This window comes from Pedobacter caeni (assembly GCF_900129215.1).
GTDB lineage: Bacteria > Bacteroidota > Bacteroidia > Sphingobacteriales > Sphingobacteriaceae > Pedobacter > Pedobacter caeni.
This window is the reverse complement of the sequence record NZ_FQUQ01000010.1, coordinates 1-57,671: the sequence shown is the minus strand read 5'-3', so window position 1 is coordinate 57,671 and position 57,671 is coordinate 1. Positions and strand designations below refer to the sequence as shown.

Annotated in this window: 47 protein-coding genes (1 of these 47 running past the window's edge); 21 read left to right on the top strand and 26 right to left on the bottom strand. The window is 39.7% G+C overall.

What is annotated here, in order from left to right:
• The 14 genes from BUC20_RS32975 to gmd form a co-directional block, all read right to left on the bottom strand.
• On the bottom strand, positions 1-508 hold the 5' end (the start) of the coding sequence (locus BUC20_RS32975; RefSeq protein ID WP_073239012.1) for an N-acetyl sugar amidotransferase. 728 nt of this gene lie to the left of the window's left edge; the window shows 508 of its 1,236 coding nt (coding positions 1-508); the start codon lies at positions 506-508; the stop codon falls past the left edge of the window.
• Positions 508-1,167 carry an imidazole glycerol phosphate synthase subunit HisH gene (hisH, locus tag BUC20_RS32970; RefSeq protein WP_073239099.1) on the bottom strand — a complete coding sequence of 220 codons (660 nt, stop codon included), beginning with the start codon at positions 1,165-1,167 and terminating at the stop codon, positions 508-510. Before hisH ends, BUC20_RS32975 begins: the two co-directional genes overlap by 1 nt.
• Positions 1,164-2,009, bottom strand: coding sequence for an imidazole glycerol phosphate synthase subunit HisF (hisF, locus tag BUC20_RS32965; RefSeq protein WP_073239010.1), 846 nt, complete (start codon positions 2,007-2,009; stop codon positions 1,164-1,166). Before hisF ends, hisH begins: the two co-directional genes overlap by 4 nt.
• Before the next feature lie 58 nt (positions 2,010-2,067).
• Positions 2,068-2,760: an acylneuraminate cytidylyltransferase family protein gene (locus BUC20_RS32960; RefSeq protein WP_073239008.1), complete on the bottom strand. Its 693-nt coding sequence runs from the start codon at positions 2,758-2,760 to the stop codon at positions 2,068-2,070.
• Between the two features lie 7 nt (positions 2,761-2,767).
• Complete coding sequence (locus tag BUC20_RS32955; RefSeq protein WP_073239006.1) at positions 2,768-3,826, bottom strand: nucleotidyltransferase family protein; 1,059 nt, start codon at positions 3,824-3,826, stop codon at positions 2,768-2,770.
• 5 nt (positions 3,827-3,831) lie between these two features.
• Complete coding sequence (locus BUC20_RS32950; RefSeq protein WP_073239004.1) at positions 3,832-4,446, bottom strand: acetyltransferase; 615 nt, start codon at positions 4,444-4,446, stop codon at positions 3,832-3,834.
• Between the two features lie 2 nt (positions 4,447-4,448).
• Entirely contained in the window at positions 4,449-5,549 is a 1,101-nt protein-coding gene (neuC, locus tag BUC20_RS32945) for a UDP-N-acetylglucosamine 2-epimerase (protein ID WP_073239003.1), read from the bottom strand.
• Positions 5,546-6,562 (bottom strand): N-acetylneuraminate synthase, encoded by a 1,017-nt coding sequence (gene neuB / locus BUC20_RS32940; RefSeq protein WP_073239001.1) that lies wholly within the window; start codon positions 6,560-6,562, stop codon positions 5,546-5,548. The genes neuC and neuB overlap by 4 nt, the downstream gene beginning before the upstream one ends.
• Entirely contained in the window at positions 6,562-7,716 is a 1,155-nt protein-coding gene (locus tag BUC20_RS32935; RefSeq protein WP_073238999.1) for a LegC family aminotransferase, read from the bottom strand. The genes neuB and BUC20_RS32935 overlap by 1 nt, the downstream gene beginning before the upstream one ends.
• Positions 7,703-8,698, bottom strand: a complete 996-nt coding sequence (locus BUC20_RS32930; RefSeq protein WP_073238997.1) for an NAD-dependent epimerase/dehydratase family protein — start codon at positions 8,696-8,698, stop codon at positions 7,703-7,705. Before BUC20_RS32930 ends, BUC20_RS32935 begins: the two co-directional genes overlap by 14 nt.
• 13 nt (positions 8,699-8,711) lie before the next feature.
• Positions 8,712-10,211: a nucleotide sugar dehydrogenase gene (locus BUC20_RS32925; RefSeq protein ID WP_084529509.1), complete on the bottom strand. Its 1,500-nt coding sequence runs from the start codon at positions 10,209-10,211 to the stop codon at positions 8,712-8,714.
• A gap of 34 nt (positions 10,212-10,245) precedes the next feature.
• The gene (locus BUC20_RS32920; protein ID WP_073238995.1) at positions 10,246-11,337 is read right to left on the bottom strand and encodes a Wzz/FepE/Etk N-terminal domain-containing protein; all 1,092 of its coding nucleotides are present in this window, start codon (positions 11,335-11,337) and stop codon (positions 10,246-10,248) included.
• Between the two features lie 99 nt (positions 11,338-11,436).
• Positions 11,437-13,905: an SLBB domain-containing protein gene (locus BUC20_RS32915; RefSeq protein ID WP_073238993.1), complete on the bottom strand. Its 2,469-nt coding sequence runs from the start codon at positions 13,903-13,905 to the stop codon at positions 11,437-11,439.
• Between the two features lie 97 nt (positions 13,906-14,002).
• Positions 14,003-15,139 (bottom strand): GDP-mannose 4,6-dehydratase, encoded by a 1,137-nt coding sequence (gene gmd, locus BUC20_RS32910; RefSeq protein ID WP_073238991.1) that lies wholly within the window; start codon positions 15,137-15,139, stop codon positions 14,003-14,005.
• Positions 15,140-15,357: 218 nt separating this feature from the next.
• Here gmd and BUC20_RS32905 point away from each other — a divergent pair, with 218 nt between their 5' ends.
• Together BUC20_RS32905 and BUC20_RS32900 are read left to right on the top strand one after the other, a co-directional pair.
• Positions 15,358-17,283 (top strand): RagB/SusD family nutrient uptake outer membrane protein, encoded by a 1,926-nt coding sequence (locus BUC20_RS32905; RefSeq protein WP_073238988.1) that lies wholly within the window; start codon positions 15,358-15,360, stop codon positions 17,281-17,283.
• 213 nt (positions 17,284-17,496) lie between these two features.
• Entirely contained in the window at positions 17,497-19,395 is a 1,899-nt protein-coding gene (locus tag BUC20_RS32900; protein ID WP_073238985.1) for a RagB/SusD family nutrient uptake outer membrane protein, read from the top strand.
• 283 nt (positions 19,396-19,678) lie between these two features.
• On the opposite strand, the gene BUC20_RS32895 is transcribed toward BUC20_RS32900, so the two are convergent.
• The gene (locus tag BUC20_RS32895; RefSeq protein WP_073238982.1) at positions 19,679-20,506 is read right to left on the bottom strand and encodes a DUF6266 family protein; all 828 of its coding nucleotides are present in this window, start codon (positions 20,504-20,506) and stop codon (positions 19,679-19,681) included.
• A 334-nt stretch (positions 20,507-20,840) separates the two neighbouring features.
• On the opposite strand from BUC20_RS32895, the gene BUC20_RS32885 reads away from it, so the two are divergent.
• Positions 20,841-21,071, top strand: a complete 231-nt coding sequence (locus BUC20_RS32885) for a DUF4287 domain-containing protein (RefSeq protein WP_073238978.1) — start codon at positions 20,841-20,843, stop codon at positions 21,069-21,071.
• A 12-nt stretch (positions 21,072-21,083) separates the two neighbouring features.
• On the opposite strand, the gene BUC20_RS32880 is transcribed toward BUC20_RS32885, so the two are convergent.
• The gene (locus tag BUC20_RS32880; protein WP_073238975.1) at positions 21,084-21,617 is read right to left on the bottom strand and encodes a helix-turn-helix domain-containing protein; all 534 of its coding nucleotides are present in this window, start codon (positions 21,615-21,617) and stop codon (positions 21,084-21,086) included.
• A 243-nt stretch (positions 21,618-21,860) separates the two neighbouring features.
• Between BUC20_RS32880 and BUC20_RS32875 the strand changes: the two genes are divergently transcribed.
• Genes BUC20_RS32875 through BUC20_RS32865 form a run of 3 tightly spaced genes read left to right on the top strand, consistent with a single transcriptional unit; the run spans position 21,861 to position 27,745 of the window.
• Positions 21,861-23,159 (top strand): TlpA family protein disulfide reductase, encoded by a 1,299-nt coding sequence (locus BUC20_RS32875; protein ID WP_073238972.1) that lies wholly within the window; start codon positions 21,861-21,863, stop codon positions 23,157-23,159.
• Between the two features lie 6 nt (positions 23,160-23,165).
• A complete protein-coding gene (locus BUC20_RS32870; protein WP_073238969.1) occupies positions 23,166-26,357 on the top strand; it encodes a SusC/RagA family TonB-linked outer membrane protein in 3,192 nt (1,063 codons plus the stop codon).
• Positions 26,358-26,386: 29 nt separating this feature from the next.
• Positions 26,387-27,745 carry a RagB/SusD family nutrient uptake outer membrane protein gene (locus BUC20_RS32865; protein ID WP_073238966.1) on the top strand — a complete coding sequence of 453 codons (1,359 nt, stop codon included), beginning with the start codon at positions 26,387-26,389 and terminating at the stop codon, positions 27,743-27,745.
• Between the two features lie 63 nt (positions 27,746-27,808).
• Here BUC20_RS32865 and BUC20_RS32860 read toward each other — a convergent pair whose 3' ends face one another.
• Entirely contained in the window at positions 27,809-28,177 is a 369-nt protein-coding gene (locus BUC20_RS32860; protein WP_073238964.1) for a hypothetical protein, read from the bottom strand.
• A 474-nt stretch (positions 28,178-28,651) separates the two neighbouring features.
• Positions 28,652-29,221 (bottom strand): Crp/Fnr family transcriptional regulator, encoded by a 570-nt coding sequence (locus BUC20_RS32850; protein WP_073238959.1) that lies wholly within the window; start codon positions 29,219-29,221, stop codon positions 28,652-28,654.
• 426 nt (positions 29,222-29,647) lie between these two features.
• Here BUC20_RS32850 and BUC20_RS32845 point away from each other — a divergent pair, with 426 nt between their 5' ends.
• From BUC20_RS32845 to BUC20_RS32800, 10 genes are all read left to right on the top strand, one after another.
• Positions 29,648-30,487: an RpnC/YadD family protein gene (locus BUC20_RS32845; protein ID WP_084529526.1), complete on the top strand. Its 840-nt coding sequence runs from the start codon at positions 29,648-29,650 to the stop codon at positions 30,485-30,487.
• A gap of 4 nt (positions 30,488-30,491) precedes the next feature.
• Positions 30,492-30,698 (top strand): hypothetical protein, encoded by a 207-nt coding sequence (locus tag BUC20_RS32840; protein WP_073238953.1) that lies wholly within the window; start codon positions 30,492-30,494, stop codon positions 30,696-30,698.
• Between the two features lie 242 nt (positions 30,699-30,940).
• Positions 30,941-31,141: a hypothetical protein gene (locus tag BUC20_RS32835; RefSeq protein WP_073238950.1), complete on the top strand. Its 201-nt coding sequence runs from the start codon at positions 30,941-30,943 to the stop codon at positions 31,139-31,141.
• A gap of 13 nt (positions 31,142-31,154) precedes the next feature.
• Positions 31,155-31,361 (top strand): hypothetical protein, encoded by a 207-nt coding sequence (locus BUC20_RS32830; RefSeq protein ID WP_073238947.1) that lies wholly within the window; start codon positions 31,155-31,157, stop codon positions 31,359-31,361.
• 42 nt (positions 31,362-31,403) lie between these two features.
• On the top strand, positions 31,404-32,177 hold the full coding sequence (locus BUC20_RS32825; protein ID WP_073238944.1) for an SDR family NAD(P)-dependent oxidoreductase: 774 nt from the start codon (positions 31,404-31,406) through the stop codon (positions 32,175-32,177).
• 276 nt (positions 32,178-32,453) lie between these two features.
• Positions 32,454-33,260: a phytanoyl-CoA dioxygenase family protein gene (locus tag BUC20_RS32820; RefSeq protein WP_073238941.1), complete on the top strand. Its 807-nt coding sequence runs from the start codon at positions 32,454-32,456 to the stop codon at positions 33,258-33,260.
• A gap of 124 nt (positions 33,261-33,384) precedes the next feature.
• Positions 33,385-34,605, top strand: coding sequence for a sterol desaturase family protein (locus tag BUC20_RS32815; protein ID WP_073238938.1), 1,221 nt, complete (start codon positions 33,385-33,387; stop codon positions 34,603-34,605).
• A gap of 113 nt (positions 34,606-34,718) precedes the next feature.
• Positions 34,719-35,138, top strand: coding sequence for a hypothetical protein (locus BUC20_RS32810; RefSeq protein WP_073238935.1), 420 nt, complete (start codon positions 34,719-34,721; stop codon positions 35,136-35,138).
• Between the two features lie 141 nt (positions 35,139-35,279).
• Positions 35,280-36,605 (top strand): MFS transporter, encoded by a 1,326-nt coding sequence (locus tag BUC20_RS32805; RefSeq protein WP_073238931.1) that lies wholly within the window; start codon positions 35,280-35,282, stop codon positions 36,603-36,605.
• A gap of 89 nt (positions 36,606-36,694) precedes the next feature.
• Positions 36,695-39,079 carry a TonB-dependent receptor gene (locus tag BUC20_RS32800; RefSeq protein ID WP_073238928.1) on the top strand — a complete coding sequence of 795 codons (2,385 nt, stop codon included), beginning with the start codon at positions 36,695-36,697 and terminating at the stop codon, positions 39,077-39,079.
• A gap of 77 nt (positions 39,080-39,156) precedes the next feature.
• Here BUC20_RS32800 and BUC20_RS32795 read toward each other — a convergent pair whose 3' ends face one another.
• Complete coding sequence (locus tag BUC20_RS32795) at positions 39,157-39,855, bottom strand: hypothetical protein (protein WP_073238925.1); 699 nt, start codon at positions 39,853-39,855, stop codon at positions 39,157-39,159.
• Between the two features lie 282 nt (positions 39,856-40,137).
• A complete protein-coding gene (locus BUC20_RS32785; RefSeq protein WP_073239095.1) occupies positions 40,138-41,421 on the bottom strand; it encodes a nucleotide sugar dehydrogenase in 1,284 nt (427 codons plus the stop codon).
• A gap of 122 nt (positions 41,422-41,543) precedes the next feature.
• On the opposite strand from BUC20_RS32785, the gene BUC20_RS32780 reads away from it, so the two are divergent.
• On the top strand, positions 41,544-42,521 hold the full coding sequence (locus BUC20_RS32780) for an LCP family protein (protein WP_073238919.1): 978 nt from the start codon (positions 41,544-41,546) through the stop codon (positions 42,519-42,521).
• A 77-nt stretch (positions 42,522-42,598) separates the two neighbouring features.
• Here the strand turns inward: BUC20_RS32780 and BUC20_RS32775 are convergent, their stop codons facing one another.
• The 5 genes from BUC20_RS32775 to BUC20_RS32755 form a co-directional block, all read right to left on the bottom strand.
• A complete protein-coding gene (locus tag BUC20_RS32775) occupies positions 42,599-44,518 on the bottom strand; it encodes a TlpA disulfide reductase family protein (RefSeq protein WP_073238916.1) in 1,920 nt (639 codons plus the stop codon).
• 27 nt (positions 44,519-44,545) lie between these two features.
• Positions 44,546-45,979: a RagB/SusD family nutrient uptake outer membrane protein gene (locus BUC20_RS32770; protein WP_073238913.1), complete on the bottom strand. Its 1,434-nt coding sequence runs from the start codon at positions 45,977-45,979 to the stop codon at positions 44,546-44,548.
• A gap of 17 nt (positions 45,980-45,996) precedes the next feature.
• Positions 45,997-49,233 (bottom strand): TonB-dependent receptor, encoded by a 3,237-nt coding sequence (locus BUC20_RS32765; protein ID WP_073239094.1) that lies wholly within the window; start codon positions 49,231-49,233, stop codon positions 45,997-45,999.
• A 283-nt stretch (positions 49,234-49,516) separates the two neighbouring features.
• Positions 49,517-50,503: a FecR family protein gene (locus BUC20_RS32760; protein ID WP_073238910.1), complete on the bottom strand. Its 987-nt coding sequence runs from the start codon at positions 50,501-50,503 to the stop codon at positions 49,517-49,519.
• An 80-nt stretch (positions 50,504-50,583) separates the two neighbouring features.
• On the bottom strand, positions 50,584-51,222 hold the full coding sequence (locus BUC20_RS32755) for an RNA polymerase sigma factor (protein ID WP_234994639.1): 639 nt from the start codon (positions 51,220-51,222) through the stop codon (positions 50,584-50,586).
• Positions 51,223-51,261: 39 nt separating this feature from the next.
• On the opposite strand from BUC20_RS32755, the gene BUC20_RS32750 reads away from it, so the two are divergent.
• Positions 51,262-53,037, top strand: coding sequence for an aminopeptidase P family protein (locus BUC20_RS32750; protein WP_073238908.1), 1,776 nt, complete (start codon positions 51,262-51,264; stop codon positions 53,035-53,037).
• Positions 53,038-53,334: 297 nt separating this feature from the next.
• On the opposite strand, the gene BUC20_RS32745 is transcribed toward BUC20_RS32750, so the two are convergent.
• Positions 53,335-53,871 (bottom strand): hypothetical protein, encoded by a 537-nt coding sequence (locus tag BUC20_RS32745; protein ID WP_073239090.1) that lies wholly within the window; start codon positions 53,869-53,871, stop codon positions 53,335-53,337.
• 337 nt (positions 53,872-54,208) lie between these two features.
• Here BUC20_RS32745 and BUC20_RS32740 point away from each other — a divergent pair, with 337 nt between their 5' ends.
• From BUC20_RS32740 to BUC20_RS32730, 3 genes are all read left to right on the top strand, one after another.
• A complete protein-coding gene (locus tag BUC20_RS32740) occupies positions 54,209-54,772 on the top strand; it encodes a phage tail protein (protein WP_200801117.1) in 564 nt (187 codons plus the stop codon).
• A gap of 623 nt (positions 54,773-55,395) precedes the next feature.
• Positions 55,396-55,959 (top strand): phage tail protein, encoded by a 564-nt coding sequence (locus BUC20_RS32735; protein WP_073238902.1) that lies wholly within the window; start codon positions 55,396-55,398, stop codon positions 55,957-55,959.
• Between the two features lie 37 nt (positions 55,960-55,996).
• On the top strand, positions 55,997-57,671 hold a 1,675-nt coding region (locus BUC20_RS32730), incomplete at its 3' end, for a beta strand repeat-containing protein (protein WP_394334176.1).

Genomic DNA, 57,671 nt, shown 5'->3' with positions numbered 1-57,671 from the left:
ATGGATGATATAAATTTTCAATAGATAGCTTGGTTAATAATTTCATGACCTTACCATTTCGATTGAAAGAGATGTTATCGAAACCGGAGTCCAGCCAGTTGTGAAAATTCTTATAGCCATAATCTGTATACAAGATCGGAGGCCAGGTACATGTCAACGGATTCATTCCGTACTTGTATTTTAAGACATGGGCCTGATAAGCACTGTCTTTTCCACCACTTCCAGGTACAAGACAATCATAACTACCGTCCTTACTTCTATGCTTGTCCAAGAGCTGAAGTAGTTCTTCTTCTCTTTTATGCCAATCGATTCTTTCTTTTGCTTCAGCAGTTCTACAAGCATCACAAACCCCATGTTCATCAAAGTTCATGGTCGTTTTTTTACTATCTTTAGTATGCTTAAATTCTATTGTTGATGCAGGACGTTGATTAGACATCACACATTTCTTACAGAACTTAACTTCTTGCGGAAGACCATAGTAAGCTTCCAATTGTTTTTTATCCTCCATTATATTAAATTATTTAGGGTGGCCCAATTTTTATATATTGATAATCCTTTAAGTGTACTTTTCTCTGGATGAAACTGAGTTGCAAAGATATTATCTTTACTGATAGCTGAACAATATTCTATCCCATCATAGTTTGTTTTTGTTAAGATATCCATATCATTTGATGGGTCTACATAATAGGAATGAACAAAGTACATAAATTCGTTATTCACTACATCCATTAATGGTGTATCGCTCCACTTCTTTTCAAATTCATAAATTGAATTCCAGGCGATTTGCGGAACCTTTACCTTTCTATCATCCAGATCTGCAGGAAACTTCCTAATAGTACCAGGAACGAGATCCAGCCCCTCTCCTGTGCCGAATTCCTCACTTTTAGTGAACAGCAGCTGGAGGCCAAGGCAGATTCCAAATATCGGTTTTTTTTCTGCAGCAGCCTTTTTTATCGTTTCAATAAGGTTTAGATCTGCCAAATTATCCATAGCCTCTATGAATGCACCTACTCCAGGTAAGATCAAAGCATCAGCATTCTCTATATCTTCTGCTTTTGAACTAATTATTGCATTGATCCCAACAGTATCACAAGCCTGCTTTACACTAAACAAATTGCCTAAGTGATAATCTATAATGGTTACTTTTTTTAAATTATTATTTATCATATCCTGCATTCTATTCCATTGTCAATTAAACATTGTTTCACCTCTGCAATCTTACAGTCCTGAAAAGTGTGATAACTTCTTTTTTGTTTTAAAAATTCAGAATTTCCCTCGTTACTATGAACGGATGAAGAATTTTCTTTGATAAAGTGGTAGTGTAATAAAGACGATATTGCAACAGCGTCTGCACCAGCTTTTGTAATTACTTCTGAGACATGGTTTTTATTACCAGCTCCCCCATGAGCAATTACCGGGATAGTTACCAAAGCACTAATTCGCGAAACAAGATCAAGATCAAATCCTTCTCCCGTTCCTTCTCTATCCACCGAGGTAATTACCAGTTCTCCGGCTCCAAGATCATTGACTTTTTGAGCCCATTCAAAAACATCTACGCCGGTATGCTCTCTTCCATTGTCAGTATAAGCCAGATATTGACCATTGCTTTCTTTAATGGCTTCAATAGCAACAACAATAGTTGATGAACCAAACATCCTTGAAGCCTCCCTGATCAGCTCAGGATTATTAATAACAGCCGTATTTAAGCAAACCTTATCCGCACCTGCTCTGAGTACTTCTTTAATGTCGGAGATCGATCTGAGACCACCGCCAACAGTGATTGGAATAAATATACTTTTGGCAGTTTCAGAAATAATATCATGTAAACTATTTCTTTCATACAAAGAAGCCACCACATCCATGAACATCAGTTCATCAGCACCATTCTCATAATAATATTTAGCAAAATCCGCAGGTTTTCCTAAAACTCTCAGACCTTCCATATGGATGCCTTTTACAAGGTTGGGCCCCTTAATATCCAACCGGGGTATAATTCTTATTGTTTTCATTTCAATGTCTTATGAAACCTCTCCCAAATGGGTAAAACGGCTTTATTAATAGCTTATATTAAAAATTTATATAACCTTGACTAATCATGGTTTCGCAAATGGACCAATCCAAAGGCGTGTCAATATCCACGGAGTACTTTTCTTCCATAAGGTATTTCCTTACCCGTTTAAATTGATTTATTGGATTCTGATACAAAGAGTTCACATTAATCAAATATAGAGATCCATTATAAAAATAAACGGAAGGACATTCTTGTCTTGTTTTATAATCCCCATCCTTTGATTTTTCCAGGAGTCCATCTTTATTTTCTTCAAATAAAGTAAAATATGGATTCTGATGTGATTTACCAACAGAAACTACCATGTCCAGATTTTCATGATACAAATCCAATACTTCTAAAAAATGATTGCGAAGACGGAATGGAGATGTAGGTTGTACAATCATAACCGTATCATAGACTACATTCTTTTGTTTATAAAAATCTAAAGCATGCAATAAGACTTCATATGTTCCCGATTTGTCATCAGAAAGATACTCAGGTCTTTTAAAAGGCACTTCCAGGTTATAATTATTCACTACCTCAATAATTTCATCACTATCTGTCGATACACAGATATCGGATTCATCAGCAACTTCCCGAACACGATCAATGCTATATTGAATCAATGGTTTTCCGGCTAAGGGTTTGATATTCTTCTTTGGTATTCCTTTAGACCCTCCCCTGGCAGGAATTATATATAAAGTCTTCATAATAACCTTAAAAATTAATATGTTTAATGTCTTCCTGCGCTTTTGTGTAATCCTGATGTTTTCCAATGTCAAGCCAGTAACTCAACAAGGGGTAATGGGCTAAACAATATGTTTTATCTGAAATAATCTTATCCATTAAATCAGTGGCGTTAAAAAAAGTTCCTTTTTCAAACCAGGTCTTCAAACTAAATTTAAGAATATAAATCCCACCATTCGAATAGTAGATATAGCTGGGCTTCTCAGTAAATGCCGATACCCTATGTTCATTCGTTTCTAACACAGCATACGGAATATTCACATGGTAGGGAATACTGGCCAAAGCCATAGTGGCTTCATGCTGTTTATAATAGCTATAAAAATCTTCGTAATCTATATTTGTGAGAATATCGGAATTCAGAACGAGTATATCTTCATATTCTATTTCATTAATTAAAGCCAAAGCTCCTAAAGTTCCCAGCGCATCTGTTTCCTCAATATACCTAATATTAACTCCTTTTGAACTTCCATCTCCAAAATAATCGATAATCTGATCTTTCAGATACTTTACACTAATATAGATATCTTTGATTCCGAATGAAATCAGGCGATCAATATTGTGCTCAATAATTGGTTTATCTCCTACTTTTAGCATAGGTTTTGGGGTATTTGTGGTTAGCGGTTTTAAACGTTCTCCCTTACCCCCAGCCATAATTAAAGCAGCCAATGGAAGCACAGTCTTAATGTGCTTTAGATCAAGTATTTCTAACAGTCTAAAATCTTCATCAATCAAAGGAATCAGATTTATTTCAGCTTTTTTATACGCTTTGATCTCCTCTATATTGTTTTTCGTTTGCTTTAAATATTTGAAATTTGGATTCATAAACAAATGAATGGGCTGAGAAATTTCCAATCCGTTCAAAAGCCCTCTCCGAATATCTCCGTCAGTTAATGACCCAACCAACTTACTGTCAGTCTCAATAACAAAAAGAACTGCATCAACTTTGCTAAGACCTTCAATATAAGCCAATGCTTCCCGGGCTGACGCTTCCTTACTGATGATATAGCTACCTATATTTTTATCACTCATAACTGTTAAATAACTCTAATTGGATTACCCACAACCGTCAAACTGTCTTCCACATCATTAAGTACAACTGAACCTGCTCCAATAGTTACGTTGGAACCAATCTTTACACCTTGCTTTATAACTGTATTAGCCCCGATAAAACTATTTTCACCAATATACACATTACCGCAAATTACTACTCCAGGTGCAATATGAACATAATCACCTATTTTACACTCATGTTCAACAACAGATCCTGTATTACAGATTACACCAGTTCCAAGCTCTGCGCATGCATTAATTTTGGCTCCGACACTCAACATTACTCCTTTCCCAATAACAGACTTCTTAGACAGGTAAGCTAAAGGGTGAATAGCGTTAACGATTTCGATGTTCTCACTAATGAGAAACTCTATGATTTTCCTTCTGATTTTATTTTCACCAATTGCAACAAAGCAAGCTTTATTCCTAAGTGATTCTAAGGCTGCTCTTTCAGGCCCTAAAAAAATCAGGTCAAAAGGATTATCTTGTTTTTCATTGCCATCACAATAGAATTTGGCGGGTGTACCACATTCTGATAGAATATCAGCGATCACGTATGCATGACCAGAATACCCCATTAAAACAATCTCTTTTTCCATTATTAATTCAATTCTTTTAAGATGCTAATGATCTTGCTTGTAGTCTCACCTGTTCCATAAATATTATAACTGTTCCTTAAGGGCAGCTTAGAAATAGTCTCAAGTACATTCATTATCGTCTCATATTTTACCTCAGTATGGAATACATTATCACCAGCTTCCCGTCCTTTTTGACGGTCACCTAAGTTAATAACATATTTACCAAATGAAGCAGCCTCTATAATTCCACTGGAAGTGTTTCCAATTAAAAGTTCTGAATATTTCATGCAGGAATAATATCCTTTTATACCCAAATTCTCTACTGGTATTACGTTAGTGCGGCCAGCACTTAATTCAAGAATTCTTTTTCTAATCTGACTTCCCATGGTGTCAGCATTAGGCATAGTAATTACAATCTGCTTATCACTGCTCGATTTAAAAACTTCAAAAAGTGTCTCAATGTATGCTATATTTTTATCCAATGAAACTGTTTCCGGATGATATGTAGATAAATAGGTAGGTTTATTTAAATCAATCTGATATTTTTCAAGAAATGCATCTTTATCAAACAGCTCCATTTGCCTAATATTATCCAATGCCAGGGCACCTACATTATAAACATGCTGGTCATCATTAGTAATCGCAATAACCCGCTGCCGATGTCCTTCGGTTGAGGTAAAATGATATGTCGACATCGCTGTGATCGCATGTCTGAAACGATCATCAATTGCTCCCAGAGTAGTTTCACCTCCATGAAGATGTGCAACAGGAATGTTAAAAGGAACAACTGCTGAGATTGCAGCAAACATCTCAAACCGATCGCCCAACACCATCACAAGGTCATACTTTTCTTTTGCCCATATCGCTGCAAATTTCATGGTAGTCAAGCCCATAGATGTTGCAATGGCTTCCTGACTGTCTCCCAGTATCAATGATTCAAGTTTGTAATTTACTTCAAAACCATCTTTATAAAACTCGTCGATCGTATGTCCATAAAAACTTGAAACATGGGTACCAAAAGCAATTATGTTTAATTCAAACATTTTTTCTGCCTGAATAGCCTTCATTAATGGATAATAGATGCTATAATCAGACCTACCGCAACTAATCAATGCTATTCTCATACCAAATCGTTAAAATCGAGTTTATAATCTTCAGGAAAAGTATTTTGGAGCTTTTTACCAATTATGTCATCCATACGCATAGGGGAAATACCATCACCTGGTCTTTTCATGACAAGATCATCCTGAGTCAGAATATGGCCGGCATCTAAATTCTTTGATAAGTGAATGCTTTTACGCGCGATTGCAATATTCTTAACTTCAGAATTACTTGGTTTCTTCTCCTCTGATCCAAGTGATTTTTCTATATTCCTTATGCAACTAACCATATTTTTAAGGTCATCTGGTTCCAGAGAGGCTAAATGATCTGGGCCCTCCATCTGATGATCGAGCGTAAAATGTTTCTCAATTACCGTTGCACCTAAGGCTACAGCAGCAATTGGAACCTCGATTCCCTGAGTATGATCAGAGTAACCTACCGACACGCCCAATTTTCTGGATATCGCATTCATTGCAAGAATATTAACATCTTCATATGGCGTTGGGTATTCCGTATTGCAATGTAAAACGGTAATATCTTCCTTTGGCGTTCCTTCTTTAACAAGCACTCCAATTGCATCCTCAATCTCCTCCATAAAACACATACCGGTAGAGACAATAACTTTCTTCTTTAATCTGCCTATAGCTTTTAAATACGGCAGATTTGTGATTTCACCCGAAGGGATTTTAAACAAATCCATTCCCAGTTTATTTAAGAAGTCTAAACTATCTAAATCAAATGCGGTTGACAAAAATTTCACATTATGAACTTTGCAATGTTCGATCAATGCATAATGATCCTGCTCTGATAACTCAAGTTTTTGAAGCATTTCAAATTGTGAATCATCAGTTTTGGTATTCGCTTGCTGGTAATCGGCTTTTACTGCTGCCTTGGTTACCAATTTACTTGTTTTAAAAGTTTGAAACTTCACATAATCGACCTTTGATGCCGCCGCTACTTCAATTAGTTTTTTTGCAGTATCCAGAGAACCATTATGATTTACTCCTGCTTCCGCGATGATTAAAACCTGATTCATTATAAAGATTTTAAAACATTTACAACTCTATCAATATCCGCATCAGTTAAGCTCGTTGAGCATGGAATAGATAAAACCTGATTATAAATTTCAAGAGAAATATCACAATGATAGGATTGACAAGAGGCATACATAGGGAGACTATTCATCAGCTTCCATATCGGCCTTGTCTGGATTTTATTCTCTGAGAAAATATCAACTAACTGTCTTACAGTATGTTTATACCCTTTCTCAAGAACTAAAGAGTACATCCAATAATTAGAGGTTGTATTTTTAGGCTCAGTGTGAATAGATAACCCATCCAAAATGTCAATTTTAGATTTATACTTCAATAGATTCGCCCTTTTAATCCTGACAAAATCATCCATTTGCTCCAATTGCCCTAAGCCGATGGCTGCAAGCACATTCACCAATCTATAGTTATATCCTACACTATCATGATCATATTCAATAGGATCAGTTTTAGCTGTAGTTGTCAGGTGTTTTGCCAGCTTTGCATACTCAGAATTGTTAGTAACGATCATTCCACCACCTCCAGTGGTCATGATTTTATTCCCATTAAAACTAAAGCATCCCAGCTTCCCAGAATTTCCGGTTTTTTTTCCTTTGTATTCAGTACCCAAGCTTTCAGTTGCGTCCTCAATCACATCAATGTTGTATTTTTCACATAACAACATCAGAGGATCCATTTCTACAGAATAACCCAATGAATGCATTGGTATTATAGCTTTAATTCTCCTTTTACTAGTCTTATTATAAGTAAACCCATCCTTTTCGAAGGTTTCATTTTTCAGAAAGCTTTCAAGTTTATCAACATCGATTCCAAAAGTAGACCAATCTGAGTCCAATAACACAGGAAAAGCCCCACAATAACTAATCGCATTCAACGGTGCAACAAAGGTAAGATTTGGCGCCAAAACCTCATCATTAGGCTTAACACCGCAAATAATCAGCGAAACATGTATTGCTGCAGTCCCATTCATACAAGCTATTGCATATGATGATCCATTATAAGCAGCAAATTCTTTCTCAAATTTGTCCACATGAGGGCCGACAGAAGAAACCCAACCGTCAGTCAGAGCTTCAGTTACATATTGTAGTTCCTTACCACTTAGGTTAGGGATACTCAGAGGGATAAAATTATTCAAAGACATCTCCACCAGTATTAATATAGTTTACATACCATTCTATAGTGTTTTTAACACCAACTTTCCAGGAAGTCTTAGGATCATATCCTAACATTTTCTGAGCTTTAGAAATATCCGGACATCTTCTCGATACTGAACCTGATGGTGCAGACTCATACTCATAAGTTCCTTTATAGTCCATCAATTCACCGATATACTTAATTAGTTCTTCAATTTTAAGTTCATCAGTCATATCTCCAATATGGAAAATTTCACCACTCACGTCTGGAGTTTCCATCGCCAATACAGTCCCATTTACAGCATCATCGATATAGTTAAACGATCGGGTCTGGTCATAACCATAGATCTTAAAAGGATCTTCTTTCTTCAGGAATCTCTGAGTAACTTGCGGAATAACGTGTTTAAAGCCCATTCTTGGTCCGTATACATTATGGTAACGAACGATTGTACATTCAAATCCAAAAACCTTCGAATAATTCATAAAACCCGACTCTCCCAGCATTTTTGTAACTGCGTAAGTAAAACGGGGATGAGTAATATCGTCAATACATAACGGTACAGACTCAGGAGTAGGGACCTGATAATCAAAGGCCTCTATCGTACCCGCATAGCACTCACTTGTAGACGTAAATACCACTTTCTTACATTGAGCGGTTTTTAACCACTCTAAAGTATTTAATGCAAGAAAGGCATTTATACGAATTAGCTCATTTGGTATTTCTTCAGTATACTTTACGCCAACTACTGCAGCCAGCATATACACCTGATCATAATCTTTATCTAGCTGATCAAATGAGGCTGCGTTTGTGAAATCTGCATTAACTACTCTTATTTTATATTTATCAACCAAGTCAGTTAATAGTACATCCATCTTACCTCTAAAGAAATTATCAGCAACTGTGATTTCATAATTTCTGTTTTCAGCAAGGAACTTTGTGATATTGAAGCCAATAAATCCGGCTCCTCCGATTAATAGTACTTTTTTCATATATCTTAATTTACTAAAGATCGCCTCTTCCAACGATTTTCAATTTGTTATTTTTACTATAGAGTTTAATTTGACGTTCGGATAGGATCAGATTGCTATCGTATATAACTTTATTATCCAGCCCAGCAATCCAATTATCCAAATCTTTATTATTTGAATAAATACTGTGCCCGGTACAAAATACGATTGCATCATAATTCCTATCCATTAATTTAAGAAGGTCAGTCTCAACCTGTACTTTTTTCTCTTCCCAGAAAGCAATATAAGGATCATGAATAAACAAGACAGCTTCTTCCGCCTGAAGACGGTTGTAAAGAACTTCAACAGGACTATACCTTGTATCCCCAACATTACTCAAATAGGAAAGTCCTAATAACAAGATCTGTTTGCCTTTAAGGTTCTGATCAAACAATAAAGATAGCTTTCTAAATGAGTGGTTTGGCATTAAATCATTAATGCGAACAGCAGTCTCACTTTGGGGCAATCCTTGAATATTAAATATATTTTTAGATGACCAGCTTGCCAATAAAGGATCTTTAGTTAGGCAGTATCCGCCAACACCTAAACCAGGGAACATCATATTATTATGAGTAGGTCTCATCTTAATTGCTTTTATCACCTCCTGTAGGTTCACTTTGGAATCTTCGGCGAACTCTGTCCATTCCTGAATAAATGCAATATTCATAGCCCTGAATGAATTCTCCATCACCTTAGCCATTTCTGTTGCAGTCGTAGAATTCAGTCGCGTAAGGGGGTAATTATCCGTACTGATAATTGTACGAAGAAATTCTTCCGTTGCCAATGCGCTTTTATCATCTATACCAGAATAGACCCTATAAAAATTTTGAATAGAATCGATATAGTTAGGTCCAGGCATTACCCTTTCGTAAGAATGACCCAATTTATAATTTAAATCGAGTCCTCTCTTACTCAGCTCTTCATCAAATATTGGCTTAACAATATTCAAACACGTACCAGGAGGCACTGTTGTTTCAACCAATACCAGCACATCAGATTTGCAGGATTTGGCAATCGCATGAATTCCACTTTTAAAAGCATTCAGATTTACTTCATAACCCTTTAGGCTATTATCAAATTCATCCGTTTCCTTTTGAACATCTAAATTTATATCAACGATAACAACATCTGCTTTTGTATATGCGTAGGGGTCATAAGTTGCGTACAAATTCTCTTTTTTCTGAGATCTGTCAAAAAATTCTTTGACTTTGTTGTCAGATGAAATAATTGGGAAAACGCCTTCGTTTATTGCACAGATTTTCCAATAAGACTGTTCCGAGGCTAAATCGATACCAATAACAGCATACTCTTCCGTTAGAGCATTAGCTACTATTAACGACATTACTGCGCCAACAAAACCAAGTCCCTGAACAACAACAACTTTCTTTCCTTTGTTTTTTTGAAGAAATTCATCAATTCCCGATTTATCATCAATAACTTCAGGAATGGTGTATACCTTATTATTAATTTGATTGATGGAAGATTTTAAAATCATTTTTAATATTTAATATATGCAGTAATATAGTTATCTAGTCTTTCAATAGATCTTTAATCGCCTTTGCCAAAAGCAGATAAATAGCTGCTAGAAGTCCAAATGCCATTCCTCCTAAAACAATAAACTTTACTCTACTGGGTTTATCATTATCAAGAGGAAAAATAGGTTCATCAACAATTTGTATTAATGGTGTTTCTTTTCTCAAGGAGATTTTTGATAGTTCAAGGTTTTTAACCAATTCACCTAAAACAGTTTTATTCGTTTCTATCGAAAATTGAGAGCGTTGTATTGGAACGCTTCGTTGAACTTGCCTTGTGGGGTTTAAATTCGGTGTAGCATCTGCAACAACAGCAGCTGAATATATCGCGCCATTCATAACTCCTCTTACTGAATCGGTTTTTTGCTGGAGAATCGCAACATTTTCCATCGATTTTTTTGTCTTAGTCCTAACATAAAAATCGTTTACGTTTTTAACAATCTGATCATTAAAATCTTTCGCAAATGACTCGTTCGGAGCACTCACGATAACTTTAATGATACTCAGTTTTTTATCTAGTTTTGCAACTGAGAGATAATACTTATTTATGTTATTAACTACATCGCCCAGAATACTATCCTGAAGTCTGGAAAATCTCGATCCTGCGGAAACTTTAAACTGTATTGCACTAAGATCGGGCTTATTTTTCCAGCGATCTCTCAAATGATTAAAATTTATGTAGGAATCTATTAAAAGAATATTCGAGTCACGCTTAGAAGGGCTAAGCAATGTTTCCTCTATCATGGTTCTTGATTTGTAAAGCTCGATAATATTATCGCCTTGAAAGATGCCTCCTCCACCAGCTCCAACATCAATTCCAACCATTGATGCTATACCAGCATATTGACCTAAACCACCACCACTACCACCACCATCTTCAAGAACAAAAGTACTCGCTGCAGTATAGGTTGTCTTTTTTAAATAGGTATAAACAAGCCCTATAGCAGCCCCCAATAGAATAGCGAGTATGATTTTAATCCAATTCACTAAAAGATAGCGATACAAATCCCGAATCTTAAGAATAATCTCTCTTAAGCTTATACCTTCATTTTCTTCTTTTAAGTTGTGATTGAGACTCTCAGTCGTCATGTAGTTTCCAGTCGTTTATATAAAAAATTCATTTAATAATTAAAGGGCTAAATTCAGCATTAAAATGTAATCTTCAGTTTTATATTTCCCTAAAGCATTTTATCTAAGCAATGACACTACAATCGCTGCCATTGAAGCAACAGCTGTTCCTATTCCAATCCAGCTTTGCGCAGTCATTCGTTCCCTTTCAGCTCGCTTAGGGACCAAAATTTCCGCTCCCGGTTTGACCTTTGGATAGTTATTAAAAAACAGAAACTTTCTTGCGGACTCCACCGAACCATTGGCATACTTAATGTACGCTCCATTTTTAAATGCACTAGCCGTAAAACCCCCAGCTCCATTTATGTACTGTTTAAAGCTCTTGCTTGGTAAGTAAACTATACTGTTTGGATTAAGTACTTCACCAGTAACTTTGACAACCTGTAGTTGTCTTGGTATACGAATCACATCACCGTCCTCCACAATCAGATCATATCTAGATTGGGGCTTTTTTAAGATCCGGGTCAAATCTATTCCAACCAGATCAGATTGAATCAGTTTTTGCTCGATTTCTGCCTTAACTGTATCCTTTACGCCACTTTCCTGAACACGTTTTAAGCTTAAAAATTTTTTATCCTCTTCTTCTTGGTTATTTATAGCATTTTTATCAGCAGGCTTTACTTTTTCTGCACCTGGTCTTTTTAAAGAAGCTCCATCTGAGTATGCAGTAGGAGTCAGCCCACCTGCTCTTTTAACTAAGTCGGAAATTCGCTCATTCTTCTGTGTAATCGTGTAAGTACCTGGGTACAAAACTTCACCTTCTAATTTAACCTGCTTCTGAACCTGATATCCTTCAGAGCTTCTAATCGAAACTACATCAAATGGCTTCAATATAAACGTTGTATCCGCAATTTTAAGATTCTGATCAACACTAACATTAAATACCTCAGCCGTTCTTGCAGATGCAGACATCGCATCACTATTTTTTATTCTTCTGGAAATCTCAATCCTATTCGGCGTTGCTCCTTCCTTGAAACCACCTGCCATTTGAATTACATCTTCCAATTTCATATTATCAGCGTAATCAAAAGTCCCTGGAGCTCTGACTTCTCCCTGGATACTCACCTTATATTCATCACGTAAATCGAATAAAGAAGAAATAGTAATTTTATCCTCTCTTTGCAAAGAGATGTCTGCTTCTGTACCAGCCATTATTTTAGCAACATCAAACGAAAGTAAATTCTGGGTATTATCGAAATTTAAACGCTGAATATAACCACGGTTTAAAAAGGCATCTTCTTTTAAGCCATCAGCTTTAGCAATCAGACCTTTTAATGTTAAGCCTTTATCCAGCTGGTATGATCCCGGACGGAAAACCGCTCCCGTAATCTCAACCTTATTCTCAAACCTATCTAAGATCGCTTCAACAACAAATTTATCGCCATTTTTGGGATTATATGAAGTATAATCAGGCATTGAAATGTCAGTAATCCGACGTTCCTTATCTGTATTTTGGAAGGATTTTATTTTGGCAGTATATGCCTGAGTAGTAAATCCACCAGCATAATTGATCAGATTTTGTAAAGTTTCTCCTCTTACAATTTCAAAAAAAGCTGGTTGTTTAATCTCACCTGAGATCTCTACCCGCTTCTCAAAAACCGGAATATTGATTACATCCTGATCCTGCAAACGTATGTTATCTTGTTGAATCCCTTTTAATAGAAAATCATAAACATCAATAGTTGCAACAACTTTATTATTACGAACCACCTGGATATTACGATAGGTACCATTCTGAGAAGGTCCACCTGAAGAATATAATGCATTATAAACTGTAGCAAGAGAAGGAAGCGTGTAAGTACCTGTTTTTACAGCTTGCCCAGTGATAGTCACTTTAATACTTCTGATATTTCCTAAATTAATAGATAAACTAGTACGGCCTGAACGCAAAGCCGGATAAGTTTTAGACATTGAAGTTTTGATTTTAGAGATTGCCTGATCAATCGTTAATCCTCCAACAGCGATCCTACCAACAAATTGAAGATTGATTACTCCATCAGGACTTACCTGAAGATTATAACTTGCTTCGTTATCACCAGTAAGATCAATCAGTAGTTTGTCATCAGGGCCAATTACATAACCTTTTGGCGTAGCCATTCTTAAGTTAGGCTCAAAGGTAATTGCTCCGTTTTTGAAAAGATCAGCACCAAATATTTTTGGACCAACTTCTTCATCTTTTACTTTTTTCTCATTATCAACTGCACCACCATCCGTAGTTTCGCTGGTTTCACGACCTGTGTTTGTAGTTTTATTTTCAGCCTGAACACCTGAACCTTGTTTACGAATTTTCTCTACCCGAAGTTTCAATTTCTGAACCTCATCAGCTTTCATTCCTTGTGCAGCTGCCATTTGTTGGAGCTGAGCTTCATTATACCCAATAGACTCTGCTTTTTTGATCATTTGCAAAATCTGCGCATCAGAAAGCTCATCTACTTTAATATTGGCATAATTTGTTTGGGAATAAGCGCTTTGTGCGACAAGCACAGTAAGAAAAAAAAGTACAGCGGTTATCGTATTTTTAAAATTCATATATCAGATTTTGTGACCCCCACCCTGAACTTAATCAGGATCTTACAGTAAGATGCAGAAATAAACTAACATCCTACGCCTTAGCAGTTTTTATATTTTATTCAAAGTAATTTAACGTCTTAAACCCTCCTTGTTTCAGGTATTCATCTTTCTTCATCAAATGAAGATCGGAATGAACCATATCCTGAACCAATAGTGGAAGATCATATTTAGGTTTCCAACCCAATTGAGTATTTGCCTTCGTTGGATCTCCCAATAACAAATCAACTTCCGTTGGTCTGAAATATTTTTCGTCCACCTGCACAACAATTGTACCCGGTTTCAAATATTCATCATTTAATCCCAGTTTTTGTACCAATTCCTGGTCAACATCAATAATTACTCCCCGTTCATATTGATCTTTGCCACTAAACTCAATTTCTATGCCTAATTCTGCGAAACTCATTTTCACAAAGTCTCTTACTGTAGTGGTTACCCCTGTCGCGATCACATAATCCTCAGGTTTTTCCTGTTGCAGAATCAACCACATGGCTTCCACATAGTCCTTTGCATGCCCCCAGTCCCTTTGTGCAGACAAATTTCCCAGGTACAAACAGCTCTGCAAGCCTAAAGCGATTTTGCAGGCAGCACGGGTAATTTTTCTCGTCACAAAAGTTTCTCCCCTTACCGGGCTCTCATGATTAAACAAAATACCATTGCAAGCATACATATTATAGGCTTCCCTGTAGTTTACAGTGATCCAATAACCGTACATTTTTGCTACAGCATATGGAGAACGTGGATAAAATGGTGTGGTTTCACTCTGTGGTACTGCCTGTACCAATCCGTATAATTCTGAAGTAGAGGCCTGATAGATTTTAGTTTTTTCAACAAGTCCTAAAATTCTTATCGCTTCAAGTAATCTCAGCGGACCGATACCATCTGCATTAGCCGTATACTCAGGGGTTTCAAAGCTCACTTTAACATGGCTCATTGCCGCCAGATTATAGATCTCATCTGGTTGTGTCTCCTGAATGATTCTAATCAGGTTCGTAGAATCAGTCAAATCACCATAATGCAATTTGAAGTTTAAATTCTTTTCGTGCTGATCCTGGTATAAATGATCTATACGCTCCGTATTAAAAGATGAAGAACGTCGCTTTAAACCATGGACAAAATATCCCTTTTTTAGTAGAAATTCAGCAAGATATGCTCCGTCCTGGCCAGTAACGCCTGTAATTAATGCAACTTTCATTTGGTATAGTATAGGTTTAATTTTAAGACAGCAAATATATATCAATTTATTGGAATTGTAAGAAAATGATGACAATCCAAAACGAGGTTAAAAGAAATTGAGAACCCGAACCATATATGACCAAAATTTCGCATTTTTGATAAAATTTTAACGCCATTTAAGCCAAAAGAAGCCAAATAACAACAATTAATAAAATCAAACAACACCACCACAAAAGTATGAAGAAAATTTTACTGATTATTATGGGGATCCTTGTCTTTGGATGTAGTAAGGACAAAGAAACGACCAAGCCTGGAGCAGAAACCATCAAAAAAGAGAAGATTGGCGGCTTTATAGAAAAGGGCCCATTTGTCCGCGGATCCAAAGTCACGCTAATTGACCTCGATAATGATTTAAATCCCACTGGAAAAACTTACGAAACCCAAACAACTGACGATTTAGGTGCTTTTGAATTTAAGAACATTGCATTGAGCTCCGGCTATGCGAAATTTGCCATTGATGGATTTTACTTTAATGAAGTAACCGGAAAGTTATCCGCCTCAAGAATTGTGCTCAATTCAATCGCCCAGGTAAATGAACTGAATAAAATCAATGTGAACATCATCACCCATCTTCAGGCCGCCCGGATTTTAAAGTTGGTGAAGCAAGATAAGTTAACCTTCAATATGGCAAAAAAGCAAGCCACCAAAGAACTACTTACGGGTCTTGGAATAAGTGAAGATTTAATTTTAGCGGCCGATCAGATCAGTCTTACAGACGGGAGTCAAGATGCAGCCACATTGCTTGCACTATCCGTAGTATTACTTAGCAATCCGGATCATTCCGATGCATCATTTACAGAATTGATGAGTAAAATGAGCGGTCAGTTAGAACTGGATGGCAAATTAAAAGAAGATGTTAAATCAAAACTTAGGTCCTATGCAGCCAAAGTGAATCCGGAGCAGGTTGCCAGCAACCTGATTAATCGCTACCATTCATTGGGACTTTCTGTTAAAGTCCTCGAGGATCGGCTGAGTGATTTTCTGGAAAATATTGAAATCATGCCTCCAACAAACTCCATTCCACCTGAAACAGTTTGGGGAGAAGAATCTATGATCGTAGCCGCCTGGGGCGCAGCATGTGAAAGTTATGCTACAAGTATGGAAAAATATTATGTAATAGAAGCTTTGTATGCGCCAGCAAAAAGCTATGAAGGAATTACAAAAAATGGCCTTACCGACTTTTACAAACATCAGCAAGACGCCAGGAACGCTTTTGTCGGCGAGCTTTGGAATGCGACATATACTGCACTAACCCGCATCAATCAAATTTTAAAATACACAAAAGACAACACCAGTTCCAGAGTTGTAAGTATTCGCAAGGATGCGTTAATCCTGACAGGTCATTTGTACTACATTCTAACAGAAACCTGGGGAAATGTTCCATTACTTGATCCCTACAAAGATCCGAAAGATCTTACCGCACCTAAGTCATTTAGCGTAGCAGAAATACGACAAAGCAACCTCACCGCAATTCAAAATCTGTTGAACGGATCTACAATTTCTACACTCAACATGAGTCAGTTTGGGAAAATGGGTTTCATGGCAATCGGACTACAGGCAAAATATAACCTTCAGTCGGGGAATTATGCTGAAGCCATAAGATATTTGGAAATACTCTTAAATGAGCCGGGCTTTAAACTGGCCAACAAGTCAAACATTTTCGCAGATGACCGCCAATTGAATGAAGCCATTACCGGATATTCGACCAATATGCCTGGCAACCTGTTCAAAAGCGAAAACTTTATCCAGATTGCAAAAAAAGGAGCTTATGTTTCGTTTATGAGGTCAACCGAAATTTTACTCGCCGCTGCCGAAGCCGAAATGCAATCAGGCAATCTGACAAAATCTATCGCTTATCTCAACCAGGTAAGGTTAAGAAACAACAAAACAACCATCAGCGCAACCAATAAAGAAGTGCTGATCAACTATCTTCTGGAAGAATACAAGGAAGATCTAGGTATGGAAGGGCTCTACTTCTCCGCGTTAAAGCGATTAGGCAAGGCTGAATCTGTTTTAAACATTCCATCTGCTAAAAAGCTGATGCCTATTCCGCAAATGGAACTCTTGACTAACCCTTTCATCGCTCAAAATCCAGGTTATTAGCTGATTCTGAATAAACAACTACATGCCCTGCTATTTAGATATAGCGGGGCTTTTTTATGAGTACAAGTTATCCCCTATTTGAGTAAATATTCTACGGTTCAACCCCACATCTCAACGAATAATCGCCGGGGGTCATTAAAATTTCATATGGCCGAAATTTTGCAAATAAAAAGAAATAAAACAGAAACAATAAAATAAACCCAAGCAAAATACATGAAGAAAATTCTACTTTTAGCACTCAGCATTCTCATTTTTGGCTGTAGTAAGGAAAAAGAAATAAAGCCAGAAGAAACAAATCTAACAAAACAACAAATTAGCGGTATTGTAGAAAAAGGGCCTTTCATCCAGGGGTCAAAAGTGACTTTAATCGATCTTGACGCGAACTTAAATCCAACAGGAAAAATTTACGAAACCACTACAACAAGTGATCAGGGTACGTTTGAATTTAAAGACATCACCTTAAGCTCATCTTATGCAAAATTCTCTGTTGATGGTTATTTTTTCAACGAGTTAACAGGAACCTTATCTGAATCAAGAATTATCCTGAACGCCTTCTCTAAAATTGGCGACAAGAAGCAAGTGAACCTGAACCTCATTACTCACCTGGAAAGCGGCCGGATCATGAAACTGGTTAAGCAGGAAAAAATGGACTTTTCGGCAGCAAGGAAACAGGCAGAAAAAGAAATACTTCTTAGTCTTGGAATAGAAAGAGAATTGAGCAAGCCAGCTGATGAGCTGAGCATTACTGATGGAAATCAGGATGCCTCAACACTATTAGCCATATCTCTAATCTTATTGCATAATCCCGCACAAAGTGACGTAAACCTCTCCAGACTACTTAGTATCATGAGTAACCAGCTTGAAGCTGAAGGTAAATTTAATGAAGAAACAAAAAAAACCTTTAAAGCCTACGCTCAAAACATCAACTTCGATCAGATCAAATCTCTCCTGATAGAGAAATACAAGTTGATGGGGAAAGAGATAACAGTATCCGATGATCTGAAAACACTTTTAGCTTCATTTCAGTTACCTCCAATACCTGACAAGCCCGCTTTTGAAACGGAAGAAAAACTGATTGATGCCTGGAATACTGCGACAGACGAATACACTAAATTTTTAGAAACATATTATATAATCGAGGCATTATATGCTCCCGGAAAAGATTACTCATCTATAAAAGATAGCTACTTATCATCTTTTTACAACCATACCCTTGACTCAAGCAATCCAAATATAAATCGATTATTTGCAAATGCTTATCGAGCAATTTACAACATAAATTCGATTTTAAGATTCACAAAAAAAGAGAACGGAAACGCAATTTCCAGAATTCGAAAAGAAGCTCCAGTCTTATTGTCACACATTTATTTTATTTTGACAGATACCTGGGGAGACGTTGTTATGCATGATCCTGACAACACCGAAATTATTTTGCGACCTATCTTCTCCCCAGCAGAAACTGTTCGTCAATATTGCATTCAGGAACTTAAAAAAGCAATTGATGGGGTTGACATCAACACTCAGGGGAACACTAGATTTGGTAAAATAACAGCTATGGGAAATGGAATGCTAGCTAAATATTACCTACAGGCTGGTAACTATACAGAAGCAAGAAGGTACCTGGAGGCATTATACCATTCCTCATCATTCAAGCTGGCAGAGAAACAAAACATATTTATCAATTCCTCAAACAACGAAACCTATGCAGGATATGACGGTAGCTTCGGCAAAGCTTTCAACTCTCCAGACTTTAATCTGATAGCTAAAAAAGGCAGTTATCCATCCTTTATGCGAGCTACAGAAACCGTACTAAATCTTGCAGAGCTGGAAATACAAACGGGCAACTTAAACAATGCGATATCTTATTTAAATATTGTTAGAGTAAGAAATCAGAAATCCAAAATCACTAACGGCAATAAAGAGCAATTGACCAATCATCTGGTAGAAGAGTATAAGGAAAACCTGAGTATGGAGGGCGTTTATTTTTCTGCTTTAAAAAGATTAGGCAAAGCCGAAAGTGTCTTAAAAATAGAGAGTTTCAGAAAATTATTCCCCATTCCAGGTAGCGAATTTATGTATAACCCAGATTTGAAACAAAACCCGGGGTATTAATTCATAGGGATAACGGGGCGTAAGAAAACTTACGACCCTGTTTCCATTTGAGCTTAGAAAGAATCACATTCCTGGCTTCTTTTATAATCGGACTATTTGATCTTTCATTACCTATGTTATTTCTTTACCATTAGTTCATACGTTTTGATAAGGACATAGAGATTCCTTTCCCGTCCATAGAGAGCCCGATCTTAGGCAAATACCTAAAATAATTCACACATTTTCAGACATAGAATTTCATTTTTCTCAGACATGAAATCCCAAAAAACTCAATTACCCGAGATCAGGATGGAGGAGAGAAAATATCCCTCCTTTTTGGCGCTAATAAATCGGAACTAAAGCTGGATTGCAGGGAAAAAATAGTGCCGAATTTCTTACCTGACTTCTTTTCATCCTCATTCTGGATGGTCAGCTCTCCTGTACCGGAAACATCTACCTCTTCTTCTGTCTTTATATCAGTAATAACCTGGGAGCTCGCATTCAATGAACCAGCATAGACACTATTTGAGACTGCTTTTCCATTGTCTTTAGCAAAAGAAATATAAGCCTCCATACGTTCATTTATATGTTCATGACTGATCAGAATCTCATCCTTTCCCTCAATTCTTTTTGCCCCGATCAGCTGGTAGCAGGTTTCTTTTATATCAGGAAAATAAATCACCAGCATCGTACGATCTTTAGCGTATTCGCTTCCCGGAAAGACGGATGGGTTCCATGTGAAGGTGATTTTATCCTCAATCTGAGTAATTGATGGATTAACTGCCACAGGAAGTGTTCCCATACTCATTAATACTTTTGTATAGTCCAGACTAATGTTTGGATATTCTCCCTGAAGGGCATTCTTTTTATTGTAAGAAACTGCCTCATTGTACTCATTTTTGTACGTTCCGACCACTGCCAGACGAAATCCGGCCCTGATGGCATGAATGGAAGGACTAAGGATCTCATTGACCACTGTCATCTTCTGGCAATTGGCTTTCCTTGCAGGAGTAAGCGGTTTTTCGCTTTTGCCAATCATTCTGATGACGTATTTGCCTTTTAAGGTATAACCTACCAGATTGCCGACTTTCCCGTGGAATCCGCCAAATAACCCACTTTTTAATGTTCCCATTTTCGTGTTTTTTAATTAAAGTTTAATTGATTAGCTGTAATTTACACAATATTTTCCATTTCGTGTTGACATGCGCTCCAATAGAATTCACCATCACTTGATTGTAAGAACAACCTTAAAAGGTCTGCCAGACCAACCACTGACCTATCAACCTCCTGTTAAAAACGAAATGATGATCAATTTTAGGAAAAGAGATATCGGTCACATTAAAACCCCATTTTAAAACGACAAAAAACTTTATTGTCGCAATCTCCCCCGAACTTTGTCGCGCATCCACTATTAAAATCAACAGGATTCCTATTAGATTTGTTAATATAAAACAAACCATAACGCGATGTCATTTCAAGCTTACTTAAAAACTATTAAAGAAAAGACAGGTCTGGGACCTGCAGATTTCAAAAAAATTGCTGACGAGAAGGGGTTCAGCGAAAGCGGACAGCTTAACGCCAATATAAAAGCTACAGAAATCGTAAACTGGATAAAACAGGATTACGAATTGGGTCACGGACATGCCATGGCAATATACGCGCTATTAAAAGGACTAAAAGATGAGAACAGTGCCTAAAAGGCACCATTCTCACTTCATCAGCCTGTACAAATTAAAATTCCCCTTCGGAGCCTTCTTCACTTCGACCAATAAACGCCTTGGCCTCTGATGCAAGATATCAGAGACTCTCGTAGACACGACCTCAAGCCCAAAGCGCTCTTTTAGTTCCGCAACGATTTCATTAATCAGCTTCCATTCTTCAAAGAAATCACTTTGTAACAGTTCATCCATGTAGCTGGCCAGGCCCGGAGCCTTATTTTGCATATAACCAACTTCAATACCAGCTGCTTTAACGTAGGCTTCAATGCTTTTCCACAACTCCTCCCTGGACGGGATTGGAAATTCCGGATCTGCAAGCTGATAATACTTTACCCCAAAACAGGTGGCAATGTCTTCCTGTTTATCTAAACCGATGCTTAAACTGCCTCCTTCGATAGAGGCAATGTAAGGTTGGTAGATCTCCAGGGCTAAAGCAAAATCCTCCTGAGAGATATTTACTTTTTTACGATACGCTTTAAGTTGTTCAGCGTATTCTCTGCGGGCATTCCTTAATTTTTCTGACATAATCACAAATAGAGCAATAGAAACTATATTAATTAATATGACATTAAGTATAATATACAGTTTATTCGTACATTTACTACATATATTTAACTATAGATGAATGTAAAACAATTATTTGAGAATTTATATAAACTTATAAAATAAAAAGCAATGAAATCCAGCTTATTTTATCTGATCAAATGCCCACCGGTTTAGCCGCAGCTTTCTGCCGCTAATTCTATTATTCAACTAAAACTTTTTAAAATGAAAAAAACGACAACACTCATCGTAATGGCTATGCTATGCCTGATTTTTAATACCGATGCACAAAATTTAAAGTCAACTATAAAACCGCTAAAAGTAGGAGACAGAGTTCCTGAGGAGATTTGGAACAGAACTTTCCAGGTGGTAAACCACCCACAGGGAAAAGAAACCATGACTTTAAAGGAATTTAAAGGTAAACTGATCATTCTTGACTTCTGGGGTACACACTGTGGATCATGCATTTCAGCAATGCCCCGGACAAATAAACTGGAAAAGCAATTTTCTGATCAGATGGTAATTATTGGAGTTACTGATGAAAACAGAGAAAAGGTTTCTTCCTTCATCCCCAAAAATAAAACCCTTAAATCAATAAATCCCTTTTCTATAATTGGAGAAAATGTCATCCAGGGCTTTTTCCCTACCAATTCGATTCCTCATTACGTCTGGATTGGAGAAGAAGGTTTAATTGAAGCCATCACCAATCCAGATCAGATCACAGAAGAACACATCATTCAAGTTCTCAAAAAAGCACCATTGACAGTTGAACCTAAGGAGTACATTGACACAGACAGGCCCATCTTTGCAGGAGAAGGTTTACAACAACATCAACTTTTTCATTATTCCGTTATGGTTAAAGGCCGTCAAAATGGCTTGTCCTCCGGATCAGAGGCCAAATCGTTTACTGAAAGTATGTGCAGAAGGGTCTTTACAAATTATGACATCAAGGGAATGTATCATATAGTTGCCTGGGAGTTATTCCAGCAATTAGGCTTAGGCAAGTTTAGTATGAAAAGACTAATCATAGAATCTGCTTACCATGACCTTCTGGAAGATACAGTAAGTAAACACAGGCCTGACTGGTATAGGAACAACCTATACACCTATGATAAGATCATTCCGATTAGTGAATCTCCAAATTTATACCATTACATCCTTGAGGATCTGAACCACTACCTGAATTTCACCGGAACAATCGAAAAAAGGAAAGTCAAATGTATGGTACTTGTGAAAAGGAAGAAAAACAAAGAAGTCAAGGGAAGCCTGGCACCCAATAGTTTTCCCCTTCATAATTACGCAGGAGGACTAAACTCAAAGGAATTTATTAAACCACAGGTTTTGAATGAAACAGGTATAAAGGACGAAATCAATTTAATAAAATCCGAAAGCAAAAATATGAAAGAGCTCCTTGAGGAACTTCATGCGCTCAACCTTGACCTGAAAGAAGCCTTTAGAACGATTGACGTTTTTGTCATCCGGGATAAAAAACCTACACAATTGTCCTCCTTTTCAAATAAATAAAGACGTATGAAGGCTTACTTATTCCTCCTGCTAACCTTTTGTGGATACTTATCTGCTAAAGGTCAGATCAACATTAACGGAACAGTTCAATCCGCAAAAGACAAATCTCCTCTCCGGCAGGTATCCGTAAAAATAAAGGGCAGTAACAACACGATCCATACAGACCACCTGGGAAACTTCAACATCAAGCATAATGGCAACAGCATGCTCCTTGAAATTAGTCATGTTGGATATCAAAGCCAGGAAATCGTGGTACTCTCCAATCTAAAAAACCGCTTAATCATCTTGCTGAAGGAAGACGTTCAGGATCTTAAGGAAGTCATGATTTCGACCGGCTATCAACAACTTCCAAAAGAACGGGCAACAGGCTCTTTTACCATAATCGATCAGAAGACCTTGAATCAACAAATGGGACCAAATATTCTGGACAGACTGGAAGGAGTGGCCAGCAGTGTGCTTGCAGATCGCAATACCAGTGGGTCTAATGGGAGATTAATGATCCGGGGCCTCAGCACCATTCAGGGGCCTAGAGAACCACTGATTGTCCTGGATAATTTTCCTTATGAAGGAGAGCTCAACAACATCAACCCAAATGACGTAGCCAACATCACCATATTAAAAGATGCCGCGGCAGCCTCTATCTGGGGTGCCCGGGCAGGTAATGGCGTTATCGTCATCACTACAAAAAGAGGGAGATTCAACCAGAAGCTTAACATCGATTTCAACATCAATCATACCATAGGTAACAAACCTGACCTTTCTTATTTACCTCAGATTGCTTCCTCGGATTTCGTTGATGTAGAAACAATGCTATACAACAAAGGCTATTACAAAGACGACATCAACTCTCCCTTTCAACCGGCTTTATCTCCGATAGTTGAATTATTGATTAAACGGTCGGCTTCCTCTCCTTCTGAACAAGAACGAATAGATGAACAAATCAATGCCTTAAAAGGTACAGACGTACGGGATGACTTTAACAGATATTTTTATCGAAGATCACTTCATCAGCAATACGCCATAAATTTAAGTGGGGGTTCTGAATCGATGAACTGGTTGGTTTCCTCAGGATACGACCGGAGCATTTCTCATTTAGATGCCCCATCCAAGCGTTTAAATTTTCGCGTCCAAAACACCGTAAAACTATCAAAGCATCTTGAATTAAGCACGGCCATGACCTACACCAAAAATCAGTTGGAAAATGGTCGGCCTGCGTACGGTGAAATTACAGGTCATAAAAACAGCCTGGCTCCTTATGTAAGATTTGCAGATGCAGATGGGGCATCATTAGCCTTATCAAAAGCATGGAAAGCATCCCATGTTCTGGAAACAGGAAAAGGCAAGCTACTGGATTGGCAATACTATCCACTCGAAGATTATAAACATAATAAAAGCAGGAATAATCAGCATAGCCTGATTGCAAACGTTGATATAAATCAAAAGTTGCCACTTGGGCTAAGTGCTAATGTCAAATATCAATACCAACGTCAGCAGAATACAAACCAAATCCTTAACGATGAAGAAAGCTATTTCTCCAGGAATCTGGTTAACAGTTTTAGTCAGATTTCAAAAGCAGGTGAACTGACTTATAAAGTACCTCCAGGTGGAATTCTTCAACTGCAAAATCTACTCATACAATCAAATAGCCTGAGGGGGCAATTAAATCTGGACAGAGATTGGAAAAATCATAAAATTACTGCCATTGCAGGTGTGGACTTTCGAGAAACGGTCAACACCGGCAATATGAATCGCCTCTATGGATATGACGAGGAGAACATTACCAATGGCTTAGTTGATCACACACAGGAACACCCGCACTTCATCACCGGATCAAAATCATTTATTCCCTCTGTTACCGGAATCAGTGACCAAAACTCCAGCCTGATATCTCTTTTTACAAATGCTGCTTATACTTTCAAAGATAAATACAGCATATCCTTAAGTGCCAGAAAAGATGCTTCAAACTTATTTGGTCTCCATACCAATGACAAATGGAATCCACTCTGGTCATCAGGCCTGGCCTGGGAGGTCTCTAAAGAATCTTTTTATAAGAGCGCTATTCTCCCTTACCTCAACCTAAGGTTAACCTATGGCTTTAATGGAAATGTTGACGTTGGCAAGAGTGCAGTTACCACCATTGAATACTTTGATACTTCTCCTTACACCTTAATGCCAATGTCGAGATTTAATAAATATGCCAACCCCGAACTCAAATGGGAAACCAGCAGAACAATTAACATCGGTCTCGATTTTAGTATGATGACAAACCGGATTAGCGGAAGTATCGAATACTACCTGAAAAAAGGAACGGATTTATTTGGCACCAGTCTTCTGGACTATACCGGAGGAGTAGGCAGTTCTATTATTAAAAATGTAGCTTCTACAAAAGGTTCAGGAGTAGATTTAGCATTGAATAGCAAAAACATTGATGGGACATTTAAATGGAGTACCAATCTCAATTTCAGCATAAACAAAGATGAGATCACTAAATACTATTTAAAGAACAGACAAGGAAGTAATTTCTTAAACAATGGGATATCCGGTATAGAAGGTAAGCCAACCTATTCCATCTTTGCCTACAAATGGGCAGGACTTGATCCTCAAACCGGTGAGCCCAGAGGATATCTGAACAATGAAATCAGTAAAGCCTATAACAAGATCACTTCCGCAGGAACACAAATAGAAGACCTCCGGTATTATGGCTCCGCAGTTCCAACAGTTTTCGGCTCAATGGGGAATACATTTTCATACCGGAACTTGTCACTGACTTTTCGTCTGATCTATAAATTCGGCTATTATTTCAGAAGGAACAGCATCGACTATCCTGCGCTTTACGCACAGGGCAGGGGACATTCAGACTTCTCAAAAAGATGGAAGCAGAGTGGAGATGAAGATTTTACCACTGTCCCTGCTAATCTATATCCTTTTTCCAATCAGATGCAGGCGCTTTACACCTTTAGTGAAGCGCTTGTTGAACGGGGAGATCACATCAGACTACATTACATCAACCTCAACTACGAACTCAATAAAGACAACTTCAAGAGAATACCTTTCAAAAGCCTGAATTTATACTTCAATATTAACAATCCAGGCATCCTTTGGAGGGCAAATAAAGAGAACATTGACCCAGACTATTATGGAGAAAGGACAATGCCCTTACCAAGGAGTTATTCCTTTGGTGTTCGTGCCAATTTTTAACCTGATTATCTCATTTAATAACTAAGACGATGTCATCAAGAAAAATCTATATTATACTTTTCACCGGCCTTCTGATTTTAGCTTCCGGTTGTAAAAAATTCCTGGAAGCAAAGCCCGATAAAAAACTGGCGGTCCCGGTAACCATAAAAGACTTTCAGTCGCTAATGGACAATGCTGCGATCTTCCTGCCTGAGCCTCATGAAGGAGAATTCAGTAGCGATGATCACTATTTAACCAATGAGCACTGGGAATCCCTCTATTCCGAAGAGGAACGAAGAATCCATATCTGGGAAAAGGATTTTCTATTTCAACCAAATGTCAACAATTGGGATAACGCCTACAAAGTCATCTATTACTGCAACTCAGTCTTAGAAGGACTGAACAAAGTAGATAGGAATCAAAACAACGCAAAAGAATGGGATTATGTCAAAGGGCAGGCTTTGTACTTTCGGGGGAAACGCTTGTTACAGGCAAGCTTAATATGGACTCCGGCATATGGTTCCAACACTGCAGATTTGGATTTAGGATTGCCCTTGCGTTTAAATACTAATTTTAATGAGAAATCCAGAAGAGCTTCTGTTAGGGAGACTTACCAACAAATGATCATAGATATTAAATCTGCTGCTAATTTGCTCTCAGCAACTGTGACAACTAAGATCAGACCCTCAAAACCCGCGGCGTACGCTTTACTTTCCAGAATTTACCTATCCATGGGAGACTACGTCAATTCCGGTATTTATGCAGACTCCTGCCTGCAAATACGTAACGAACTGATAGATTATAATGACCTGGATGCAAAACAGCCAAGTCCATTAAAAAGATTTAATGCAGAGGTGATTTCAGAAAATGGGATTGCCGAGGGGCAAACACTCAACCTCACCAGAGGAAGAGTAAACCCCGACCTTTATAAAATGTATCAACCCGATGATCTCAGAAAGGAAATTTTGTTCACCAACAACTCAGATGGCTCCCATGGATTTAAAGGAAGATTTGCAGAAGGGCTTTCATTATTCGGAGGTATGGCAACAAATGAAGTTTACCTAAACCGGGCAGAATCCAATGCAAGAATGGGGAAAATGGATCAGGCCCTGGATGATATCAATTTCTTACTCAAAAAGCGTTGGCTGAAAGATAAATTTATACCTTTTTCAGGATTAAGCTCGTCTGAAGTATTGGAATTAATCCTCAATGAGCGAAGAAAAGAACTCTTATTCCGGGGAATCCGATGGATGGACCTGAAAAGATTAAACAAAGAAGGTCGGAATATCTCTTTAACCAGAAATTTAAAACATAGAAATTATGTTCTGGCCCCTAACGATTTAAAATATACTTTACCTATTCCAGAAGATGTAATTATACAATCGGGAATGCAGCAAAACCCGCGATAATACGATTAGTTATTAAATCCCCCTAAGCTTCATAGGGGGATTTATCCGGATAATCAACTCTATTTAGTTGGGAAGAGATCTTCTCTTTAGTGCAGCTTTTATTATCTCAGACGCCACGTCGTTAAATTGAGTAAAGAAATAAGCATCTAACTCTGCCTGAGTCATAACTGATGCGTCAACATCCAATGAACATGGCAAAATCCCTAAATTATGACCGCAACCAGGTTTACTAGGATCAATTTGCGTCCAGTTGTTCCCATCAGTGATATCTGTCGCAAATGGTGAATCTGAGTTATAATACCAGATTACACCTGCTCTTTTCACTTCCTCTTTTTCTTTTGTAGAAGGTTTAAACGCAAGCCCTACGCCTATTATCGTTACTAAAATTATTGCGGCCATAGCACTTAGCCAGGCCTTCTTATTTGTTTTCATGTTGATTTATTAAATTAAAAATATTTAGCTGTGCCTGTAAAGTAGGCTTCCCGGAAAGCACCTTATGCTCCACCAAATGCAATCCTTTTATTCTTCTGATACGGCTTTTAGCCCGGGAATACTGCAAACTTTCTCATGTCATCTTTTTTTTAGAAGTACATAACGTTTCAAAGCTTTGTCATACCGGATGTCATGGCCTTCCCTCTTCAGTTGAGCCACCAGATATTTGACTGTTCGCTCACAGCATTCCATCCGCCTCGCTAAGAAATTGACACCTTTGGCTTGTTTTGAACTAATCAGCTCCAATAAGTGCTGAAGCCGTATTCTGTGATTGACATTAAACATATGATGAACGTTTGTCCAAACTAATTTAGGGGGTCAGGGGGCAATAAGAAATCAATTTTAGAAGCATTAACAGCTCCAAAAAAATCAAATAAGTTGATAATTCAGCAGGACGTTTTAAGGAAAAATGCATTAAAGCTTTGGAATGACCCTGTTCATTGCCTGTGGAGTGAGATGAAAAAGGCTGGCAATACTTTTTTGCGTTACCACATTTAAAATACCTGGATAAAGCTTACACAAGTAAATCACCTTCTCTTTTGTCTTGCTGGAATTAAAAACGCTTAAATGCTCGATACTCTCAATTAGCTTATGAAGGGTAATATTGCAACAAATTTTATTAAAGTCCGGATCTTCATTACACATCGACTGCCAGGCAAAATAATTCAAACAAATAATTTCAGCCTTACTTTCGCAGACAATTCCTTCCTTAGACAACACCTGATTAAAGAAACTATCGGCAGAAGTCATATGTTCAGCAAGACCATTAAAACCAACTGTCCTGTCCTTTTTATTTACAAACCGGTAACGTCTGAAGAGGCCCTTGTTAATGAAATAAAGGTTTTTGCAAACCTCTCCCGGGATAAGCAGATGGTCTTTTACGGAGATAGTCCGGGATTCCCCTCTTTCCTTCAATAAGCGGATACTGTTATCCGTCAGGGTTCCATATTTTTTTAATGATTCAATAAGAGCAGCGTATTTCATAGGGATGATTTTGATTTTAGCCAATAAGTTTTAGTACCTACTCCGGGATGAATAGGTAACTGATAGAATTGTTCTTTCCTTAAGAATTAGAGTTGGTTATTCAGGAGGCCAGATCAGCATGACATCAGACATAAGCATTAATTAAGATAAAGATCATCCCTACAATATAGATAGTTTCTTTAAAAATTAAAAACAGACCTATAAGGTGCACTTAAATTGTACAATTAAACAATTGTAGTTTACACTTTAATTAAAATCAGGCTTCTGAGCACTGTACCGTTCATCACATCCAATGCTAATTACCAGGTTCCTGGGGGCCCCTGACTGACACAACAAGATAAATAAATAAAAAAAGACATAAAATGTTGTTATAGTTAAATAATAGATATAGATTCAACATGTAACGACTGAGATATGCAGAATGACATGAACAATCCTAAGCAGGGTGCCAAGTTTGACAAGGTTCTTCGTGAAAATATGGAAGCCAACCTTCCCGGAATTATTGAACATGTTCTGGGCATGTCCATTGTCAATATTGAAGAAATTCCTGATGATCTGCAAAAAACCAAAGAACGAAAACCGGATTTATTAAAGAAAGTAAGAGATGGAACAGGTAAGGTTTTTATCCTGCACATCGAATATCAGAAAAAGCATGATAAAGATATGGTGTATAGGATGGCTGAGTACTCGATCCTGTTGCAATGGAAATACCACCTGCCGGTAAAGCAATTTGTGATCTATATAGGAATTGGTAAATCAAGTATGGTGACCAGAATCAAGGCGGAAAATTTCTGGTTCAGATATCATTCCACGTCATTGTCTGCAATTGATCACCGGATATTTTTAAAGTCGGATGTGATGGAACAGAAACTATTGGCCGTGTTGGGTAATCCATCGGAGCAGGACCCTACACAGATATTAAAAGAAGTGCTCAACCGAATATACGAACTGGATATTGGAGACCTTTCCAAAGACAGGTATATAAATCAATTAAGAGTATTAGTCCAACTACGAAACTTAGAACAACCACTGGAGGAGATTATGTTAAAATTATCAGACTTTTTTAAAGTAGAAAGAGACCCTTATTATAGGATAGGGGAAAGAAATGGTGTTGAGAAAGGGATCAAGCTAGCGATGAAAGATAAAGCGGAAGTCCTGGAGAATCAGGCTACGGCAATTGCCCGAATATTGAAACTTAAGGGTCTTTCTACGCTCTTGATTTCAGAAGCAACAGAACTTAGTATTGATGAAATAAAAAAACTATAGCATTATGGCATTAAAATTATCCGACTTTTTTAAAGTAGAAGGAGACCCTTGTTATAGGATAGGGGAAAGAAAAGGAGAATTAAAGGGAGAAATAAAGGGTAAGAAGAAAACAACTTTGACCATTGCCCGAAAAATGAAGTCGGAGGGTCTTTCAATCTTACTAATTTCAAAAGCAACAACGCTCAGCATTGATCAAATAAAGAAATTATAGAATTGTGGCGTCGAAATTAGCAGATTTTTTAAAAACACAAAAAGACCCTTGCTATAAAACAACGGTAAAAAAGAGTAGGAAAAGCAAAGAGGAATCCCAAAAGAACCGGACTTTGAGAGTTACCCGAAGAATGAAGATGCAGAGGCTTTGTTTTCTCCTGATTTTACAAGCAAAAAATCTCCTCAAAAAAAACAAAGAATACACTCACAACTAAACAATTGTAAACAAACACTCAACATATTATGGAAAGAATATCAGTTTTTTTAAACGTAGAAGACGACCCATATTACCGCATAGGCATTTGCATTGGTGTAGAAAAAGGGATGGAAAAGGGAGTTAGAATCAATATAGAAGTAGCCCGGGCAATGAAACGGGAAGGACTTCCAACATCTCAAATCATGAGGGTAACAAAACTCAGTTCTGAAGAGATAGAAAAATTATAACCAAACAAATCACATGATGGCAAGAATATCAGACTTCCTAAAAATAGACAAAGACCCGTTATATCGGGTAGGCAAAAGAATTGGCTTTGAAAAAGCCATGAAGATTAACATTTTCTGCATTGTCAACGACATGAGAAATGAAGGCTTTACCACCTTTCAAATTGCAAAGCTGACAAAATTTAGCATCGAAGAAATAGAGACATTTTCTAAAAAGGCTTAACTTGCAGCGGAGCCAGTCTTACCATAGACTTAATTCTCTTACATGGATAAATATGCTTTAGTAACAGGTGCTAGTAAAGGGATTGGAAGAGAAATTGCGTTATTACTGGCTCGCGCAGGCTACCACCTGTTATTGGTTGCCCGTTCTGAAGCCGAACTTCAGCAAGTTGCAAAATTGGCAAGTGAATATAAAGTGAATGCTTTTTATTTACCAATTGACCTTTCTATGAAGGATGCGGCTGAGGAGGTGGCAACATGGTGTAAAAATAAAGCTCCTTCCCTATCCATTCTGATCAATAATGCCGGTTATGGGGTATGGGGTAATTTTGATCAGCTTGCACTCGCTGATCAAATGAATATGTTAAAGCTCAATGTGGATGTTGTCCTGGAGCTAAGTCACCATTTACTTCCGGTTTTAAAGCAACAGGAGCAGGCCTATATTTTAAACATTTCCAGTACCGCAGCCTATCAGGCGGTACCTACCCTTTCTTTATACGCTGCGAGTAAGACCTTTATTCTTTCTTACAGCCGTGCTTTACGTTACGAGCTTAAAGACAGTTCTGTTTCGGTCAGCTGTCTATGTCCTGGACCTACGGCAACGGGTTTCTCCAGTCGCGCGGGGATGGATGCTTTGGCAGAGCTCGCTGAAAAGTTTAACATGGCTGCAGAGGTGGTCGCTAAGATTGGCCTGAAAGGAATGTTTAGTAAAAAGGCGGAGATCATTCCTGGTTTCCTCAATAAAATTTCTGCTTTCGGCACGAGGTTTCTCCCTAAGTCATTGATTGAAAGGATCACCGCCCGTTTGTATCAGCAATAAAAATTAGTCCTCTTTTTTTAAAATAAATTTGATAAGACAATTATTTTCCTACATTTGTAATGTCTACTAAATTAATAGACTTTATTTCAATGAAGAATAACAACCATATTCATACCGCACACACCATGCGAATGCTCTTCTCCGAAAGGGCAGGTTGTTGCTATTGTTGTTGTTGATCTCTAATACATTTTCGATTTCATCATTCACCAGCTACTGACGGCCTATCCCGCAGATGGCATTGTTTACCTCAACATTTAGCATTAAAAATTCATCATCATGGAAAATCTATCTATAAAATTCACCTTAGGGGATAAAATAACTACAGAACAAACTGACTTCTTTAACAAAAACGGATTTATTCATTTCAAAAATTTCATCAAACCGGAAACTGTGAACGACATCATTCAGGCTTCTATTGAAGTTCAGCAGAAATGGATTACAGATCAAAAAATTAAAATCAACGGCATCCCTATCAAATATGGCAGAGACCTCGACGGCTCTGCTATTGTTCAACGTTTTGCTTTTATCAATCAGCATCATCCATTATTCGCTGAACTTCCCAATGACCCTCGTTTTGAGACCCTGTTATCATTAATCGGTCCAGGAGCAAGATTAGGTACAGCAGAAAAAGACGGCATGGTGCTCAATCATTATGTTAATGGCCCGGAAAGTAAGTTTACCCAGATGGGTTGGCATACCGATGGACTCCGTGATATTTTCCAGGGTCAAAAGCTCAATCCAATGCTCAATGTAGGCATCCACCTGAGTAGTCTGAAACCAGAAAACGGAGGGTTGCGTGTGCTTCCTGGCACACACAAACAGAGTTTATATAGCATGCTGTTTCGAAAAAAATATTTTCTGGACAACAGGCCTGATGCGGCAGAAGTGGCGATAGTACCAGAAGCCGGGGACCTCACCATTCATGATGGCCGTCTGTGGCATAGGGTTGCACAATCGTCTGTAGTAGGGGAAGAAAGCCGTAGAAGGGTAATTTATTTACCAATTATAGCAGGCAGGTATGAACCAAAACATGAGAAAAGCCCGACTGCTTTTTATCAGCGTTTTGCAAGTCTTGTTAAATAACCTGGTCATGTTAATTGCTTTAGCAATCAGCTACCTGATCCGTTCGGGAAAGCTGCACACCCTACAAAAAGGGATTGACCAATGGCGGCGGCTCAGTTTTATAAAAATAAGAAACAAGCCATAAATGATCCAGTTAAACTACCTCGCATTTGCCATTCCTGCATTTTTTCTCTTCCTCTATCTGGAATACTGTCTGGCTATTTATCTGAAAAAGCCGGAAGTTTTTAAATATGAGAGCTCAATTGCGAACCTCAGTATCGGCATTGCCGAAAGGTTGCTTAACTTATTTATCTCCGCAAGCTTTTACAGCTTGTTTTATTGGGTATATGAAAACTATGCCCTGTTTCATATTCCGAATACCTGGTGGGTATGGGTGTTGCTGATCCTGACCACAGACTTAGTTTGGTACTGGTATCACCGCTTAGGCCACCAGGTAAACTTTTTATGGGCTGCACATATTGTCCACCATCAAAGCGAAGAATTCAACCTGACCGTATCCGCCAGGATCACTGTTTTCCAGGCACTGATCAGAAATATCTTTTGGTGTGTCATCCCTTTTCTGGGATTTCATCTTGCAATGGTCATCACCATTCTCATGGTTCATGGTGCTTACTCCTTTTTCACCCACACCCAACTGGTTGGAAAGCTCGGTTGGCTGGAGCACATCTTCATTACTCCTTCTCTTCATGGAGTTCATCATGCCAGCGATGATAAATACCTGGATAAGAATTACGGAGACGTTTTTGTCTTTTGGGACAAGCTATTCGGAACTTTTCAACGGGAAGAAGAAGCGCCCAAATATGGCCTTACCCACCCTGTCAAAAGCTATAGCTTTTTATGGCAGCACTTTCATTATTACCTGGAAATCCTTGAAGCCTGCAAAAAAGAAACACATTTGAAGGCAAGACTAAAAATCATTTTTGGAAATCCTGCTACCCTTGATCAAAACATCAGGCCCATCCTGGAGAAAAGATACCTGCAGCAAAAAGCAGAACCAGCTTACCGCTTTAAATTCAGGGTTTACTTAAATTTCCAACTCCTACTTTGTGTTGCTTTACTCAGCTTTTTTACCGCTTTTTATGCTACTCTGCAGCTGGAAGACAAATTGTTCAGCGCCACCTTTATTATGATTACCTTAATCAATTGTGGTGCATTGCTGGAACAAAGGAAATGGATTTACTACCTGGAATGCTTCCGCCTGATCTTATTATTCGCTTATACTTTCTGGAAGTTTCAAATTTTTGAGCTGGTGATGCTACCTGTTGTCATTCTGGTGATTCTCGAAAATGTTTTTAGACTGAGCAGGCTATACAGACAATATCTGCTCAGGTATGAAAAAATCTAAACTTATATCCCTGAATACAGGTAGAAATAAAACCTGATTTCCGGGTATTGATTGAAAAAAGGGTCTATGATAGATTTGTAGGACATAATAACCTATTAAAAAACAAAAATCTCATGAGACTTTTACAACTTAAAAAAAACCTGTTCACAAAGATTGCCTTCATGTTTCTGGTTGCAGGCCTAATCAGCTCCTGCTCAAAAGATAAAAACAACGTTGATGATCCCAGAGCCGGATACCCAAAAACCGTATCTATTGAATATAGAGTGACCGCTTTAAGTGCTGGCCTAACCAATCTGGACATCAGGTACACCAACGAGACTGGCGCTGATACGGAACTGACCGCTCAGTCTCTGCCATTTAGCAAAATAATCAGAAAATCAGTCACCTATGCTTCAGATGTAGCCGTAAGTATCACTTCAAATGCACCGGGTTCAGCGAAACTTGAAATATTTGTGGATGGCAAATCTGTTGCGTCCGCGAGCCCGGTTTCTCAGCAATATCTTAACGGAATTGCGCTATACGCTTTTCACTAACTAACCCTATCTCATCGTTGCTTGTTGAAAACGAGTAACAGTTCTATACCCTTGTATCATTTGATAAATTCACATGGTGCAAGGGTATTAGAATTTGTTTAAAAGCCTTATCTTTTGTTTTTTAACCAAAGAGATTCAGGCATGAAAACAAATATTGAGCAGGTTCATCCCGAAAGCGAGGATGACAAAATATCTCCCCGCCGGTTAAAAGCCATCTTCGGAGGTTCTGTAGGAAACCTCGTAGAATGGTATGACTGGTACGCTTATTCTGCCTTTGCTATTTATTTCTCCTCTGCCTTCTTTCCCGAAGGAAATGACACCGTAAAGCTCCTGAATACCGCCGGAATATTTGCACTGGGTTTCCTTATGCGCCCTCTTGGTGGATATATATTTGGAAGAATAGCAGACCAGATTGGCAGGAAACAATCCATGACACTTTCTGTCTTACTCATGTCTTTAGGTTCCCTTTTAATTGCCCTGACACCTACTTACACGACGATAGGCATTCTTGCTCCCATCCTTTTGTTAACCGCCAGATTACTTCAGGGATTGAGTGTGGGTGGAGAATACGGCGTATCGGCTACTTATCTGAGCGAGATGGCCACAAAAAACCGCCGTGGGTTCTATTCCAGTTTTCAATATGTCACACTTATCGGCGGACAATTACTTGCTCTTGCCCTCCAGCTTTTGTTACAAAAAGTACTGCTCTCAGAACACCAACTTCAGGAATGGGGTTGGCGCATTCCATTTGTTTTTGGGGCTGTACTCTCCATTGTGGCACTTTACCTGAGAAAGAACCTTGATGAAACCACCGCTTTTGAGCATCAAAAAAAGAAGAATACAGAAAACAAAGGGACGGTAAAAGAACTGTTAAAACACCCAAAGGCAGTCATCACTGTGATCGGACTCACCCTGGGTGGAACCCTGGCCTTTTATACCTACACCACCTACATGCAAAAGTTCCTGGTCAACACCGTAAAGATGACTAAAGAAGAGTCAACCCTCCTTTCCTTTCTTTCTCTGTTCCTGTTTGCCTGTCTGCAGCCCCTCTTTGGTGCTTTATCTGATAAGATCGGTCGAAGGCCGCTGCTAATTGGCTTTGGCATACTTGGAACCTTCTGTACGGTTCCATTGCTTACAGCATTAAGTCAGACCACAAGCCAATGGACTGCATTTTTATTGTTGATGGCTTCATTGATCATTGTCAGTGGATATACCAGCATCAATGCCGTTGTAAAAGCTGAATTGTTTCCGGCAGAAGTACGAGCCCTGGGTGTTGGTCTGCCTTATGCCTTAACGGTTGCCATCTTCGGCGGCACGGCAGAATACATTGCTTTGTGGCTAAAAGACTGGGGCCATGAGCCTTATTATTATTGGTACATTACATTTTGCATCTTCTGCTCCCTGCTTGTTTATGTATTTATGAAGGATACCAAAGATACTTCTAGGCTCAATCAGGATAGCTAAATCTATTTAGATTTATTAAAAATAATTTGGATTACTAAAGAATCATCCGCTACTTTGCAGCTGTTTAGAATTAATCCAGATTACTTAATATGCATAAACTTTTATTCTCCTTATTTCTGCTGTTTTCCAGCATGACCCTAAGTGCACAACAACTCTCCACCATCAAGGGCAGGATTACCACCTCTGATGGACAACCCGCAGCCTACGTCAGTGTAGGATTAAAGAACAAAGGACTGGGAAACCTGAGCGATGAAAACGGTAGTTATACCATTCCCCGCGTTAAACCAGGAAATTATATCCTACGTGTTTCTGCTGTCGGATCAAATGTGATAGAAAAGAACATAAAAGTTCTTCAGGGAGAGGAGCTGACCATGGATTTTATCATCACTGAAAACTCAGGCCAGCTCAAAGAGATCAATATCAACAGCAATAAAACCAATAAGTACTCGACAAAAAAGAGTCCTTATGTATCAAAGATGCCACTCAGAAATTTGGAGAATTCACAGGTTTATACCACCATTTCTAAAGAATTGATGGCAGACCAGCTGGTTTTCTCTATAGATGATGCCATCAAAAATGCTCCGGGCTTACAGAAAATGTGGGAAGCTACGGGACGTGGCGGAGATGGGAGTTCTTATTATAACATGAGAGGTTTCATTACGCAAAGCAAACTTAGAAATGGTATTGCCGGAAACGTAACCAGCAGAATTGATGCCGCAAACCTGGAAAGCATCGAAGTGATCAAAGGCCCATCGGCCACCCTTTTCGGAAACTCCTTAACTTCATATGGAGGTTTAATCAACCGGGTAACCAAAAAGCCTTATGATCATATTGGTGGAGAGGTGACTTACGCTGCCGGAGGTTATGATTTTAACCGTATAAGTGTCGATTTCAATACCCCCCTTGATACGGCTAAAACATTACTGTTCCGTCTGAATGCGGCATATAACTATGACGGTTCTTTTCAGGATCATGGATTTAGTAAAGGATTTGTGCTGGCACCAAGCCTTTCTTACAAAGCCTCTGACCGCCTGTCTTTCCTGTTCGATGCAGAAATCTACAGCAGCAAAAACACAGCGAATCAGATCTTCTTCTTTCCCTGGGGTCAATCAGTTGCAGACCTTGGTGTGGACCGCGCAGATCAATTGAATTTGGATTATAAAAAATCTTATTTTTCAAATGACCTGACCCAGCAATCCAAAAGCACCAACCTCTTTGGTACCATGGAGTACAAGTTTTCTGATTCCTGGACCTCACAAACCAATATCACCTATAGCAAGAGTTACTCAAATGGGTTCTCTCCTTACTTTTATCTGATGCCAAACAACATGCTTTCGCGTGAGGATCAGTCTACAGAAAACAGCAAGATGAATGTATTGGAAATCCAACAGAATTTCAATGCGGATTTCAATATTGGCTCACATAGAAACAGATTGGTTGTTGGGTTGGATTTTCTCCGAATCAACTCCAATCAGCTTTTCTTAAGCAAAGCGCTTGATACGATCTCCGGAGGAATTACTTCAGGACCGCTATATGACAACTTTAACAAGACCAATATGGAGGCTGTTTATGCAAATGGCAGAACAGTGTATCCCGATATCTACAAGACCAATACCTATAGTGCCTATGTTTCCGATGTTTTTAACATCACCGACCAGTTTATGGCGCTGGCCGCAATCAGGGTAGACAGATTTGAACATAAAGGAAGTTACTCAGAGAAAAGAGACAGCCTGACAAAACAACCTTATAAACAGACTCAATTTGCTCCTAAATTCGGTCTTGTCTATCAACTTCTGAAAGATCAGCTTTCCCTTTTTGCAAACTATCAGAACGGCTTTACCAATATCCAGGGGATAAATTACCTGAATAAAACACTAAAACCGGAAGAGGCTACTCAAATAGAGGGTGGAATAAAGATGGACTTATTTAACGGGAAACTAAGCGGAACGTTAAGCTATTACAACATCAAAGTGAAGGATAAAGTAAGACCTTACAGCGATCCGAAATTTGTGATTCAGGACGGCACTCAGGTAAACAAAGGTTTTGAGGCGGAAGTAGTTGCGAGTCCTTTAAAAGGGCTGAACATTATTGCAGGATTTGCATACAATGACTCTGAACTCACAAAAGCTGACGACCCCAATTTGGAAGGACTTCGTCCCGCAACTGCGGCCTCGCCATATGCTGCTAATCTTTGGGTCAACTATCGTCTGCCAGACCATTTTATTAAAGGCCTTGGATTTGGATTCGGAGGAAACTATGCCAGTGACAATAAAGTAGTAAACAGCAAAAAGGATGGGGTATTTATTCTACCAGCTTACACCATTCTTAATGCCAGCGCATTTTATGACCATCCCAGGTTCAGGCTTGGTGTTAAAGTCGACAACATAACCGACAAGAAATATTGGATTGGCTACACCACTGTAAACCCTCAAAGGTTAAGAAATATAGTCGGAAGCCTGACCTATAAATTCTAAGGCATCCCATCTATGAAAAAAGCCTGTTGTCTGGATTTATGATCCGGGCAACAGGCTTTTTTATGAATAGAGAAAATCTATTTATTACTTCCCAGATGAATAGAGATACCTACAGATACCGGGTTTAACAGAAACTCTGCTTTATTGGTCTTGAACAATGAACGCGTATTACTGGCGTCCTGAGTTACATATTCCTGTCTTTCATAAGAATAAAAGAAATCAAGGCTACTTTCAACGAATAAGGAAACTTCATTGATCACATTAAACTTAATACCGATCAAAGGAGTACCGACAAAACCAACTTTACTTGTTTCCACTTTATTTGATGGAATTGCAGAATCTGCCAATGTGCCCTTCAACGTGTTTGCATTTTGAGACAATCCAATAAACTTACTAGATCTGAATCCCATATCGATACCAAAATATGGCTGAATCCTGGAAAAGTTAAGGTTCTTTTCAAAACCTACTTTGAAGGAATAGTCGGTAACATCACCATTGATGACTTCACAGGTATTACAATTGTTATAGAATTCTTTTGATTTTTTAAGGTAACTACCCCCTAAACGATAGCTGATCTGATTGTCATTAAACTTTAATACCAACCCTGTGAAATAGGTATTTACGTATTTGCTATAATTCGTTTCATTTAAAACCTTAGGCATTTGCATCATCCCGAAGCCTCTTGCAGCAATAGAATAGTTGTAATCGCCGTTCATTTGCGAAAATGCTGATCCACCAGATAAGATCAATAAAATAATCAGTAATTGTTTTTTCATTTAGATACCCCCCCGGGTTGATTTTGAGCCATAAAATTAGCAGAATAATTCTCATTTCCAATGAAAAACTTATCCATCTCCGGATTTATCTTAAACCAAGATTGTCCTGACAGGAACAATGATTTACAATAAATTAAATGTCCAGAAAAGAGATCAAACCTAAAAATGGATGCAATAACGCTAGAATAAGGCATTAATTTTTTTCTTTTCAAACACTCGTCTAAAAACGTGCCACAAATGAGATTTTTTTACCGAAAGAGATAATAATTTCTTATTTAGAAGCTATAGCCTGGCATCAGTGTACTTTCTTTCAATAAATGATTTCGTATCGAATACAATTGCCCCCTCTTCCTTATATTTTTTATAATCAAGTGACAGGAATTCATGATGAGAAACTGCCAATATAATTGCTTTATAGTTTTTATCTATAAGGACAGGATCAAGCTCAAAACCATATTCTTTTTTAACCAGCACAGGATCTGCCCATGGATCAAAAACACTGACCTCCATTCCAAACTGAGTTAACTCTTCGTAAATATCAATAACCCGGGTATTTCGGATATCAGGGCAATTTTCTTTAAATGCAAAGCCCAGAATCAATACTTTTTCTCCCTTAACCGGGTATCCTTTGGCAATCATCAGCTTAACCACCTTATTGGCAACGAACATCCCCATATTGTCGTTTACCCTCCGGCCAGAAAGAATCACCTGCGGATGGTAACCTAAAGATTCCGATTTATGCGCCAGATAATAAGGATCTACACCGATACAATGTCCTCCTACCAATCCAGGTTTATATTTCAGAAAATTCCATTTTGTTCCTGCAGCTTCAATAACATCAGTAGTATCTATTCCAATCCGGTCAAAGATCAGCGCAAGCTCATTTACAAAAGAAATATTGACATCTCTTTGTGCATTCTCAATCGCTTTGGAAGCTTCCGCAACCTTGATGCTTGGTGCTTTATGGGTTCCTGCTGTAATGATCTGTGAATAGAGCCGGTCTACTTCTTCGGCCACTTCTGCAGTAGAGCCTGAAGTTACTTTTTTAATCTTTGTAAGTGTATTTACGCGATCTCCAGGATTGATCCTTTCCGGAGAATAACCGCAGAAAAAATCTGTGTTAAATGTCAGACCAGAATATTTTTCCAATACAGGGACGCAATCTTCTTCGGTACAGCCCGGATATACAGTAGATTCATAAACCACAATATCTCCCTTCTTTAACACACGGCCAACCATCTCAGAAGCATTTAACAGCGGACTCAGATCGGGTGCTTTAAAACGGTTTATAGGCGTTGGAACAGTAACGATAAAAATATTGCAGGATTCCAGGTCTGAGGTCGCAGAAGAAAACTTCAATCCTGAGTTTTCCTGATCTGGGTTCAGCAACTTTTTCAATTCCTCCAGATCAGCTTCCTTTGTCCGGTCTTCGCCATTGCACAGCTCTTCAATTCTTGATTGGTCAATGTCAAATCCCAGCACCTCATATTTTTTCGCAAATTCTATTGCGAGGGGTAAGCCCACATATCCCAAACCAATAATTGCAATTTTATACGCTTTGTCCATACACATCTTTCTTTTCCTTTAACTGCGGATCTAAGAAAGTTTTAAAGGTAGCAAGAATTTTATTTGTTCTCAGGTATGGTTATTGAAATACACTGTTCCTAAGTTTTAAATAAAAATAAAAAATGAAAGCTTTATCCTCTGTCATCTTCCTTGTTGTTTTAAGTTTTTTCAACTCGTTTAGCCAGGACCAGATTCCGGTAACACCGGTACGCAAATCTCCGGTACCATTGAACAGGTCTGCGGAAGCACTGGGCATCTCCGGGGAGGTTCAGAAAAAAATAAAGGCCATGACCAATCCTCCGGTTAACATTGCCTTATTTGCGGTCGACAGGCGTACAGAACAGGAGGCCGGAAACTCCGATGTGGTGATGATCATTTCCATCGACCAGCTCAATAAAAAAATCAAAATGTCGTCTATAATGAGGGATACCTATGTTAAAATCGAGGGTAAAGGGATGGATAAGATCAATGCAGCCTTTGCCATTGGTGGCCCGCAGCTGGCCATCAAAACCATCAATCAGAACTTTGATCTGGACATTAAAGACTATATGAATGTGGACTTCTATGGGGCTGCTAAAATCGTGGATGCGCTGGGTGGAATTATCCTGAATGTGAAGGCTGCGGAGCTTCCTTACCTGAACAATTACCTGGATGAACTTGCCATCTACGATCAGGTTCCGGCCGTACATGTTGATGCTCCGGGTCTTCAGAAACTGAACGGAAAACAAACCGTTGCCTATACCAGAATCAGAGCAGTAGGGAATGGAGATGCAGAACGAACCGAGCGTCAGCGCAGCGTTCTGATCTCTATTTTTGATAAAATTAAAGGCTCAGGTCAGGAAATTTTTCCCGTTTTTGCCACAGAAATCCTCCCTAACATAGAAACAAGTATGGCCAATTTCACACTTTTAAACTTTGCTGGAAATATTCTTAAAGCCAAGAACAACGTGATCGAACAAGCCCGTTTTCCCCTTGATAAGGAGAGTGCTGGAAAAAGAATCAACAACATCTGGTACCTCAGCACCGACTTAAAAAAAACCACCCGTTCCCTTCATCATTTCATCTATAACACACCGAAAAAAAACAACGTGAAAAAATAGGCAGGATACAAAAGATCAGGATGCCAACTGGCATCCTGATCTTTTGTATCCTGATTATCTAAATTCTTTACAATGGATTATTTCCTGACTTCCTCCAGCAGAATATCGATCTGCACCGCCAGTTTATGTTCCAGCTCAGCGCCCTCAAAGCCGATTGTCCGGAACTGTAAAGCACCTTGCTGATCAATTACAGCAATAGTAGGAATCAGTGTAAATCCTACTTTCTCCCCTATATCCGGATCCGAATTAAAGTACAAAGGGAAGTCATATTGGGGATTCTTTTTACCCCAGTCAATTGCATCCTTAATCGTGTTCTTAGCTCCAGTATTGACCACCATGAACATCACATCCGGATTGTTTTTGTATTTATGATATACTTTCTGCAAATAAGGCATCTCCTGCATACATGGAACACACCAGGTAGCCCAGAAATCCAGCACAACAACTTTACCTTTCCTCATTTCTTTGGTCTGTACATTTCCTCTCAAATCAGTGATGGCAGTAAGTTCCGGTCCTGGGGCATTCATTTTCTGCTTTTTCAAAGCATTGGTAAGGCGTGCGATCTTCTTACCTTCCAACTCTTTAACTTTGGCCTTAAATTCTGCTTCAGAAGGATTAAATTTCAAAAAGTTCAGTTTCGCCAGATGAGTAACGGTCGTATCTTCAGGGGTATCCAGCAGGATCTTCCATAAGGCATCAAATGCTTTCCTGGGATCACCGGTCTGTTCATACACTGTAGCAATATTGATCAGACTTTCCCTGTTTGTCCCTTTCTCTGCCGATTGACTGATATAGTCTAATGCAGCGATCCGATCTCCGAGGTATAGTTTATTGAGGGCAATAATAGAAAGTAGTGTTGATCTCGCTTCCACAACCGCTTTCAACCTGGTACTATCGGCAACGAAAGAAGGAATATGTCCATACTCAGGGAAAAAACGAATGACGCCTACCGGCCATTGATCTACCATACGCAGGGAACGTTCCGCATAGGCAATTGCAGTATCAGGAGCCAGTTTTCCCGCGGTTAGCTTTGCTGCGATCTCCTTCAGTCTCAAAGGGGTCTGCGGACTGATTTCCTTCATCGTTTTTCCTGCATGGTAAACGGCTTTCTTCGCCTGCCCCGTACTCAGGTAATGGTCGAACAAAATGGAATGGATACCCGTAGACCCCTCCTCACCTTCCTGATCATTCTCTTTGAGCACTTTTTCAAGTTCTGCAATTTTTTTAGTCACATCTTTCTCCTTTGCAAACAGGGTAGTCATGTAATCCCTGGCCACGTCCGACTTCGGATAACGTTCCAACACCACCCGGCGCAGGGAATCGAGTCTTGATTTTTCGCCAATAATCAGGTAGCCCATCGTCACTTTATTCAGGTTGGCCATTATTGTAGGAGCTTCCTCGAATTTGGCAGCAATAATCCTTCTGGCTTCATTCCGGTATTTTAGTTTTTCTTCAGGTGTTTTTGCCAGTATCATTTTTGTAGACTGGACCCTGACCCTGGCTTCGTAGTTCTCAGGGTAAAGAGTCAGTTCCTTTTGCAATAAATCCAATTGCAACCCAGGCAGTGATCTTGATTTTGGCATCTGTGCATTCAGACTATAAGACTCATGGAGGTAACCATCCCGTACCCGTTGAGCGCCATTATAAACAGCGATGGTATAATGCCTGTCTGCCGCAGGCTGGTCTTTTTGTGTCCCGCTTTGGAAATAAAAACTGGCAAACGTAGCATAGCGTTGCAGCTTAAAGGAAGCCACCCAGTTATCTCCTTGTTTTTTCATCGGTAATTTCGGCGGCAATTCGTAAAAAGTAGAATAGGTAAAAACGATGTTCAATTCCGGAGCTTCTTTGCTGATCAGGGCATCTGCTGCTCCGGAATGATAAGTAACCGTAACCTCATCTCCCCTGTTTGGCCTTTCCGGTTTTATTTCTACCCGCTGCCCCTGTACCCGCAAAATCACGGTTAGCAAAAGGCAGAGTAAGCTAATTCTCTTCATCATATAAATAATTACTATAAGTCTTATTTTTTAATTATACCCCTTATTCTGAACCAGGTTCAGATTGGTACGTAATGCATTGGTAGGAATTGGAAATAAGATGGCTGTAGATTTCCATGCCGGTTTTATAGGTCCCAACACATCATCCGCCCGTGTTTTACCGGCATCACCGCTTATACTTTTCCAGCGCTTGAGGTCGAACCAGCGATGTCCCCATTCGGCAAACAACTCCACTCTCCGCTCCTGTTCCACTTTCCTCATTCCTTCTTCCTGACTGGCAGGTGTGGCCAGGCCAGCCAGGCCTGCACGATCGCGCAGCACATTCAGGTCCTGAATACCAGGCTCCAATTTATTTTGCATGATCCTGGCTTCTGCACGGATCAGGTACAGCTCTGCAAAACGGATTACCATAGAATATTCTGTCACCGGAGTTCCGGTACGCACCTTATACTTGAAGGGATACCGGTGGGTTAATCCTGGCGTTGTTGTAGTGGTATAACTTCCTACCCAGTTTTTAAATCTTTTATCACCTGATTCAAAAGCGTTCTCCAATCCGGCAGCTTCTTTGGTAAGCCGATATAAAGGAGCTGCTGTAGGGACAAATAAGTTACCCTCCCAGGTGTTTCTTCCTCCTCCGGTATTTACCGATTGTAATTGCCACAGTGCTTCCGGACTATTCATCAGGAATACATCTTTCATTCCATTCTTTGCTGGTTCATCTTTCAGCAATTTATAATTGCTGTTATTGATCACTTCTCCGGCTTCCTGTTCTGCCATGGCATAGTTCTCTATGTACAAATAAACTCTAGAAAGTAAAGCCGTAGCTACAGCTTTGTTAGGACGGATGCGCTCCTTATTTCCGGGATAGTCATTAGACAGCAACTCCTTAGCTTCCTTCAGGTCTGCAATGATTGCCGTATAAACTTGCTCTTTTGCAGTTCTTGGGAGATTCGTATTCTTTCTTACATCAGCATCAAGAATTAAAGGAACATCACCAAACATGTTCACCAGATAGAAATGGCAAAAAGCACGTACAAATCTCGCGTCACCGAGTAGCTGTGTTTTAACCGCAGGACTCAATGTCGTAGAAGCGGTTAGGCCTTCAATGATTGCATTTGCGCTATAGTTCAATTGGTACGCTTGTTCCCAGATATTATTGACCCGGGTGTTTCCTGGTAAGAGTGCGTTTTCCCGGAATTCCGAGAAATCAGCCAGAACAGCAGCATAAGCAAATTCATCCGCACTCATGGCCGCCATAAAGGTGGTCAGCACGTTTGCAAACTGATAATTACCAGTATTCATCCCACTATACACACCGACCATTGCCGCAATGGCGGTATTGTCGTTCAAAAAAACACTGGATTGGGGCAATTCGGTTCTGGGTTTATCAATATCCACTAATTTCCCGCAGGAGACGATCGTATTTAGAAGGAGCGCACTCAATATATAGTAAATGACTTTCATTGTTTAAAAAATTTAGATTAAAATGAAACTTGTATGCCCGCAGTGTAAGCACTTAGCGGCGGTAAGGCAAAACCTTTTGTTTCCGGGTCTATGCCTTTATAATTGGTAATGGTGATGAGGTTTTGCCCCTGAAGGTAGACGGTAAAGTTTCTCAGTTTCCAGTTTTTAAACATCGTATCGAAGTTATACCTCAGGGAAACATTCTTTAACCTGATATAAGAGGCATCTCCCCAATTGGCATCGGAATGGCGATAGTTTTTTTGATAAGCCTTATAGATTTCGGTGGTAGCGGTTCTTGTAGCTCCGGGAATATTGCTTTGATCTCCGGCAGTTCTCCAGCGCTCCAATGCCGTCAGGTCTTTATTTTTCATCGCTGCCCCATTAGCGTAAGACTGGTATCCGAAGTTGATACCCGGCCCTTCCTGTTTTACAAACTGTACAAAGAAATCCAGGCTCAGCTTTTTGTAGCTGAAACTATTCTGAATCCCTCCAAAAAAATCCGGGCTAACGGTCCCCAGAACCATCATATCATCAGGATCATCGATGCTATTGTTTCCGTTGAGATCGGTAAACTTAGGAACACCGGTCTGAGGATCAACCCCTGTAAAATGAAATCCTGTGGTTACATTCAATGGCTGGCCGATAAAATACTTATTTGCAAAAGCCGTTTTTTCCAGTCCAGGGTATTTAAGGAGCTTATTTTTTGTAAATGTAAAGTTAAGCGCGGTGGTCCAGTTGAAATCATTTCCCCGGATATTGATCGTGTTCAGTTCAAATTCAAATCCCTTATTCTCTACCTGTGCAGGCAGATTCGCCACAAAACTCGAAAATCCGGATTGCGAAGAAAGCGCAAAATCGATCAGCTGATTATTAGAACGGTTACGGTAAAAGCTGCTGTTCAGCATGATCCTGTCTTCCAAAAAGCCCAATTCTATGGCTGCCTCCAGCTTATTATTTACTTCCCAGCTGTAATCAGGGTTGGCAAAACGACTTGGGGTAAGTCCGCCGGAACCACCATAAGGATAGGATGATGCCATCCAGCTGTCGTAATATTGATAGTCGCCGATCTGATCACTACCTACCGTACCAAAACTTCCCCGAAGTTTACCAAAGCTAAGGAAAGGGAGTTTTTCCTTTACAAAGGCTTCATTGCTGAATAGCCAGGCTGCACCAATAGCACCAAAATTTCCAAACCTTTTATTTGGTCCAAACCGGGAAGAACCGTCTCTCCGAAAGGTTCCATTAAGGATATATTTTTCATCCCAGTTATAGGTGATCCTACCAAAAACAGAAGCGTAACGATACTCAGAATAGTTATAATTTTTGGTTTTTAAAGAGACTGCAGCATGTGGATTTGACAACTGTTCATCACTGGGAAAGCCTTCCCCTATAGTGTATAGCCCCTCTTTGGTTCTCTGCTGAATGCTTCCACCAGCCAAAACCTGTAGTTTACCTTTACCAAGCTGGCGGGAGTAATCCAACTGAGGTTCAATACTATAGGAATTAAGGTCGCTATTTCCATAATATGCCAGACTGGCCAGGTACTTTTCAGGGTTAAATGCGCTCCTGGGAACTCCCTGTACCTGATCCATAGTCATCCGGTTATATCCCATGTTTACGCTGGCACTAAAATCAGGAAGAATGGTATACTTCGCTGAAGCACTGGCCATCAGGTTCTGCGTCTGAGAGGTAGATTTTCTTTCCAGATAGGACATTGGATTTTGTTCGTCTCCAAACCAATAATATTCTCCGGAGGCATTATAAATGGGATAATTGGGTGCTGTATTGAAAAACTGAGTGACATCAGCTGCCAATAAATTATTACGGTCTCCCACATACTTAACCGAGGCATTTAACCGAAGTTTCTGATCTGCTGAGTTGTGGTTTAGATTCAGATTCACAGCTCCTCGTTTGTAGTTTAAGTTTCCTGGTAACACCGTTCCTTCCTTGCGGTAGGTTCCGCTGATCAGGAAATTCGTCTCTGGTGATCCTCCGCTAACCGAGAGCTGTGCCTCCGTTAAGGGTGCAGAATTGCCAACGAGTAAATCCTGCCATTTGTTGTCTACACCGGGATCCCACTCCATCAGATCTCTGGCGTTTTCCAGCGATGGGGTAATCCCGTCATTTTTAAAAGCTTCCCGACGAAGATCGAGGTACTGAGCGGTACTCAACATGTCTATTTTCCGGGTAACATGAGAAGCACCACTAGATACATTCGCACTGATCTCTGTTTGTCCGGATTTCCCCTTTTTTGTAGTGATGAGGATCACGCCATTTGCTCCTCTGGAACCATATATGGCGGTCGCATCGGCATCTTTAAGGATGTCTATCCTTTCAATATCTGCGGGGTTGATGCTACTTAAAGGACTTTGATTCCCATTAGCACCCGTAAACTGAGACATGGATTCTGAGATAAAGGGAGTTCCATCCACAATATATAAGGGATCATTGCCTCCTTTAATAGAATTCAATCCACGTAGCCTCACCGTATACCCTGATCCCGGATAACCGGTAGTTCCGGTAATGTCTAAACCTGCAACCCTGCCCTGAAGTGCCGCCAGTGGATCAGACACCGGTTGTTTGCTGATGTCTTTCGCGCTAACCGAGCTTACCGAGCCGGTATTGTTTCTTTTGGTAGTGGTTCCATATCCGATCACAACAACGGCATCAAGTGTCCCTACATCAGGAACCATGACCAAATCGATCGGATGATCGCCATCAGCCTTCTGCTCCACCGTAGTGTAGCCAATATAACTGAATTGCAAAATGACATTTGCTTCTGTCACTTTCAGGCTAAACTTTCCGTTTCCATCAGTACTTACCACGATTTTCTGGCCTTTAACCTTTACCGAAACCCCTGGCATAGGCATTCCTTTTTCATCTTTTACTGTTCCGGTAATTGGGGCATTCATGGCTTCGGTTACCTGCAGGACAGGTTCCCTGAAAACAAGAATACTGTTGTTGAGTTGTTTATAGCTCAGACCAGTTCCTTTCAGAAGTTCATCCAGTGTACTTTTCACCGAACGGCTTTGTTCTGAGAGGCTTATATCTTTCAGCGATGAAATCAGTTCATTCTGATAAGCAAATCTAAAATCCGTTTTATTCTCAATCTGAGAAAAAGCAGCGCGTAGTGTTCCCTTATTTATTCCGAAGGAAATCTGTACCTCAGAAAGTCCCTGAGCAACACCAGTAGAAGCGGTAAGGCTACTGACCGCAAAAAGTATAGCCATCAATATCATAGCGTTCACCTTCATAAAAAATCGTATTTTTTTTAAGTTAAACAGGTAACGGCAAGCCGGTAAATACCACCTTGCAAAAGGAGTAGAATTGTAATACATTGCATTGGTTTTAAGTTGAACTGATAGAAAATTTAAGACCTGTTGCGAACTCCGGCTGCAACCGGGGTTCGCTTTTTTATATGGTCAGCTTATAGAGAATTGTGGTTCTTCATGTTGTGGTTCTTTTGGTTTATGTATTCGTTGAGTTATAAGGGTTGGTTTATATAAGTTGATTCTTCTTTTATTGCTGATTCTTCTTTTATTGCTGCCGATCAATTGTCACCTTATTTTGTACCAGGCTCAATCTGGTGCCGGTAGTCTGGCCAATCACTTCAAGTACCTGAGCAATCCCATTTCGCTTTAAAAAGGCAGCAGTAAACCGGACTGATTTCAACTGTTCATCCTTAAACTGTACTTTCAGGCCAAAGCGTTCAGAAATCATTTCCGCAGCAGTCTCCAGTGTAATATCGTCCATGATGAGGTCTGTTTTTTTCCATTCCGTTGCCACAGATGAATTCACATTTAGCTTAACAGGATTGGGCTGTTGAGCTGTCCATTCCAGTTGCTGATCCGGGCTTAATATGGCCAGGGTTTTCTGATCATCCTCTACCTTTACCTTTCCATGCGTAACCGTAATCATCACAGATTTACCTGAACGATAGGCATTGATGTTAAAAGCAGTTCCTAAAACGGTGGTTTTGATTTTTCCGGTATGAATAATAAAGGGATGTAGCGGATCATACTTTACTTCAAAATATGCCTCTCCAATCAGCCTGACCTCCCTCTTCGCCATTCCATCAAAAGAATCCGGAAATTCCAACCTACTGCTATCGTTCAGGTGGACAGCGCTTCCATCAGGCAGTTTCAACCACTTATGTACAGAATCCGCAGCTACAGACGAGAAATTCGCAGGCAGTACTACCTGTTCCGGCGTTTTACGAAGGGAGTTAACAGATAAAAAACCTATCCCCAGTAAGAGGATCACAGAAGCCGCATAAGCCATCCATTTCCATGGAAAAGACTTGCGCGCGGTACGAAGCTCAATCTGCCTGAACATCCGGTCTTCATCAATCCCAGGATCAGGGGAATCCTGAGCTGCAAAAAAAGATTCCACTTCTTCCATCGCTTCCATCCATTCCTGTTCGTGTCCCCCTTGCCTGATCAGCAAGATGACCTGATCCAGCTCCTGCTGAGTACATTCATTTCTGATGTAGTCTATAAATAATTGTTTGATGGACTTTTCCAAGTTTTACTCCTGTTTTTATAGTAATACACTTAACAGGGGCACTACATGTACCCGAAAGAAAAATAAATTTGCTTTTTTTATTACGGCCGGTATAAAAGGAAAATCAGAGACAAGGCCCCATTCCTAATCATGTACTCCCTGATGCTCTTTACCGCCTTTACCATCTGGCTGTTTACGGTACTCTCTTTAATCCCAAGCTGTTCAGCTACCTGCTTATAGGAGTAACCGGAATTACGACAAAGTTCATAAATCTGCCTGCGCTTGGGAGGAAGCTGATCAATGGCCATCAGGATAAATTCATTGGTTTGTTTACGTTCCGTGTACTGAAGCCCACTCTCGCCATTATGATGGATATATGCAGAGATATCATCAGAAATCCAGGTCTCCCGTGCTGCCCGCCGGATCATATTCAAGGACTGATTTCTGGCAATGGCATAAAGAAAAGCCTGTACAGAGCGGTCAGTATGAATGGATGCCGACTGCTCCCAGAGCTTTACAAAAGTATCCTGGGTAACATCTTCTGCAAGAGCCGGGGATTTCAGGATCCCGAGGGTATAGGCATAGATCTTCCTGACATACATTTTGTACACCTCAGAAAATGCCCCCGCATCTTGCCCTTTAAGTCTTTCTAATAACTCTATCTCCTCTATAATAGACAATTGCATCCCGGACAAACTTAGTAGATTTTTTAAAGAATTTGTATAGAAATTAAATTCCATAGATTTGCGTCAACTCGATTAGCTATTAAAAACTAAACCATGACATATCAGGAAAAATTAAGCGAGATACGTAAACAAATGAAGGCCGATCATGTACAGGCTTACATCATCCCCTCAGCAGACCCACACATCAGTGAATACTTACCCAACCATTACAAGTGTATTCCTTTTGCTTCCGGATTTACAGGATCAGCGGGAACCTTAGTCATTACCCATGATTTTGCCGGTCTGTGGACAGACTTCCGTTATTTTGAACAAGCTACAGAACAACTGGAAAACAGCGGTTTTGAACTCGTTAAACAAAAGATACAACATGCCCCGGAATACATCCAATGGCTCCAGGAGAAACTGGACAAAGGTGCCGTGGTAGCCACAAATGAGAAGCTACTTTCCATTCTTTTAGGTGACCTTCTTACTCAGCAGTTCTCTATCAAAGACATCAAACTGAGCCATAAAGATTACCTGAGTACGATCTGGGAAAACAGACCAGGGCTTCCGGCAGAAAAAGCTTTTCTGATCGAAGACAAACACATCGGGCAATCTGTAGCTTCGAAATTAGCTGAAGTAAGAGCAGAACTTCAGAAAAAGGGCGCAGCTTACCACCTGATTTCTTCCCTTGATGATATGGCCTGGTTGTTCAATATCCGTGGAAAAGATGTGAGTTACAATCCTGTAGTACTTAGTTTCGCACTAATCACTCCCGATAAAGCAACCTTATTCATCAACCCGGATAAGCTCAGCACAGCCGAAAAAGAATTGCTTGCTGCAAGTGGTGTTCAGGTGATGCCATATGAAAATATCGAATCTGCATTGTCGGAAGTTCCGGAAAACACAACTATTTTTATTGATCCTAAGCGCAACTGTTTTGCCTATGCAAAATTATTGCCTGCCTCAGTAAAAGTGATCAAAGATACCAACCCATCTACCAACTTAAAAGCTGTTAAGAACGAAACAGAATTGGCCAACACCCGTATTGCCATGGCAAAAGATGGGGTTGCAATTACGCGTTTCCTAAAATGGTTGTCGGAAAACATTGGTAAAATCACCATTACTGAGCTTTCTGCTGCTGCGGAACTGCGTAAATTCAGAGCTGCACAGGAAGGTTTTGTAGGTGATAGCTTCAATACCATCAGTGCTTACAAAGCACATGGAGCCTTACCTCATTATGGTCCTTCGGAAGAGAGTGATGTAGAAGTTAAAGCTGAAGGTCTGTTCCTGGTAGATTCCGGAGGTCAGTATTTTTATGGTACAACGGATATCACCCGTACCATTCCAATGGGAAACAATACCGAAGAAGAAAAAACAGATTATACCCTGGTGTTAAAAGGAATGATTGACGGTTGTAAATTACGTTTCCCAAAAGGAACATGTGGTTATCAGATTGATGCGATTACACGCAAACCACTATGGGATTATGCGATCAATTACGGACATGGAACAGGACATGGCGTTGGTTATTTCCTGAATGTTCATGAAGGCCCTCATACTTTTAACCCAACTGCGGTTCCTGTTGCCATAGAGCTTGGAATGATCACTTCTATTGAGCCCGGAGTGTACCGCCCGGGAAAACACGGTGTGAGAATAGAAAACCTCGTAAACACGATTCAAGACGTAAGTAACGAGTTTAACGAATTCTATGCTTTTGAATCTTTAACAATTGCCCCGATCAGTACAGCTATTGTGAAAAAGGAATTGCTGGAGCAAGGCCAGATAGATTGGCTGAATAGTTATAATGCATTGGTATTTGAACGTTTAAGCCCTCTTTTAAATACGGAAGAAGTGGCTTGGTTAAAAACGTATACTGCTGCAATTTAGTTCCGGAATATTGCCCGGAGAGATTAAATTATAAAAAGGTGTATATGATTCGAAGGCTGGAATCTTTTGTCCTGAAAAAGGACAAAATTTACTAAGGCCTTCTCACAACATACACCTTTTTACATTTAATATTTTTTGAAGGGGTTAAGGATTAAACATGTTGCGATCATTAAAATAGCACAGGAACTGTCAGCACCTTTTTTTAGTAAGTTCAGAACTTTGATCCAGCGCTAAAAACCGATAGGAATGTATCCTTTTATAGAGCTTCCCTGCCTGAATAATTGCCTGCATTCCTACTTAAGCACTGCCCTCTTCTTTGATGCATACCCAATTTTGCATATAAGGAAAGGGCTTCACGTTTAAATTCGCTGCGTTTTTTTCATCATAAGCCATTTGCTGATACTGAAGCATGGGCAATCCGATATAGATCCCTTCTTCAAAATTACGGATGAGGTGTTCAGAATCCCCTTTATAACCGTCTGCGTGAAAAACTATTTCAGGAGTGAGTTGAAGTTTCAGGCAGGCAGCATAACTCCAGGCCAGGCTCATTAACTCTGCTCCCCGGTGCAAGTCAATATCCGGCAATACTCCATCCAGCTCAGACCTTACTGCATAAGGAACTGTGGCCAGATGACCAGCTTCGTGGAGGATATCTCCGGGATAAAGCACTTGGGAAGGATCAATACTTAATCCTCCTGATTTAATCCGGATACCGGGAAGAAAAGAGTCCCCTTCATGTTCCTCTAACAAAACGTCCAGCCCTATTTCCCGGAGGAATTCAATGATGGTGACTATAATTTTCTGATGATCGGGAGGGGTTATTGAGGCGTTCATTTTATAAAAAAACAAAAACAAAAGCACATACATGCAGATATTTTAAAAAATATAATTTAGTGTATGTTTTTTTTACTAGTTTTATATTCAGTTGGTGACATCGTATTTTCAAATAGCGGCACCACTACAGATAATTAACGCCTTAACTCTCTTTATCTTATGTGCTTTTTTGTTTTCACGAATCCCCGTTCGTTTCAACAATTTTTGGTGCTTTCGCGCAGCCAATGGATTTTGAATGGAGCTTTAACCGCGTTAAGATCTACTGCTACCTCAAGGGATGACTATCCCAATCTTCTTACGATTAAATTAACCAATCAATTATATAAACACAATTATTATGGAAGAGTTCATTGGAGTCGTTAAAATTTTTGCCGGCAATTTTGCGCCAAGAGGCTGGATGTTTTGCCATGGCCAAATCATTGGTATTGCCCAAAACACGCCACTTTTTTCCCTTATTGGAACTACTTATGGCGGAAATGGTCAGACAACTTTTGGTTTACCCGACCTTAGGGGCAGAGCTGCTGTTGGATGGGGACAAGGCCCGGCCCTGAGTAACTATGTTTTGGGTCAGTCCTCTGGTACAGAGAACACCAGTATTCTAATCAACAATATGCCTGCACACAACCACGTTGCTACCTCTACTTTAACACTAAATGCAAGCAATGCTGCTGCAACTATTGCAACCCCGGTTGCAGGAAATGCACTTGGTGCAGGTAAGGATGTAAACACGGATCCTGTATCTATGTATACAAGCTCAGCGCCAAATATCCCTCTGGCGGGAGGTACAGTCGCAACCACAGTAGGCATCAGCGGAGGAAGCGTTCCGATCAGTATTCTTCAACCTACACTAGCCATTAGTTACATCATTTGTTTGGAAGGTGTTTTTCCGAGCAGGAATTAATCATCCTGACCGTTATTCTACCAAATATGCCAATCAAATTATTACACACATAAATATTATCCCAATAAGGCTCTGCCAGACAACCACCGTCATTTTTTCAGAGAAAAAACGTCTTCCGCTATGGAAAGGCGTTTTTTCTCTTCTTTCATCAGGGAAATTGTTGACACGAGCCAAAAAAAAGCATCAGGGGCAGAATCATTAAAAATAAATCTAAAATATTGCTCAATATTTACTTTTTTTTACTAATTTCATCGCAAATTAACATTTCAACCTACTGAAGGTCAACATCTTTAGACAAGTTGAAATACTGATTGGAAGATAATAACGCCTCAACCCTCTTTATCTTATGCACATTCTTGCTTCTACAAATACAATTGTATCGCAAAAAACGGATCAGCTCATGAGCCCGATTGATTTCATATGTAGTTTATGTGCTGAATAACATCAGCACGTAAACTACATCTATAGAAATTCATCAGAAAGATACCTGTTGATGACCATCAGGGCTCCGGAAAAAGAAGTTTAAGCACGTTACTATCTGAAAGTACCTCGGGAATTTTATCCTGAGCATCGGCTTATAAAAAATAAATTAAATAACTATAAAAACTTAAAAACAAATCATTATGGAAGAGTACATGGGAATGGTAAAAATTTTCGCAGGAAACTTCGCACCCCGAGGTTTTATGTTCTGCAATGGTCAAATTATCGGTATAGCCCAATATTCCGCTCTTTTTGCACTTTTGGGAACTACTTACGGTGGAAATGGCCAAACAACCTTTGGCTTACCTGACCTTAGGGGCAGAGCCCCTATTGGATGGGGACAAGGCCCTGGCCTCAGCAATTACAACCCGGGACAAGTATCCGGCAGAGAGAATGTCAGCATTTTGATCAACAATATGCCTGCCCATAACCACATTGCCACCTCGACTTTGACACTGAATGCGAGCAATGCTGCTGCAACGATTCCGATCCCCGCTGCAGGAAATGCATTGGGAGCCGGTAAAGACGTAAACACGGATCCGGTATCCATGTATACAACTTCAGCACCCAACATTCCTCTAACAGGAGGTTCTGTTGCTACGACAACAGCACTTAACGGAGGAAATGTTCCTATCAGCATCCTGCAGCCTACACTCGCAGTTAGTTATATCATCGCCACAGAAGGACCCTTCCCTAGCAGAAACTAGATGTACCAATAGAATTTATCAGAATTAACGCTCTCACATGAAAAATTTATCCCTCCGCTTTTTAGCGTCTTTATTTATCATCTGCTGCTTTTGCTTTTCTGCAAAAAAAAGCACGGCTCAACTGACTCCCGGGGATTTTGCCATCGTAGGCTTTAACGGGAACTCATCTACAGTGAATATGGCTATTGTAGCCTTAAAAGTGATCCCTTCGGGTACGGTACTTAAGATCACCGATCAGGGCTGGGATCAATCCGCATTGGTCGCTAATGGTTCTGACGGGCTCATTACCTGGACCACTACCAACAGCATTCCTGCAGGAACAATATTTAACATTGCAATAACAGGTGGAGCCTCTCCAACCGCTACAGGACTCGAAGCCTATGGAACTGTTACAACTACAGGTTGGAGTATTGGAACCGTCGTTGCAGGTGGTGGAGACAATTGGTTTCTTTATACCGGTAGCGATGCCAGTCCTAATTTTATCTACGGATTTGCAAACTGGTCTACTGCGCTCCCTGGCACCAATGCTCCTGATCCGGTTACCGGGTGGGAAGCAGCAGGAAATGTTACTGGTGCTGTCTCTTACCTGCCAACAACCCTTGCCGCAGGAAATTTTTATGTCACATTAACGATTGCAGGCACTCCGCCAACAGGTTATCACGGAGATTACAACAATTATTCCGGTACACTTACCGGAACAAAAGCATCCATCCTGACTGCAATCAATACAAAATCAAACTGGACAACGACCGAACTACTTGCCAACAAGAAATCTCTCGACCCAGGTGGAGCAGCATTTCCAGGTGTTAACCCTATTTTTCAACTCGGAACAAACGTAAGCGGAGTAACTTCTTCTACGGCCAATGGAACTTATAAAACAGGGGATGTTATTGCTGTTAATGTCACTTTTTCAACTATCGTAAACGTAACCGGAACACCAACGTTGAGCTTAAATACCGGCGCAACTGTTAATTATAGCGGTGGAACCGGCACAAATACCCTTACGTTCAGTTATACAGTAACCAGCGGACAAAGTTCTGCTGACCTCGACTACTCCTCTACTACTGCGCTAAGCCTCAATGGAGGAACGATCAAGGATGCAGGGAGTACTGACGCGACACTTACACTTGCCAGTCCCGGAGCTGCTAACTCCCTTGGCAATAACAAAGCGATTGTCATAGATGGAATTGCTCCGACTGTGGCTTCTGTAAACTCAAGCACGGCCAATGGTAGTTACAAAGCGGGAGCAGTCATTAATGTGACCCTGAATTTTTCTGAAGCGATTACCGTTACAGGAACGCCTCAGCTTGCTTTAAATTCCGGTGCTACGGTCAATTATGCCGGCGGAACAGGAACATCTTCACTGGCCTTTACCTATACCGTACAGCCAACAGATGCCAGCCCTGACCTGGATTACACCAGTACTGCAGCGCTCAGCCTGAACGGTGGCACACTTAAAGATGCCGCAGGAAACGATGCCACCTTAACCCTGGCTGCCCCCGGAGCTGCAAACTCTTTAGCTGCCAACAAAAATATTGTCATCGATAACACTGCTCCCCTGGTGAGCTCGGTAAACTCCAGCCTTGCAAACGGGACCTATAAAATTGGGGACCTTGTACCGGTAACAGTCAATTTTTCTGAAGCAGTAACCGTAACAGGAACACCAACACTGAGCCTGAATTCAGGAGGAACCGCAACTTATGCCAGTGGAA

What these genes read in the sequence shown, in the direction of transcription:
- BUC20_RS32830 (WP_073238947.1), top strand. Translation starts at nt 31,155, where the DNA reads ATGATGGCAAGAATATCAGACTTCCTAAAAATAGACAAAGACCCGTTA.
- BUC20_RS32920 (WP_073238995.1), bottom strand. Translation starts at nt 11,337, where the DNA reads ATGACGACTGAGAGTCTCAATCACAACTTAAAAGAAGAAAATGAAGGT.
- BUC20_RS32835 (WP_073238950.1), top strand. Translation starts at nt 30,941, where the DNA reads ATGGAAAGAATATCAGTTTTTTTAAACGTAGAAGACGACCCATATTAC.
- BUC20_RS32840 (WP_073238953.1), top strand. Translation starts at nt 30,492, where the DNA reads ATGGCATTAAAATTATCCGACTTTTTTAAAGTAGAAGGAGACCCTTGT.
- BUC20_RS32800 (WP_073238928.1), top strand. Translation starts at nt 36,695, where the DNA reads ATGCATAAACTTTTATTCTCCTTATTTCTGCTGTTTTCCAGCATGACC.
- BUC20_RS32780 (WP_073238919.1), top strand. Translation starts at nt 41,544, where the DNA reads ATGAAAGCTTTATCCTCTGTCATCTTCCTTGTTGTTTTAAGTTTTTTC.
- BUC20_RS32810 (WP_073238935.1), top strand. Translation starts at nt 34,719, where the DNA reads ATGAGACTTTTACAACTTAAAAAAAACCTGTTCACAAAGATTGCCTTC.
- BUC20_RS32850 (WP_073238959.1), bottom strand. Translation starts at nt 29,221, where the DNA reads ATGAAATACGCTGCTCTTATTGAATCATTAAAAAAATATGGAACCCTG.
- BUC20_RS32870 (WP_073238969.1), top strand. Translation starts at nt 23,166, where the DNA reads ATGAAGGCTTACTTATTCCTCCTGCTAACCTTTTGTGGATACTTATCT.
- BUC20_RS32950 (WP_073239004.1), bottom strand. Translation starts at nt 4,446, where the DNA reads ATGGAAAAAGAGATTGTTTTAATGGGGTATTCTGGTCATGCATACGTG.
- BUC20_RS32865 (WP_073238966.1), top strand. Translation starts at nt 26,387, where the DNA reads ATGTCATCAAGAAAAATCTATATTATACTTTTCACCGGCCTTCTGATT.
- BUC20_RS32960 (WP_073239008.1), bottom strand. Translation starts at nt 2,760, where the DNA reads ATGAAGACTTTATATATAATTCCTGCCAGGGGAGGGTCTAAAGGAATA.
- BUC20_RS32755 (WP_234994639.1), bottom strand. Translation starts at nt 51,222, where the DNA reads ATGGAATTTAATTTCTATACAAATTCTTTAAAAAATCTACTAAGTTTG.
- BUC20_RS32860 (WP_073238964.1), bottom strand. Translation starts at nt 28,177, where the DNA reads ATGAAAACAAATAAGAAGGCCTGGCTAAGTGCTATGGCCGCAATAATT.
- BUC20_RS32895 (WP_073238982.1), bottom strand. Translation starts at nt 20,506, where the DNA reads ATGGGAACATTAAAAAGTGGGTTATTTGGCGGATTCCACGGGAAAGTC.
- BUC20_RS32805 (WP_073238931.1), top strand. Translation starts at nt 35,280, where the DNA reads ATGAAAACAAATATTGAGCAGGTTCATCCCGAAAGCGAGGATGACAAA.
- BUC20_RS32775 (WP_073238916.1), bottom strand. Translation starts at nt 44,518, where the DNA reads ATGATGAAGAGAATTAGCTTACTCTGCCTTTTGCTAACCGTGATTTTG.
- BUC20_RS32880 (WP_073238975.1), bottom strand. Translation starts at nt 21,617, where the DNA reads ATGTCAGAAAAATTAAGGAATGCCCGCAGAGAATACGCTGAACAACTT.
- BUC20_RS32740 (WP_200801117.1), top strand. Translation starts at nt 54,209, where the DNA reads ATGGAAGAGTTCATTGGAGTCGTTAAAATTTTTGCCGGCAATTTTGCG.
- BUC20_RS32820 (WP_073238941.1), top strand. Translation starts at nt 32,454, where the DNA reads ATGGAAAATCTATCTATAAAATTCACCTTAGGGGATAAAATAACTACA.
- BUC20_RS32875 (WP_073238972.1), top strand. Translation starts at nt 21,861, where the DNA reads ATGAAAAAAACGACAACACTCATCGTAATGGCTATGCTATGCCTGATT.
- BUC20_RS32770 (WP_073238913.1), bottom strand. Translation starts at nt 45,979, where the DNA reads ATGAAAGTCATTTACTATATATTGAGTGCGCTCCTTCTAAATACGATC.
- neuB (WP_073239001.1), bottom strand. Translation starts at nt 6,562, where the DNA reads ATGAATCAGGTTTTAATCATCGCGGAAGCAGGAGTAAATCATAATGGT.
- hisH (WP_073239099.1), bottom strand. Translation starts at nt 1,167, where the DNA reads ATGATAAATAATAATTTAAAAAAAGTAACCATTATAGATTATCACTTA.
- neuC (WP_073239003.1), bottom strand. Translation starts at nt 5,549, where the DNA reads ATGAGAATAGCATTGATTAGTTGCGGTAGGTCTGATTATAGCATCTAT.
- BUC20_RS32930 (WP_073238997.1), bottom strand. Translation starts at nt 8,698, where the DNA reads ATGAAAAAAGTACTATTAATCGGAGGAGCCGGATTTATTGGCTTCAAT.
- BUC20_RS32745 (WP_073239090.1), bottom strand. Translation starts at nt 53,871, where the DNA reads ATGAACGCCTCAATAACCCCTCCCGATCATCAGAAAATTATAGTCACC.
- BUC20_RS32825 (WP_073238944.1), top strand. Translation starts at nt 31,404, where the DNA reads ATGGATAAATATGCTTTAGTAACAGGTGCTAGTAAAGGGATTGGAAGA.
- BUC20_RS32925 (WP_084529509.1), bottom strand. Translation starts at nt 10,211, where the DNA reads ATGATTTTAAAATCTTCCATCAATCAAATTAATAATAAGGTATACACC.
- BUC20_RS32845 (WP_084529526.1), top strand. Translation starts at nt 29,648, where the DNA reads ATGAACAATCCTAAGCAGGGTGCCAAGTTTGACAAGGTTCTTCGTGAA.
- BUC20_RS32900 (WP_073238985.1), top strand. Translation starts at nt 17,497, where the DNA reads ATGAAGAAAATTCTACTTTTAGCACTCAGCATTCTCATTTTTGGCTGT.
- BUC20_RS32915 (WP_073238993.1), bottom strand. Translation starts at nt 13,905, where the DNA reads ATGAATTTTAAAAATACGATAACCGCTGTACTTTTTTTTCTTACTGTG.
- BUC20_RS32815 (WP_073238938.1), top strand. Translation starts at nt 33,385, where the DNA reads ATGATCCAGTTAAACTACCTCGCATTTGCCATTCCTGCATTTTTTCTC.
- BUC20_RS32885 (WP_073238978.1), top strand. Translation starts at nt 20,841, where the DNA reads ATGTCATTTCAAGCTTACTTAAAAACTATTAAAGAAAAGACAGGTCTG.
- BUC20_RS32955 (WP_073239006.1), bottom strand. Translation starts at nt 3,826, where the DNA reads ATGAGTGATAAAAATATAGGTAGCTATATCATCAGTAAGGAAGCGTCA.
- BUC20_RS32795 (WP_073238925.1), bottom strand. Translation starts at nt 39,855, where the DNA reads ATGAAAAAACAATTACTGATTATTTTATTGATCTTATCTGGTGGATCA.
- BUC20_RS32785 (WP_073239095.1), bottom strand. Translation starts at nt 41,421, where the DNA reads ATGGACAAAGCGTATAAAATTGCAATTATTGGTTTGGGATATGTGGGC.
- BUC20_RS32750 (WP_073238908.1), top strand. Translation starts at nt 51,262, where the DNA reads ATGACATATCAGGAAAAATTAAGCGAGATACGTAAACAAATGAAGGCC.
- gmd (WP_073238991.1), bottom strand. Translation starts at nt 15,139, where the DNA reads ATGAAAGTTGCATTAATTACAGGCGTTACTGGCCAGGACGGAGCATAT.
- BUC20_RS32765 (WP_073239094.1), bottom strand. Translation starts at nt 49,233, where the DNA reads ATGAAGGTGAACGCTATGATATTGATGGCTATACTTTTTGCGGTCAGT.
- BUC20_RS32935 (WP_073238999.1), bottom strand. Translation starts at nt 7,716, where the DNA reads ATGTCTTTGAATAATTTTATCCCTCTGAGTATCCCTAACCTAAGTGGT.
- hisF (WP_073239010.1), bottom strand. Translation starts at nt 2,009, where the DNA reads ATGAAAACAATAAGAATTATACCCCGGTTGGATATTAAGGGGCCCAAC.
- BUC20_RS32735 (WP_073238902.1), top strand. Translation starts at nt 55,396, where the DNA reads ATGGAAGAGTACATGGGAATGGTAAAAATTTTCGCAGGAAACTTCGCA.
- BUC20_RS32905 (WP_073238988.1), top strand. Translation starts at nt 15,358, where the DNA reads ATGAAGAAAATTTTACTGATTATTATGGGGATCCTTGTCTTTGGATGT.